Here is a 42,262-nt window from a genome sequence, read left to right on the forward strand (position 1 = left end):
TGCAGACCACGAACAGCGACAGGCCGGGTAACGTTGCGAGTGCTCCAGAGAGATTGTGCGGCGTGAGCAATAACCAGAGCGCGAGCGGCACGCAGGCGTTATGCAACGCGAACAGCCCCTGACGGAACGTGCATTGCAGAAGGAAGATCACCGGCGGCAGCGCACGGTCGCGGATCAGGCTTGCGGAGTTCTGAAGCGCGGTGGTTGCATCGAGCACGACGCTGTTGAGAAAGGTCCAGGCCGTCATCGAGAGAGCCAGCATGGGCAGGCGCGCCAGCATGTCGCCATTCGACATCTGCCCGATCACCGAGCCGAGCACCACAACCACGATCGCCATCTGCAGCGACATCCAGAATGGACCGAGCAGCGAGCGCACATAGCGGTGGCGCATGTCGGACCAGGCGAGTATGGCTGCGATCCCGATGCTGTCGAACCAGCCGGTTTCCTTCTGATGATCGTCCGCGGGCTGGTCGCGGGAGGCGGCGAGGGCCGCGCGGTAGACCGATTCCATGCCGTCCTTGAAAGTCGCGGTGGAATAGCGGCTCACGGCTCGCGTCCGCGCGGACAGTCCCATGCGGCGGCGTCGCCCGGGATCGCTGATCAGGGCGTCGATGGCCTCACCGAGCGCCTCGGCGTCGCCGGGCGGAACGGTGAGTGCTTCCATGCCGTGGCGCGCCACGCGCGGCACCGCGGTGTCGAGCGCGGTATTTACCACGGGACGGCCCGCTGCCATGGCCTCGAGTTGGACGAGGCCGAAGGTCTCGGCATTGGTGACTGACGGCATCACGAAGACGTCGGCAAGGCACATCAACTTGATGCGCTCGCAATCACTGACGGAGCCGAGCAGGCGGACGCGCTCGCCGAGGCCGAGCTCGCCGATCAACTGCTCGAGCCGGGTGCGTTCGACGCCTTCGCCGATGATCCAGACCTCGAACGCACGGTTGACGGCGGCGCGGATCAGCACGTCGAAGCCCTTGTACGGCACCAGCCGGCCGCAGGCGAGCACGAGGCGCCCGCGATCGTTGACATGGTGAGGCTCGATCTTCGGCCAGTCATAGACGTCAGTATCGATGCCGAACGGCACGACGTGACATTTGTCTTCGAATTCCCGCAGCAGCGGCGTCTTATCGACCAGCACGCGATCGGACACGATGATCGCCTTGGCCTGGCGCAGCGTCCGCCGCATCAAGGGCTCGATGAACCAGCGCAGGCCCGCGTGAGTAACGATGTCGGCGTGCCAGTGGACCACCATCGGCCTCCTGCGGCCGAGTCCAAAGGCGAACACGAGGTCGGCGAGCGGGAAGGGCGCATGCAGCGCCAAGAGGTCGTGGTCGGCGATCTTCTGCCACAGCCGCCAGGGGTAGGTTGGGGCGGCGGGCAGCGACAGCACATCGCCGAACGAGCGGACCCGCTCGACCGGCACATCGTCGACGACGATCTCCCGCTGCTCGGCCGATTGCGAGCAGACCAGCACGGCGGAGGCGAAGGCGTCCTTCAGGCTGGCGCAGATATCCCGGATTACGGTGAGCGTGCCGCCGAACAGGTCGGGGTAGTAGATCTTGAAGATGTGCAGCACCGACGGGCGGCGCGGAGAGTGGCTGGTGTGATGCATAATGGCTTCAGCCCGCGATCAGTGCTGCCACGAATGGTGCGGACAGCACCGCCATGAAGATCACGGCGCGCAGCAGGGCCGGCAGCATCGGCATCGTCGCTCCGTGTTCCCGATGGGGAATCGCCACCGCACGCGGTGAAGTGGAAATGCGGACCAAGCGGTCAGCCATGGGTCAAGTCCCTTTACGTCGCGCCCTCAGTAGCGCGTCGTATATGTGGGAAAATTTACCACGTCAATCGCGAGGTGCGAAATTGTGGGATTGTGTCCCACATGTTTCCCGCATACAATTCAGACATGAATGCCAAGTCCGGGCCCAAAGCGGCGGCTCCGCAGCCGAATGCCGCAGCAAAGCTGCATGCGCCGCTGGCGCGGCTGCTGCGCCCGCTCGTGCGGCTCTGCATTCGCAGCGGCATGACTTTTCCGGCCCTGGCGCAATTGCTCCGCGAGCTCTTCGTCAATGTCGCCGAGCATGATTTCGCGCTTGAGGGCAAAGAGCAGACCGACAGCCGCGTCAGCCTGCTCACCGGCATCCACCGCAAGGAGGTGGCACGGCTGCGCGGTGCCGGCGCGCCGGTGCACGAGACGCCGGCTGCGGTCTCGCTGACGAGCGCGGTGATCGCGCGCTGGCTCGCCGCGCCCGAGTTCACCGATGCGAAAGGCGAGCCGCTGGCTTTGCGGCGCACGGCCGAGAGCGATGCGCCGTCATTCGAACAACTCGTCGCCTCCGTCACCAAGGACGTGCGCCCGCGTGCGGTGCTCGACGAATGGATCGACCGCAAGCTCGTCACCATCAACGCGGCCGATGAGATCGAGCTGGTCGAGGCGGCGTTCGTTCCCAGTGGCGCGGACGACAGCAAATGGCATTATCTCGGCCGCAATCTGCACGACCATATCGCCGCGGCCGCGGCAAACGTATCAGGACCGGCACCGCGCTTCCTCGAGCGAGCGGTCCATTACAACAATATCTCCCCCAAGCTTGCGCGGCGTCTCGAGGCGCGCTCGCGCGAGCTCGCGATGGATGCGCTGAAGACCGCCAACCGCGAGGCCAACCGCGCGCTTGCCAAGGACAAAGGCGGCGACGCCCGCTGGAATTTCGGCATCTACATCTACAGCGAAGATGCCGATGAAGAGGGCGAGGCCAAGGAGGTCGGCAAGGAAAACAGCAAGGAAAACGGTAAGGAAGGCAGTTCCTGATGAGCCGACTGCCGCAAATCTCACGTCGCCTGCTATTGACCGGAATCTGGCTCGCGGGCACCGCGATCGCGCGCGCGCAGGTCAAGCGCGGCACGGATCAAGGCATCGGCGGCACCGGCATCACGCGGGGTGACGATCATGGCATCGGCGGCACCGGCATCGTCGGTGTGATCCAGCGATTTGGCAGTATCTACGTCAATGGCGAGCGCATCACCTATGCGAGCGACGTGCCGGTGCACATCGACGGTCGGGCGGCGACCTCGAAAGATCTGCGCATCGGCCAGCTCGCACGCGTGGTCGCAACGCGGCATGCCGACGGCACGCTGGTCACCCCCTACATTTCGATCGCGAGCGAGGTCTCCGGTCCGGTCGAACAGGTGAAGGGCAACGAGTTGACGGTGCTCGGCCAGAAGGTGGTGACGGGCGGCAAGGACAGCAAGCTCCACGCCGGCACCCAGGTGGCGGTCTATGGCCTCCGCCGGACCGACGGCGTGATCGTCGCGAGCCTGGTCGAACCGCGCAAGGAGGCAACTGAACGTGTCACGGGTCTGGTCGAGCGCAGCTCCGACGGTCTTCATATCGGGGCTTTGAAGCTGAACGGCGTCGATCCCTTGCTGGTCGGCCAGCGCGTCCAGATCGAGGGCCGCGCGAGCCAGGGCGCGATGCAGGCCACGCGCACGCGCATCGAGGATTTCTCGGATCTCGTCGGCGCGAGCCGCCTGTCGATCGAGGCCTACGTGCGGCGCGCGGGCTCTAGCCTCCAGCTCGGCTCGGGGCTCGTCGCCCACGATGGCTCGCGCTTCGGGCCCGCGGCGGGCGAAGCGCGCATGGTCGTCAACGGGGTGTTCGATGGCTCGCACGGGCTCCAGGTGGAGTCGACCCGGGCGATCGGTCCAGGACCGGGTGCGCCTCCATCCGGCGGGGGTGGTCCCGGCAAATCACCCGGCGGTTCGATCATGCATCCCGATCGCCCCACACCGAGCCCGAGCAACAATCAGCCCGGTAGGCCGGGTGCGCTTGGACCTGACCCCGGTGGTCATTCCGGTTTCCCGCCGCCTGAACCAGGCGGCGCGCCGGGCGGAGGTCCGATGGGTCCCGGCGGCGGAATGGGCGGCGGCTTTGGAGGTCCCGGAGGCAGAATGGGCGGTGGCCGGCGCTGACGGCTCAGCCTGCGCTGAGGCGCACGCCCGCGCGCAAGAATTTCTGCGGGTCGACGGCCTCGCCATCGATCCGGGTTTCGTAATGCAGATGAGGGCCGGTCGAACGGCCGGTCGAGCCGACAAGGCCGATGACCTGGCCGATCCTCACGATCTCGCCGACCTTCACGTTGATCTCCGAGAGATGGCCGTAGCGGGTCGACAGGCCATTGCCGTGATCGACCTCGACCATGCGGCCGTAACCGCCGGACCAGCCTGCCGAAACCACCTTGCCGTTGGCAGTGACGCGCGCGGGATCGCCGGTCGCGGCGCGGAAGTCGAGACCGGTGTGCATCGCCGGCCGGCCGAGGAACGGGTCGCTGCGCACGCCGAAGCCCGAAGTGAACTCGACCTCGCCGACGACGGGCTTGCGATAGGGGACCTGCGCCAGCGTGCGGTTGAGCCGGTCCATCTCGGCGCGCGTGACATTGATGCGATAGAGCTGCTTCTCGAACGGCCCCGCATTCGCGGTGAGCTTGACCGGCACGAACGGACCGCCCATCGCGGCGCGGGGCACGGCGGCCTCGAGGCTGGCGAGGTTCAGGCCGAGGTCGCTGACCACCCCGCGCATCCGCCGCATCCGCGAATCCATGCCTTCCTCGACGGCATTGAGCGCCGCAACCTGGCGGCGCTCAACCTGGTCGAGTGAATTTGTCAGCCGGACCAGAACATTGTCGAAACCCTGGTTCTTGGCGAATTGATTGGCCGGCGGCGCCATCACGGCCGGCGCGCGCGATTCGAGCCGCGCTTCGCGATCGGGCGGCGCCACGAAGATGACGGTGTCGCTGATCGGCGACGGCTTGGGCGTGCCTTGCGTTGTCGTCTGTGGCGCCTCGCCACGTTGCGGCGCTGCGCGGGGAATCGATCCCGTAATGTCGGGCATGGCGCCGAGCGCCGTCGCCCGGGACTCCAGCGCCGTCTGGCGCTTCATGATCTGGTCGAGCTTCTGGTCGAACTGCTCCTGGTCGAGCAGCTGCCGGCTCGTCGCGCGGTCGACCTTGGCGCGCAGCTCGGCGATGCGGTCCTCGTAGGCGTATTGCATCTCGGCCTGGCGCGCGATCAACCGGGTCAGGACGTCGTCGCGGAATGCGAAATAGGTGGCCGTCGCCGCCGACCATAGGCCGAGCAGAACGACGGTGCCAACCACGATCCAGAACACCACCGGCCCCAGGCGGACCTGCTTGCCGTGATGCTGGATGGTGTAGGCGTGGTCGCTATCGGGGAGCGGGATCGCCGCCGCTGCTGCAGTGGGACGACGATGGAAGGCACGTCCGCGGTCGTGGGGGTGATGCTGGGGGTACTGCGAATATTGGGCAGAACTTTTCGACATCGGCACTCCCGCGCCGGTCGGAACGGTTCCTTGCGGCCTAATTGCCGCGGCAATCTGGGCCGGTCATGGTTAATTTTCAGGAAACGGGAACGCTCGATTTTGACGGGCTGGTTAAAGACTTCTTGCAGCTTCCAGCACCTCGTCGGCATGACCATCCACCCGGACATTGCGCCAGATCTTGGCCACCTTGCCGTCGCTCCCGATCAGCACCGTCGTGCGAAGAATTCCAAGGAAGCTTCTGCCATACATGGATTTTTCGCCCCAGGCGCCATACGCCTCCAGCATCTCATGGGCTTCATCCGAGATCAGCGGAATACCGAGGCTGTGCTTGTCGCGGAACTTCTCCTGGGCCTTTAACGGGTCGGCCGAAATGCCGAGCACCGCGGTGCCCGCAGCGGCAAAGGCGTCCTTGAGCCGGGTGAAGTCGATCGCCTCGCGCGTGCAGCCCGGCGTATCGGCACGCGGATAGAAGAACAGGACCAGCTTCTGGCCGGTATAATCCGACAGGGTGACCACCTTGCCGCCATCGCGGGGCAGGCGGAACGCCGGGGCCTTCTGCCCCTCGCCCAGGGCGGATTTGGCGCCGGACGGCGAGGGGGCGGGCTTGGTGGTCTTTTCAGAAGATTTTAACCGTTTCGATGCGGCCTTATGCGATGCTGTCTGCGCCCCCGGCTGGCCTGATTTGGCAGCCGACGCCGGCTGTGTTTTCGCGCTGCGTGTTTGAGTCGATGCTCGTGGTTTCAGGGTCTTCTTTTTAGCGATCGGACTGCCGGAGGGCGTTTTGGACGATTTCTTTCGGGATTTCTTGGACATACGCCTTCCTTTCGTCGCTTTCGGCGGGTCAACCAAAGCGGTATTGCAGCTCTCGTCCGGTGTGCCGGATTCGCGCCCTCGGCTGGGCAAGTTTGGCGGCGACCGGGTATGGTTACAAGGAATTCCACGCACCACCCCACTGCTCGTTGAACGCGCTCCCGGGGCGAAATGACGAACAGCAGGAACATCAGAGGTATGGCGGCAATGCCGGGGCGGGGTGCGTCGATCCCTGTCGATGGCTGCGGTCCCGGTGGCGCTCAGTCGTACGACGGGCGCCTGTATCGAGAGGCAATGGCAAGGAATACGTCGCCCCAGGACCACATCAAGGATTTCGATCGGCACGGCGGCCACCACGAGCAGCCGGAATGGGACGAGGCCGACTGGGATCAAGATCAGGAGGAGGAGGCGGGCCATCGCGCACGCCGCCTGTTGTCGCGCTCCGGTTCGCGCTTCCGGCTCGGCGGCGGCTTCTCGGCGCTTCGGCGGGCGCTGCCGAGCGGACGCTGGGTTCGCCGGATGTCCATCGTCCTCGGCGCCTTGATCGTCATCTTCGTCGGCTGCTTTGGAGCGCTGTGGTGGCGACTCGGTGCCGGTCCCATCAATCTCGATATGGCAACGCCCTGGCTCGCGGCCGCGATCGAGGACAATATCGGCCACGGCAACACCGTGGAGGTCGGTGGCACCCAGATCGAGCGCGCCGGCCGGATCGGAATTGCCGTGCGCATCCGCGACATCATCGTTCGCGATCATGAGCACGCCATCGTCGCCAGTGCACCGAAGGCCGAAGTGAGGCTGTCCGGGGTCGCGCTCCTCACCGGGCATCTGCGCGCCGAAAGCCTCAACCTCGTCGATGCCGAACTCGCGATCCGGATCGCACCTGACGGGACCGTCACGGTGTCCGCCGGTGACACGGCGAAGCCGCTCGCAACCGGCGTCGCATCCAAGAAGGAAGCGGGCCTGCCACCGACGTTCCCGCGTAACGGCGTGCCGCCGCCGCCGTTCGGGATGGCCCCCGCGACCCCCGATGCACCTCAGGCCGCACCTCAGCTCGTCGCGCAGAGCGGAATCCTTCAGGGGCTCGACTGGCTCGACAGCCTGAGCATGACCGGCCTCGATGGCCAGAACCTCAACGAGATCGGTCTGAAGAACGGCAATCTGATCGTCGACGACCAGCAGCGCGGCAGCAAATGGACGTTTGAGAACATCACGCTCGGTCTGCGTCGGCCGAGCCATGGTGGCGTGACGCTCAGCCTCGGCGAGGAGGGCGCCCATCCGTGGTCGCTGCGCGCCACGATCGGACCTGCCGAGAATGGCGTGCGGTCGGTCGATATCCGCGCGGACAAGGTTTCGACCTCCAACATCCTGCTGGCGCTGCGCGTCAAGGATCTGACCTATACGGCTGACCTGCCTCTGACCGGCGAGCTGAAGGGCGAGCTCGGCCGCGACGGCGTGCCGACGTTCTTCCGCGGCAAGATCGCGGTCGGCGCGGGCAACATCATCGACACCGATACGCCCGATTATCCGATGGCGATCGACTCGGCCGAGATCAATGTCGAGTGGGATGCGGGACGCCGGGTGCTGGTGGCGCCGTTCAAGATTCTCTCGGGCGCCAATCGCATGACGCTGCTGGCCCATCTCGAGCCGCCAAACGGCACCATCAACGACTGGCAGCTCGGCTTCAGCGGCGGTTCGATCCTGCTCGGCGGCATCGACAACGAGCCGCCGCTGGTCTTCAACCGCATCGCGATCGGCTTCCGCTTCGACACCGACCACAAGCGCCTGCTGCTGACGCAGGCGGATATCAGCAATGGCGAGATCGGCGTCGCCGGGACGGGCGCGATCGACTATTCGGGCGAGCCGCGCCTGACGCTCGGCTTTGCGGGGACGCCGATGTCGGCCTCCGCCTTGAAGCGGATGTGGCCGACGCTGGTCGTGCCGGAACTGCGCCAATGGGTCATCGAGCGGATCGAGCGCGGCACGCTCCAGCGCATCGAGGTCGGCATCAATTCGCCGACCCGTAACCTGCCGCGCAAGGGGCCGCCGATTCCCGATGACGGCCTGTCGGTCAACATCGTGGCGAGCGGCGTCGCGGTCCGGCCCGTGGACGGCATGCCGGTCGTGCACGATGCCGACCTCAAGGCGCACGTGACCGGCCGCACCGCCACCGTGAATATCGGCCAGGGCATTGCCGACACGCCCGCGGGCCGCAAGATCACCATCTCGGACTTTACCTTCGAGGTGCCTGACATGGCGCCCAAGCCGTCGCCGTCGCGAACCCGATTCCGTGTCGACGGTCCGGTGCCCGCGGCGGCCGAAATGCTCTCCAACGATCGGTTGAGCGATCTGTCGTCCACCGTCGTCGATCCCAACACCAGCAAGGGAACGTTCACGGCCAGCATCCAGCTCGGCATGCCGGTCAAGGGCGAACTGACCAAGGCGGACACGACGTACGCCGTCACCGCCGATCTCAACGGCTTTGCCGCCGACAAGCTGGTGATGAACCAGAAGCTCGAGGCCAACAACCTCAAGATCGTCGCCAACAACGGGGGTTACCAGGTCAAGGGCGACGTCAAGATCAACGGGCAGGCGGCCTCGCTTGACTACCGTAAGGCCACCGATGGCGATGCCGACGTCAAATTGCAGACGACGCTGGACGATGCCAGCCGTGCGCGCCTCGGCTTCGATCTCAGTCCGGCCGTCAGCGGTTCAGTCCCGGTCAAGGTCTCGGGCAAGATTGCCGGCGGTCCTGACGCGACGACGAAGCTTGGCATCGAGGCAGACCTGACCTCGGTCAAACTCGACAACATCCTTCCCGGCTGGGTCAAGCTGCCGGGCAAGTCGAGCAAGGCGACGTTCAAGGTGGTGCCCACGGCACAATCGACGCGGCTCGAGGACATCGTCATCGAAGGCGGCGGCGCTTCGATCAAGGGCTCGCTCGAAGTCGATCCGAACGGCGACCTCATGAACGCGAACTTCCCGACCTATGCGCCGTCCGACGGTGACAAGACGTCGTTGAAGGTCGAGCGCGGTCAGGACGGGGTGGTCCGAGGCACGATGCGCGGTGACGTGTTCGACGGCCGCGGCTTCCTGAAGTCGGCCATCTCGGGCAATTCCAAGGACGACAGCAAGAGCAAGCTTAAGAACGTCGATTTCGACATCGATGTGAAGCTCGGCGCCGTCATGGGCTTCAACGGCGAGGCGATGCGCAGCGTCGATGCCAAGATGTCGAAGCGAAGCGGGGCGATCAAGGCGTTCTCGCTGAGCGGAAGGATCGGTCAGAATACGCCTGTTGCGGCGGACTTGCGCGGCGGGCGTGCGCAGGGCAGCCGAGAGGTGATCTATCTCCAGACCAACGATGCCGGCGCGCTGCTGCGTTTCACCGACACCTACACCAAGGCGGTCGGCGGCCAGATGGTGGTTGCCATGGAGCCGCCGACCTCAGAGCCGAATACGGCTCGCGAGGGCCTCATCAACGTGCGCGACTTCACGGTGAAGGGCGAGGCCCAGCTTGAGCGCGTTGCAGCCGGCGCTCCGAATGGCACCGGCAATGGCGTCTCCTTCAGCGCACTCCGCGCCGAGTTCATCCGTCAGAACGGCGCGCTGACGGTCCGTGACGGCGTGGTCAAGGGCCCCATGATCGGCGCCACCATCGAGGGCTCGATCGATTATCCCGGCAACCAGGTGTGCATGAGCGGCACGTTCGTGCCGATGTACGGGTTGAACAACATGTTCGGACAGATTCCGGTGCTGGGGTTGTTCCTGGGGGCCGGCGACAAGGAGGGACTGATCGGCGTGACCTACGAGGTGGTCGGCACACCGGCCGCCCCCGTGATGCGCGTCAATCCGATCTCGGCGATCTTTCCCGGCGTGACCCGGAAGATCATGGAGTTCAACACCGGCAAGCAGAACACGCCGATCGACGAGCTGCCGTCGTCGCAGTCCGGTGACAGCCCCACGGGTACGGCGAGACAATTGTCGAATGGTTGCAGCCTTCCGCGGCGTTAGCCGCGGCGTCCTTGCCCGGATGTACCCGGCATGAGCCTTTCCCGCTGAGACTCCCGTACCGCTTAAGCCGCGCGCACGCCTGCCAGGAATGTGCCGACTTCGCCCGAGAGCTGTTCGGCCTGCTTGGAGAGGTTCGAGGCGGCCGCGAGCACCATGCCGGCGGCGTTGCCGGTCTCGTTGGCGGCGGCGCTGACGCCGCCGATATTGGTGGTGACCTCCTTGGTGGCCTCGGCGGTCTGCGAGACGCTGCGGGCGATCTCGGCGGTAGCGGCGCCTTGCTCCTCGATTGCGGCGCCGATCGAGGTGGCGATCCGGCTGACTTCCTCGATCGTGGCGGTGATGCCGCCGATGGCGTCGACGGCTTCCTTGGTTGCGCCCTGGATCTGGGCGATCTTGTCGCCGATCTCGCGCGTCGCCTCCGCGGTCTGGCTCGCCAGCGACTTCACCTCGGAGGCGACGACGGCAAAGCCGCGGCCGGCTTCACCGGCGCGGGCAGCCTCGATGGTGGCGTTGAGCGCGAGCAGGTTGGTCTGCGCCGCGATACTGGAGATCAGCTCCGCGACATGCTCAATCTGCTGGGCCCCGTCCGAGAGTGCGCGCACGATGGTGTCGGTGCGGCGAGCGCTCTCCACGGCGCGCCCCGTCACTTCGGCCGATTGCGCGACCTGGCGGCTGATCTCGGTGATGGAGGAAGAGAGCTCCTCCGCGGCTGCCGCCACCGTCTGGACGCGCTGACTGGCTTCGATTGCGGCGGAGCCGACCACGGTGGCTCGCTGGTTTGTGCCCGTCGCGGTCGACGACATCGACTTGGCCGTGGCTTCCAGCTCGCCGGAGCCCGAAGCCATCATGCCCACGAGCTGACCGACCGACGCATCGAAGCGATCGGCGAGCGAGATCAGGGCGTCGCGCTTCTCCTGCTCGCTGCGCGCCTTGGCTGCGACTTGCTCTGCCTCCAGGCTACGGGCCGTCAGGGCGGTTTGCCTGAGCACTTCGAGTGTCTCGGCCATGCGGCCGATCTCGTCACCGCGATCGGTCTCCTCGACCTTGATGTCGATGGCCCCGTCGGCGATGTCCTGCATGCGGGTCTTCTGCCGGTCGAGTGCGCCGAGCACGTCGCGGGCGATCAGCCAGGACAGCGTCGCCATCAGCAGCATCAGGCCGGCGCCGATCGCGGCGAGCTCGAGCGTGAGTGCACGAACGTCCGCGTCGATGTCGTCGACATAGAGGCCGTAGCTGATCGTGGCGTTCCAGGGCGTGAACTGGCGGACGAACACGGTCTTGCGGACCGGCTCGGTCTGGCCGGGGCGCGGGTAGAGATAGGATGTGACGCCGCCTTGGGGGGCCTGCCGGGCGGCGCTCAGCTGTGCATCGGCGATCAAGACGCCATTCGAATCCGTGGCGCCTGTGATCTTGCCTTCGAGCTGCGGATTGGCGCCATTGACCAGGATGGAGGTATCGGGGTTGTAGACGACGGGATAGCCTTGGCCGCCGCCGAACTTCATGGTGCGGGCACGCTGGCGAAACTGGAGCTTGGCGTCATCCAGGCTCATCTTGCCGGCAGCGACGTCATCCTGGAAAGTCTGTGCGAGGCTGTGGAGCAGATCGACCGCGGCCTTCATCTGCTGGACCCGGTCGTTCATCATGCGGCTCTTGCTGAGCACCGCCGATACCGCGATGATGGCAGTGACTGTGAGGGCCGCAAGGCAGACCATGCTTGTGAGCTTGGTGCGGATCTTCAGATGGCTCAGCAGCTTCATCACAGCCCCTACGACATGTTTGTTATTGCTCCCATCGCTAGCATGAAGTTCTTACCAATCATGAAGATAGCCGTGCGGGCACCTGCCGTGCGCGGGCAGTTTCGCAGCTCCATGCGCACAAGAGCAGGCAAGCGACGATGTGCAGACGCGGGCCGGTACTCTTGTGCCGGGAGGTGGAAATTGAAATTTGGCGGCTATCGCGCCTGGCCGGACCTGCAATGAACCGATTCGTTCACCGCCTCATCATGTCCGTGCTGCTTGCAGCGGCCCTCGTCCTGATCTGGAACGTGCTGGGCTCTCGCTGAGGCGGCGCCGGCAAATTGCCGACGCCGTCCCGTGACTCAATGTCGATTGCGTGTGCGTCAGCGCCGCGCGAAAGCACCGCCCGTCGCCTCGCTCTCCTTGCCCATCAGCGCATCGACGCTGACCGCGCCGCCGCCCGCTGCCGCGAGATAGAGGCAGGCGAAGCAGAACAGGATGGCGGCGGTGCCGCCATTGAGCAGCGGCAGGAACACCGGCGGGCCTTCCTTGGAAATGTGGAAGACGTGGCCAAGGAAGTAGGCGAAGGCCATTTCGCCGGAGAGGACGAAGGCCGAGAGGCGGGTGAACAATCCGAGCATGAGTGTCGCGCCAAGCACGAGCTCGATCAGGCCGGCCGTCCAGATCAGCGGCGGGGGATTGGCGAACATGGCCACCTGCGGAATGTGGAAGAGCTTGGTCATGCCGTACTGGAACAGCAGCAGCCCGGTGATGAAGCGAAACAGGCTCAAGAGAACCGGTTGATAACGAGAGAGATAAGGAAAGTTCATTGGTTTGTGCCCTCCATCCAATGCTGCGACTAGGACCGCATTCGGTTCCGTCTCGCAAGCTGCGCCAGGTCAATTCACGCTGACATTTTTGTCATGTCCGACAAAACACCGCAGGCTGTCATTTCAGCCAGGTGTCTCCGGTAATTTTTTGAGCGTTTACGCGCCGTATCCGACCGTAGTTCCCCGGTGATGCGAATGAATTCAGGTTACCTCTATGAAACCTATCGTCGCAAGGCGGGCACGATCAGGAACGGGATCATTCCAAGCACCACGCTCGCAAGTGCGAACACGAGCAGCGCATTATAGCCGTGAGTCGCGTCGTGGATCAGGCCACCGCTCCAGGAGCCGAACGCCGAACCCAGGCCGCTGCCGATCGAGATGGTGCCGTAGATGGTTCCGACCCGCTTGCCCCGGAAGATCTTCATCGCAGTCGCCGTGATCAGCGGTCCTCGCGACCCCATCATGCTGCCGAAGCAAACGACGAAGCCGGTGAGCAGGATGAGGTTGGGGGAGTACTGCAATAGCCAGAGCAGGGCGATGCCGAGGATCGAGATCGCGTAGCTCAGCAGCACCGATGGCCGTCGTCCGATCAGCCCGTCGAGAGCGGAGACGCCCAGCATCCCGAACACCAGTACCACGCCGGAAAAGCCCCAGGCGGTCGCGGCCTGGAGCGGCGGGAAGCCCGCATCGATCAGGTAAGCGACGATCTGGGCTGCGATCGCATACATGCCGACCGCGGTGAAGAAGAACGTGGAGAACAGCGCCCAGAAGGCGTGATGGCGCATCGCGCTGAGAAGCGTCCACCCGTCGTCGATGAAATCAGGATCGGTCTTCTTCACCACGTGCGGCGAGCCCGCCGCGAACAGGCGCCATGGCAGCAGCATCAGCGGCACCAGCAGGCCCAATGCGGCGAAGCCGTAGACCTGATAGGTCGCGCGCCAGCCGAGATGATCGATCAGGAGCTGCGAAGCCGGCAGCAGCGCCAGCACGCCGCCCCCCATGGCGGAATAGACCACCGCCATCGCGGTCGGCAGCTTTGGACCGAACCAGCGGCCGAGCAGGATCGAGTTCGGCACGTTGCCGATGAAGGCGACGCCGATGCCGACGCAGAGTCCGATCGAGAGCTGGAATTGCCAGAGCGCCTGCGCGTGGCCTGCGATCAGGAACGCCGAGCCCAGCAGCAACAGGCCGAGCGCATAGACGATGCGTGGTCCGGAATGATCGAACAGCCGGCCGACCAGCGGCGCCGTCAGTCCGCTGATGAGCCAGGTCAGCGAATAGATCGAGACGACTTGCGCGCGGTCCCAGTGAAAAGTTTCGGAGATCGGCTTGAGAAAGACGGTGAAGCTTTCACTTAAGCCCCGGCCGAGGACGGCCAGCGTGAAGCACAGCGCGAGCACGACAAGCGCGGTGCGCACCGCGCCTTGCTGTGTGCCGTCACGTTCCCTGGCCGTCTTCTGATCCATTGCTCATCAGGGAGCGCGCTTCGATGCGACCTGACAAGCATAAAAAGGTCATACGCCTATGCAGGCCGGATGAGGACGTGCTTCTTCTTGCCGAAGGACAACTTGATCACGCCCTCGGGCGTCAGATTGGCCGGCGTGAGCGCCATCTTTTCGTCAGTCACTGGCTCGTCGTTGACGCGCAGCCCGCCGCCCTTGATCTGGCGCCGCGCCTCGCCGTTGGAGGCGACGAGACCGGCCTTGACGAAGGCGTTGAGCACGCCGAGGCCGGTCTCCAGTTCGCCGCGCGGAATTTCCACGGTCGGCAGGCTCTCGGCGAGTGCGCCTTCCTCAAAGGTGCGGCGTGCAGTCTCGGCGGCTTCGTTCGCAGCCTCGCGGCCGTGCAGGAGCGCGGTCGCTGCTGTTGCCAGCACCTTCTTGGCTTCGTTGATCTCCGAGCCACCGAGCGCCTCGAGCTTCTTGATCTCGGCCATCGGCAGCGTCGTGAACAGTTTCAGGAACTTGCCGACATCGGCGTCCTCGGTGTTGCGCCAGTACTGCCAGAAGTCGTAAGGGCTGAACTGGTCGGCGTTGAGCCACACTGCGCCTTGTGCGGTCTTGCCCATCTTGGCGCCCGATGCGGTCGTCAGCAGCGGCGTCGTCAGCGCGAACAGCTGATGCGTGCCCATGCGGCGGCCGAGATCGACCCCCATGATGATGTTGCCCCACTGGTCCGAGCCGCCCATCTGCAATTTGCATCCGGTGCGCTTGGCCAGTTCGACGAAGTCGTAGGCCTGGCAAATCATGTAGTTGAACTCGATGAAGCTCATCTCCTGCTCGCGCTCGAGGCGCAGGCGCACGGAGTCCATCGTCAGCATGCGGTTGACCGAGAAATGCTTGCCGACATCGCGCAGCATCTCGATCCAATTCAGCCTGGTCAGCCATTCTGCGTTATCGAGCATGATGGCGTCGCTCTTGCCTTCGCCATAGCGCAGCACCTTCGCGAACACGCCGCGGATCGAAGCCTTGTTGGCCTCGATCTCGGCGACGGTGCGGATCGCGCGCGTCTCGTCCTTGCCGGAGGGATCGCCGACCATGGTAGTGCCGCCACCCATCAGCGTGATCGGCTTGTTGCCGGACTGCTGCAGCCAGTGCAGCATCATCATGGTCAAATAGTTGCCGATGTGGAGCGAGGGAGCGGTACAGTCGTAGCCGACATAGGCGGTTGCCTCGCCCTTGGCGGCGAGCGCGTCCAGCCCCTCGAAATCGGAGCATTGGTGGATGAATCCACGTTCCTGCAGGGTGTTGAGGAAATCCGATTTAAATGCAGTCATCTGTCGGCGTGCCTGACAATTCTTGGTTTACTGTTTCGGGAGCAATTTAAGAGTCTTGGGTGGGAACCCGATTGCTGCCCGCCACTTGGCGCTGTGGCATTATAAGATGTGTCCCTCTGGCACAAGATCGGCATGCCGGAGCGGGTCTTTGAGGATGCTGATCCCATGATGTTGACGGCACTCGGGTTGATGAGCGGCACCTCGCTGGACGGGGTGGACGTCGCGCTGATCGAAACCGACGGCAAGCAGGTGAAGGCGTTCGGGCCCTCCGGCTACCGGCCCTACAGCCCGGCCGAGCGTAGCCTGTTGCGCCAGGCGTTGTCGGAGGCCGTGAACCTGTCGCAACGCGACGCCCGGCCGGGGATCCTGGCCGAGGCCGAGCGCGCGGTGACGCAGGCGCATGCCGAGGCGGTGGCCGCCTTCGTCGCCCAGAACCGGATGAAGCCGGAGGAGATCGACATCGTCGGCTTCCACGGCCAGACCGTGCTGCACCGGCCCGAGCGGCGGCTGACGGTCCAGATCGGCGATGCGCCGGCCCTGGCCAGGGCGATCCATATCCCCGTCATGCACGACTTCCGCGCCGCCGACGTCGAGGCCGGCGGGCAGGGGGCGCCCTTCGTGCCGGTCTACCACCGGGCGCTCGCCAATTCGCTCGCGCGCGAGGGGCCGATCGTCGTGGTCAATATCGGCGGCGTCTCCAACATCACCTATATCGACGGCAACGACACGCTGATCGCCTGCGACACCGGCCCCGGCAACGCGCTGCTCGACGATTTCATGTACCGCACCATGAACCAGGCATTCGATGCGGAGGGCAAGTTCGCAGCCCTCGGCAAGGCCGACGAGGCCTGGATCGCGCGGGCGCTGGAATTGCCGTTCTTTGCAGCCCCGCCGCCGAAATCGCTCGACCGCAACGACTTTGCGGCCTTGAAGCTTGGCGACGTCGCACCGGCCGACGGCGCGGCCACACTCACGGCCTTCACCGCAAGCGCGATCGCTCGCGTCATTCCGCTGCTGCCGCGGCGGCCGCGCAGCTGGATCGTCTGTGGCGGCGGCGCCCGCAACCTCACCATGCTGCGGATGCTGCGCGAGCGGGTGGGATCGGCCACCGTCGAAGCCGCCGAGACGCTCGGCTGGGCGTCCGACGCCATCGAGGCCCAGGCCTTCGGCTTCCTCGCCGCGCGGGGCCTGAAGGGCTTGCCGCTGTCCTATCCGACCACCACGGGCGTGCCGATGCCGATGACCGGGGGCGTGATCGCGCGACCCTGAATGTCCCGCTCGGTCAATGCGGACGCATCGACTTGACTGATGCATGCAAAATGCATCTATCTTGGATGCAGTTGCATCAAACAGCCGGATCGCGCCATGACGTCTTCGCTTGAAACGCCCGCCTCACTCAAACTGATCAGCCACAAGCTTTGTCCCTACGTGCAGCGGGCCGTGATCGCGCTGAAGGAAAAGGGCGTGCCGTTCGAGCGTATCGATATCGATCTCGCCAACAAGCCGGACTGGTTTCTCAAACTGTCGCCGCTCGGCAAGGTGCCGGTGCTGGTGGTGACGACCGACAAGGGCGAGGTCGCGCTGTTCGAGAGCAACGTGATCTGCGAGTACATCGAGGAGACCCAAAGCGGGACGAAGCTGCATCCGAGCGATCCGCTGAAGCGTGCCGAACATCGCGCCTGGATGGAGTTCGGCTCGGCGATCCTCGGCGATCTCTGGGGCTTGGAGACCACGACCGACGCGGCGATATTCGAAAGCAAGCGTCAGGCGCTCACCGCGAAGTTCACGCGCCTGGAGGCGGCCCTCCGTACCGGCCCGTTCTTCGCAGGCAACGCGTTCAGCCTCGTCGATTCCGTATTTGCGCCGGTCTTCCGCTATTTCGACCTGTTCGACGATCTGACCGATCACGGCATCTTCCGCGACGTGCCGAAGGTCCGCGCCTGGCGCGCGGAGCTTGCGAAGCGTCCGAGCGTGCGCACCGCCGTCGGCGCCGACTATCCGCAATTGCTGCATGCCTTCCTCATGCGCCACGACGCGCATCTGCTCAAGCTCGCGGTCTGACTCTGATGTCGCAACCCTTGGCCTGGCTGATGCTGATGATCGCCGGCGCACTCGATGTCGGCTGGGCGATCTCGATGAAATACGCCGAAGGCTACACGCGCGTCGGCTGGAGCATCGTCTCGCTCGTGCTCCTCGCGGCCTTCGTGTTCCTGCTCGGCCGCGCATTGAAGGTGCTGGAGGTCGGCGTTGCCTATTCGGTCTGGACCGGCATCGGTGCCGCCGGCACCTTCGTCATGGGCGTCGTGCTGTTCGGCGAGACCTTGAGCGCGATGAAGCTTGCCGGCATCGCGCTCGTGCTGATGGGAATTATCGCGTTGAAACTGGCCTAGAGCTCGGCGGCCATCTCCGCCAACGTCGCGATCGTATTGATATTGCGCGCGGTGCCGGTCTTTGCGGCGGGGATCACGAGTTTTGACGTTCCCATGCCGTCGCCATAATGCACGTAGATCTCGCGGCGCCCGAGGCGCACTTCTTCGTTCTTCTGGCCGCGGATGCCGGCGAGCGCGTCGGTCGGCGGCGGCTTGTCGAGGAAAATCGCGACGGTACGATTGGGCGCGGCCTTCGGGAACGGATTGTCAGCCAAAACTTCCGCCATCTCGGCAGCGCTGCGCACGAGGACACCGACCGGCGCGCCGGCATAGGCGTGCAAACGCTTTTCCAGCGCCGCCCTGATTGCTGATTCTGATTTGCGGCTGGTGAAGACTACATTGCCGCTGGCGATGTAGGTGCGCACGGCGGCAAAGCCGAGCTCCTCGCACATCGCCTTGAGCTCGGTCATCGGCAGCTTGCCGGTGCCTCCGACATTGACGGCTCGCAGCAAGGCTACGAACGCGGCCATGTCATCCTTACCGCACGTTGGCCAGACGCATGTCCAGATACGCCGTGATGGTCTCCATCAGCGGCTCGAGCTTGGCGTCGAAGAAATGGTTGGCGCCGGGGATGATCTGCTGGTCGATCACGATACCCTTCTGGGTCTTCAGCTTCTCGACCAGCGTGTTGACGTCCTTGGGCGGCACCACGGCGTCTTTCTCGCCGTGCACGATCAGGCCCGAGGAGGGGCAGGGCGCCAGGAACGAGAAGTCGTAGAGATTGGCCGGCGGCGCGATCGAGATGAAACCCTCGACTTCGGGGCGGCGCATCAAGAGCTGCATGCCGATCCAGGCACCGAAGGAGAAGCCGGCGACCCAGCAGGCGCGCGCTTCGGGATTGATGGTCTGTGCCCAGTCGAGCGCGGCCGCCGCATCCGACAATTCGCCGGTGCCGTGGTCGAACGAGCCCTGGCTGCGGCCGACGCCGCGGAAATTGAAGCGCAGCACCGAGAAGCCGCGATGCGCAAAGGCGTAGTAGCACTGATACACGATCTGATGGTTCATCGTGCCGTGAAACTGCGGATGCGGATGCAGGATCATCGCGATCGGCGCGTTCTTCTGCTTGGCCGGGTGATAGCGGCCTTCGAGACGGCCGGCGGGGCCGGTGAAAATAACTTCAGGCATCGATGATCTCTTGATTGATGTGCTGGAGAGCTGGTCCTGGGCAATCAACCGATTGTGGCCTCGCCGGCGGATGCCGACGAAAGCGCGAATGGAAGGGTGAGAAGGCGTGCGCCTCGCGGTGATGCGCTGATGGCGCGCGGTGACTTGACGGTGCGCGTTCTAACATAGGCGGCGGGGCAAAAAGCAAGCATCTTCGACATCTATCAATGCGCTCAAGAGCTTAGCCGGCCATCCCGGCGTCCGGCCGATCGTGGGTGGGATCAAGGCGGGGATGATCCGGGGGCGGTGCCGGGTCCGCAAGCGATTGGAATCACGATCGTTTATCCGCCGCCGGGTCATCCGGAGAGCGATTCACACGGGCGCGGCGCTGCCTCCGAGGGAGGCGACCGCGGGCCGGTAGCGGCGGCTGCCTCCCAGCGTCTTGCCGTTGTCGAAGGTAAGCTCGAAATCCCCCGACGGCTTGAAATCCACGCCGCTCACCCGGTCGAGATTGGCAAGCCGGGTGCGGTGAACGCGCACGATGGCGAAACGGGCGAGCTCGCTTTCGGTCGCAGCCAGCGTGCCCCGAATGAGGTGCTGGGTGCCGTTGGCGAGGCTGTATTCGATGTAGTTGCCGGCGGAGGCCACCCACAGGATATCACGCGGTGCGACGCGGATGCGGCTGGTGCCGTCCCGGAGCCAGATCAGATCGGGCGATTGCTCCGGCGGGGCGGCCGGCAAGGACTGGGCGGCGCGCGCCGCATTGCGCAGCTCGCGACGGCTTTCGATCAGCCAGAGCGTTGCGCCGATCAGCGAGGCCGTCACCACGTCTTTGCGGAACTCGTAGAGAATTGTCGTCAGGGAAAAATGGAAGTCGTAGGCGCCGCCTGCGAGCCAGAGCATCGACTTCCGCAGCCCCACCATTCCGGCGATGTGGAGGGCCGAGAAACCGAGGAGGGCGGCTGCGCCTATACCGGTCCGTGCCACGAGGCCAGTCGTCCGGCGCATGCGCCGGACCGCGAGCATCAGCAGCGGCACCAGCAGCAGGATGACGATGATGCTTGTCGTCTCCCAGAACAGCCGCAGGCCGACCTCGGCATGCTCGCCACGCCAGGTGGCATCCTGTGCGCCGGAGAGGGCGTTGACGACGCCGATGCCGAGCGCGACGGCCGCGATGATGGCCAATGTCGTCCGGTCGCCGCTGATCCCACCACGCCAACCGCTTGTCCCTGCCGCCGACGCTTCGTCCCCTCGCGGTCGATCCTGATCCCAAACCGTCTCGACGCGCTCCGTCTCCGGCGCATTTTGGCCGTCAGCCATGGCCCGAAAACCACTGATGTCGTCCCGTTACGGAGCAGAAACTCATGTCAACACCACAGCAAGCATCAAACCAGGAACGACGTATCGATCTGGACTGGGTGCGGATTTTAGCCTTTGGGCTGCTGATCTTCTACCACGTCGGCATGCTCTACGTGTCCTGGGGATTTCACATCAAGAGCGCGCACCGGCTGACCTGGCTCGAGCCGGTGATGCTGGTGCTCAATCCCTGGCGGCTGTCGTTGCTGTTCCTGGTCTCCGGCGTCGCGAGCCGCTTCATGCTGAGCAAGATCCGGCTCGGCGCCTTCGCGCGGGCGCGGTCGGTGCGCCTGTTGATACCCCTGATCTTTGGCATGCTCGTGATCGTGCCGCCGCAATCTTATCTCCAGATTGTCGAGGCGCTCGGCTATCCCGCCGGTTTCGCCGATTATTACCTCCACCATTATCTGCTGTTCAGCGCGCAATTCTGTCCGAACCCCTGCATCGTGCAGCCAACCTGGAACCATCTCTGGTTCGTGGTCTATCTCTGGGTCTACACGATGGCCCTGGCTGGCGTGCTGTTGCTGTGGCCGGCGGCCGCCGACTGGATCGGTGAGCGGTTGGCGGCCGTCCTTACCGGGCTGTGGCTGCTGGTGCTGCCATGCCTGTTGTTCGCGGCCTGGCGGCTCTTCCTTGCGCCGATCTTCCCCTCGACACACGCGCTGTTCGGCGACTGGTACAACCACGCGGACTATGCGAGCGCGTTCCTGATCGGCTTCCTGCTCGCGCGCCAGGAGGGCTTTTGGCGCAACGTCGAGCGGCAGCGATGGCTGGCGCTGACAATCGCGGCCGCTTGTTTCGGCATCTTCGTCCTCGTCTATGCCGGCTTGCTCGCGCCGTCGTCGGTGCCGAAATGGTTCGCCGGCTCGGCCTATGGCTCTTACCAATGGCTGGCCATGGTCGCGGTTCTCGGCTTTGCGCGGCGCCATCTGGCGGCCGATGATGGCCCCGTGCGCCGCTATCTGACCGATGCGATCTTTCCCTATTACATCGTGCACCAGACCGCGATCATCATGATCGCGCATGCTCTGCAGGGCAGCGGGCTCTCCGCCGCAAGCGAGGCCGCGATCGTGATCTCAGGCACCGCGCTGACTTGTGCGGCGACTTACGAGATCGTGCGGCGGATCGGCTGGCTGCGTCCGCTGTTCGGGCTGCGGATGGTGTTGCGTTCCCCGGCAGGGATTGCGCAGCAACAGCCGGCCTGACGTGCAGCGGCGCGCGATTGGCGCGGGGGCAAAAGGTGCTAAGAGGGCGCCATGTCAAGCCGCGTCTATCTCGACTGGAATGCGACCACACCGCTGCGCGCCGAAGCACGCGCGGCGATGCTGGCCGCCTACGAGCTGATCGGAAATCCGTCCTCGGTCCATGCCGAGGGACGGGAGGCGCGGCGGTGGGTCGAGGAGGCCCGCGCTACGCTGGCAGCGGCGGTCGGCGCGCGGCCGCGGAACGTCGTCTTCACGTCCTCCGGAACCGAGGCCAATGCGCTGGCGCTGTCGCCCGTCCTGCGCGGCCGGTCGGGCGAGCCGGTGCAGCGGCTCCTGGTTTCTGCAATCGAGCATGCCTCCGTGCTGGCAGGCGGCCGGTTTCCCGCAGAGAGCATTAAGCAGATCCGGGTCACACGCGCCGGCGTGGTCGATCTGGATCACCTGCGGGAACTGCTCGGGGGCGGCTCTCCGGCACTCGTCTCGATCATGGCCGCCAACAACGAAACCGGAGCGCTCCAGCCGGTGGCGGAGGCTGCGCTGGTTGTCCACGAGGCCGGAGGCCTCCTGCACGTCGATTCGATCCAGGCACTCGGCAAAATTGCGTTCAATATTAACCAGGTGGGCGCGGACCTTGCGAGCTTCTCTGCGCACAAGATCGGCGGCCCCAAGGGCGTGGGCGCGTTGGTGGTCAGCGAAGGGCTCGCCGGGTTGGAGCCGATCCTGCGCGGCGGCGGGCAGGAGCTCAATCGGCGCGCCGGAACCGAGAATGTTGCCGGGATTGCAGCCTTCGGAGCGGCGGTGAAAGCTGCCCTTCAGGCTCTGCCGGAGGATGCGAAACGGATATCAAGCCTCAGAGATCACTTGGAAAAAGGCCTTCGCGCGATCGCTGGCACAACGATTTTCTCCGAGACCGCAGATCGGTTGCCGAATACCGTCCTGTTCACGGCTCCCGGCCTGAAGGCCGAAACCGCCGTGATCGGCTTCGACCTCGAAGGCGTGGCGGTGTCGTCCGGGTCGGCCTGTTCCTCCGGAAAGGTCCAGCCCTCCCACGTGCTCTCGGCGATGGGATTTGACCCCGCCGTGGCCCAGGGAGCGGTGCGTCTCAGTCTGGGCTGGTCCACGGAACCTGAGGACATCAATAGGACGTTAGAGGCTTGGCGAAAGCTCGGTAATAGCCTACTTAAGCCCTAAGCGACGAAACACGGCTTGAACGGTTCTAAGCCGTGCTTTCCGCACAGAAACATCGTAATATTAGTCCGAGTTTGATCCACCGCGGTCCTTGAAACCGCGAGCGGAGGATGGAATGCCAGCCGTACAAGAGACGGTCGAGCGCGTGAAGCGCATCGACGTCGACCAGTATCGTTATGGGTTTGAGACCCTGATCGACTCCGAGAAGGCCCCCAAGGGGCTGTCGGAAGAGATCGTCAAGTTCATCTCGCAGAAGAAGAACGAACCCGACTGGATGCTCCAGTGGCGGCTGGAGGCTTACAGGCGCTGGCTGACCATGCAGGAGCCGACCTGGGCCCGCGTCGACTATCCCAAGATCGACTTCCAGGACCTCTACTATTACGCGGCGCCGAAGCCGAAGAAGACGGTCTCGTCACTGGATGAGATCGACCCGGAGATCCTGAAAACCTACGAGAAGCTCGGCATTCCCTTGCGGGAAGTCGCCATGCTCGAAGGCATCGAGCCCAAGGTGGGCGAGGAAGACCCGGCCCGTCGCAAGATCGCGGTCGATGCCGTGTTCGATTCGGTCTCGGTTGCGACCACCTTCAAGGCCGAGCTGAAGAAGGCCGGCGTGATCTTCATGCCGATCTCGGAAGCGATCCGCGAGCATCCTGAACTCGTGCAGAAATATCTGGGTTCGGTGGTGCCGACCTCGGACAATTTCTACGCGACGCTGAACTCGGCGGTGTTCTCCGACGGCTCGTTCGTCTACGTGCCGCCGGGCGTGCGCTGCCCGATGGAGCTGTCGACCTATTTCCGTATCAACGAGCGCAACACCGGCCAGTTCGAGCGCACGCTGATCATCGCCGACAAGGGCGCCTACGTCTCCTATCTCGAAGGCTGCACCGCGCCGCAGCGCGACGAGAACCAGCTGCACGCCGCCGTGGTCGAGCTCGTCGCCCATGACGATGCCGAGATCAAATATTCGACGGTGCAGAACTGGTATCCCGGCAATTCGGAAGGCAAGGGCGGCATCTACAATTTCGTCACCAAGCGGGGCGACTGCCGCGGTGCCAATTCCAAGATCTCCTGGACCCAGGTCGAGACGGGATCGGCGATCACCTGGAAATATCCAAGCTGCATCCTGCGCGGCGATAACTCACGTGGCGAGTTCTACTCGATCGCGATCTCGAACGGCTTCCAGCAGGTCGATTCGGGCACCAAGATGATCCATCTCGGCAAGAACACGTCGAGCCGCATCATCTCCAAGGGCATCGCCGCCGGGAAGTCGCAGAACACCTATCGCGGTCTCGTCACCGCGCATCGCAAGGCGCTAGGGGCGCGCAACTTCACCGCCTGCGACTCGCTGCTGATCGGCGACAAATGCGGCGCACACACCGTGCCCTACATCGAGGCCAAGAACTCCTCGGCGACGTTCGAGCACGAGGCGACGACATCGAAGATCTCCGAGGATGTGCTGTTCTACTGCATCCAGCGCGGGCTCAGCCAGGAAGAGGCCGTCGGCCTTGTCGTCAACGGCTTCGTCAAGGACGTGCTGCAGCAACTGCCGATGGAATTCGCGGTGGAAGCGCAGAAGCTGATCTCGATTTCGCTCGAAGGGTCGGTCGGCTGATTGCCGACCACCCGGCGGCGCGCGCCTCGCGCTCCAATATCATCTGAATAAACTGGATACCAAGATGGCTTTGCTTGAAGTGAAAGACCTCAAGGTTCGTGTCGAGGAGCGTGAGATCCTCCACGGACTGACGCTGACCGTGAACGAAGGCGAGGTGCATGCGATCATGGGGCCGAACGGCTCCGGCAAGTCGACGCTCTCGCACGTCGTCGCCGGCAAGCCTGGCTATGAAGTCACCGACGGCCAGATCCTGTTCAAGGGCGAAGACCTCCTGGAGATGTCGCCGGACGAGCGCGCCGCCAAGGGCGTGTTCCTGGCGTTCCAGTATCCGGTCGAGATTCCCGGCGTCGCCACCATGAATTTCCTGCGCACGGCGCTGAACGCCCAGCGCAAGGCGCGCGGCGAGGATGAATACTCCACCCCGGACTTCCTCAAGAAGGTCCGCGAGGTCTCGAAGTCGCTGAACATCCCGCAGGACATGCTCAAGCGCGGCGTCAATGTCGGCTTCTCCGGCGGCGAAAAGAAGCGCAACGAGGTGTTGCAGATGGCGCTGTTCGAGCCGAGCCTGTGCATCCTCGACGAGATGGATTCGGGCCTCGACATCGACGCGCTGCGCATCGCGGCCGACGGCGTCAACGCGCTGCGCTCGCCAAAGCGCGCGATGGTCGTCATCACCCACTATCAGCGGCTGCTCAACTACATCGTGCCCGACGTGGTGCACGTGATGTCCAAGGGGCGGGTCGTGAAGAGCGGCGCCAAGGATCTGGCGCTGGAGCTGGAAGCGTCCGGCTACGCCCAGTTCGAGGACGCGTAAGGATTGGTTGCAATGAACGTTGCTGTGGCAAAGACCGGAAAGGGCCGCGCCGTGAGCGATCTCTTCGCCAGCGCCGAAGGCCGCCTGCCGGGTTCGCCGGGAGTGGCAGCAGTGCGCCGCGAGGCGTTCGAGACCTATGAGCGTCTCGGTCTGCCGCATCGCCGAATCGAGGAATGGAAATACACCGACCTGCGCGCGCTGGTCGGCGAGGTGCTGCCGCTGGCAGCGGTGCCGGATACAGCCGCGCTGAAGCTCGCCACTGAGGCCGTGAAGGCGCATGCGATTGCCGGCGCCCGCAAGCTGGTGCTGGTCGACGGCGTGTTCGCAGCCGAGCTGTCTGACGTCAGGGCGCTCGCATCCGAGGTCAGCCTCAAGACGCTGCGCGAGATGCTCGCGAATGAGGCCAATCCCCCCGCCGGCGATCTCCTTCGGACCACGTCGACCGATGCGATGATTTCGCTCAATGCGGCCATGGCGACCGACGGCGTCGTGGTCTCGGTGGCCGACGGCACCCGTCTGTCGGCGCCGATCCAGCTCATGCATATCGCGACGGCGGCGGGCGCGTCCGCCTTCACCCGCTCGCATCTGCAGATTGGCAAGAACGCCCGCGCCACTGTTGTCGAGAGCTTCGTCGCTGCCGGAAAAGCTAGCGGGTATCAAGTCAACGATGCGGTGGTGCTCTGGATCGGTGATGACGCTGACGTCGCCCACATACGACTGATGGACGATGCGCCTGACGCGGTGAATGTCACCTCTCACTTCGTGACCGTCGGCGCCAATACCAAGCTGAACTTCTTCAACATGACGACGGGCGCCGCCGTCAGCCGCCTGCAGGGCTTCATCACGCTGGCGGGCGAGGGCAGCGAGCTCTCGGCCAACGGCGTCAATCTTCTGCAGAAGACCGAGCATGGCGACACCACGCTGGTGGTCGATCACGCCGTGCCGAACTGCGTCAGCCGCGAGACTTTCCGCGCTGTCATCGACGACCGCGCCCATTCGGTGTTCCAGGGCCGCATCATCGTCCGTCCCGATGCGCAGAAGACCGACGGCAAAATGATGACCCGGGCGCTTCTGCTCTCGGACGAAGCCGAGGCCGACAACAAGCCCGAACTCGAGATCTTCGCTGACGACGTCTCCTGCGGCCACGGCGCCACCGCCGGCGCGCTGGACGACAGCCTGCTGTTCTACCTCAAGGCTCGCGGCCTGCCGGAGAAGCAGGCCCAGGCGCTGCTGATCCAGGCCTTCGTCGGTGAGGCGATCGAGCAGATCGCGGACGATGGGCTCCGTGAGCACGTGATCGGCATCGCCGAGCGCTGGCTGGAGCGGCGGTCATGAGCACGCATCCTGCGGTCGAGAACGGGGCCTATGACGTCGCGCGCGTGCGCCAGGATTTTCCGGCGCTCGCCATGCAGGTCTACGGCAAGAAGCTGGTCTATCTCGACAACGCCGCCTCCGCGCAAAAGCCGAGCGCCGTGCTCGAGCGCATGACGCAGGCCTATACGAGCGAATACGCCAACGTGCATCGCGGCCTGCATTACCTCGCCAATGCCGCGACGGAAGCCTATGAGGGCGGTCGCACCAAGGTGGCGCAGTTCATCAACGCGCCCCGTACGGAAGAAGTGATCTTCACCCGCAATGCCACCGAGGCGATCAACCTGGTCGCCTCGTCCTGGGGCGGGCCGAACATCGGGGAGGGCGACGAGATCGTCCTCTCGATCATGGAGCATCACTCCAATATCGTGCCATGGCATTTCCTCAGGGAGCGTCAGGGGGCCGTCATCAAGTGGGCGCCCGTCGACGACGAGGGCAATTTCCTCATCGACGAGTTCGAGAAGCTGCTCACCTCGAAGACCAAGCTGGTCGCGATCACGCAGATGTCGAACGCGCTCGGCACCATCGTGCCGGTCAAGGATGTCGTGAAGATCGCCCACGCGCGCGGCATTCCCGTGCTGGTCGACGGCAGCCAGGGTGCGGTGCATCTGCCGGTCGATGTCCAGGACATCGGCTGCGACTTCTACGTCTTCACCGGGCACAAGGTGTACGGTCCGACCGGCATCGGCGTGCTCTGGGCCAAGTACGATCACCTCGTCGCAATGCGCCCCTATAATGGCGGCGGCGAGATGATCCGCGAGGTCTCGCGCGAGATCGTCACCTATGGCGATCCTCCGCACAAATTCGAGGCGGGCACGCCCGCGATCGTCGAAGCGGTAGGTCTTGGTGCCGCCATCGACTACGTCAATTCGATCGGCAAGGAGCGCATCGCCGCGCACGAGCACGATCTCACGGCCTATGCCCAGGATCGCCTGCGCGAGATCAATTCGCTGCGGCTGATCGGCACGGCCCGCGGCAAGGGACCGGTGATCTCCTTCGAGCTCAAGGGCGCGCACGCCCATGACGTCGCGACCGTGATCGATCGTCAGGGTATCGCTGTTCGCGCCGGCACCCATTGCGTGATGCCGCTTTTAGAACGGTTCAACGTGACCGCGACCTGCCGGGCCTCGTTCGGCATGTATAATACGCGGGAAGAAGTCGATCATCTGGCACAGGCGCTGCTCAAGGCGCGGGATTTGTTCGCATGAGTGACACGGCCGAAATCAAAGCCAATCCGATGGAGACCCATTCGGCGTTGCCGCCGGAGGAAACCGAGCGGCTGACCCGTGAAATCATCGCCGGGCTCAAGACCGTGTTCGACCCGGAAATCCCGGCGGACATCTACGAACTCGGCCTGATCTACAAGGTCGAGATCAAGGACGATCGTTCCGTCGACGTGCAGATGACGCTGACGACGCCGAACTGTCCGGCTGCCGGCGAGCTGCCGACCATGGTCGAGAATGCGGTCGCCAGCGTCCCCGGCGTCGGCGTGGTCGACGTCAAGGTCGTCTGGGAGCCGGCCTGGACGCCGGAGCGCATGAGCGACGAGGCCCGCCTCGTACTCAACATGTGGTGACGGTCTCTGCTCGCATTGAATTCGCTTCGGAACGGACCAAATAAATAACATGACCCAGGCGACACCAGCTTCGACACCAAAGCCCCGGCGTCCGCGCCCTCAGGTGATGCGGCTAACGGACGCCGCAGCCCAGCGCATCAGCGAGCTGACGCAGCGTGCGGACTCCGAGATCGTCGGCCTGCGCGTCGGCGTGAAGAACGGCGGCTGTGCCGGCCAGTCCTACACGGTCGAATATGCCCACGAGATCCGCCCGACCGACGAGGTCGTCGAGGACAAGGGCGTCAAGATCCTGGTCGATCCCAAGGCCGTGCTGTTTCTGCTCGGCACCGAGATGGACTACAAGGCCGATAAGATGCAGGCCCAGTTCGTCTTCAACAACCCCAACCAGATCTCCGCCTGCGGCTGCGGCGAGTCTGTCGAACTGCGTCCCGCCAAGATCGACGGGTAGGCCCCGTCTCACGCTTCTTCGCTCCGCCGTCGTCCCTGCGAACGCAGGGACCCATACCGCGTTGTCTCTCCGTGACATGCGGTGTGAATACTATGCTGGCGCGACTACCAGTCTTCGCTAAACTGCTCCCTGTGGTTATGGCTCCCTGCGTTCGCAGGGACGACGATGGGGAGAGAGTTGGGCCATGGACCGCGAATTCCTGATCGACCTGTTCGCCGATTTCGGCCCGGTCACAATCCGCAAGATGTTTTCCGGCTACGGCATCTCCGCCGACGGCATCAATTTCGCGCTGTCCCTGCGTGCCGGCCTGTTCTTCCGCGCCGACGAGCAGACGATCCCCGACTTTGAAGCGGAAGGCTCAAAGCCGTTCCAGTATTCGACCCGCGCCAAGACCGTGCTGGTGAATTCCTATTGGGAGCTGCCGGCGCGCCTGTTCGACGATTCCCAGGAGCTGGCGCAATGGGCGAGGGCGGCGCTTGCCGCCGCCCAGCGCGCCAAGGTGAAGAAGCGGCCGAAGAAGAAAACTGCGGCGAAGAAGTCCTTAGCGAAGAAGGCTGCCAAGAAGACGGTGCGTAGGGTGGGTAAAGCGAAATGTGCCCACGGTTCGAAATAATCAGGTCGAGATCGCGGGCACGGCGCGTGCGCGCCTTTGCCAGCCCTACGAGATCTCAATCCGCGGCCTTGGTCAGGCCGACACGCATGTCCTTTGCGACGAAGACGCAGACACCGTCCGCAACCACGCGGCCGTCGGCAATGCCGAGCACGAGCTTGCCGCGCCGGACCATGCGCATGGCGACCTCGTAGCGCACCGATCGTGTTTCCGGCGTGACCGCTCCCGTCACCTCGACCTCGCCGACGCCGATGGCGCGGCCCTTGCCCGGCGAGCCCGACCAGCCGAGCCAATAGCCGATCATCTGCCACATCGCGTCCAGGCCCAGACTTCCCGGCATCATCGCGTCACCGCGATAGTGGCAGTCGAAGAACCAATGATCCGGCACGATGTCGAGCTCGCCGACGATGTGGCCCTTGCCGAATTCGCCGCCATCCAGGCTGATCTCGGTGATCCGGTCCATCATGAGCATCGGCGGCGCCGGCAATTGCGCGTTGCCCGGGCCGAAATAGCCGCCTTCGCTCGATCTCAGCAGCTCGTCCTTGCTGTAGGACGGCTGCGGCGTGTGAAAATCATGGGGATTGGGCACGACGATTGGTCCTCGCTGAGCAGGCAGCGAGGAAGATGTTGCTCGTCAGGTTGCAATGTCAAGCGCCGGCGGTGCGCCGCGCGCGTCATGCCACCCGGTTATGCGTCTCGACCGCGTATTCCGGATCGGCTTCGCAGATCACGCGGTTGCGGCCATTGCGCTTGGCCGCGTAGAGGCAGGCATCGGCGCGCTCGATCAGCGCGTCGGTGTCGTCGCCCTGCTTCAGCATCGATACGCCAACGGAAATGGTGACGCGGCCGAGGATCTCGCCGGTCGACTTCTTCTTCAACTCCTTCGCCATCACGGCGCGGCGGATGTGGTCGGCGACGGTGAGAGCCTGGCGCAGCGCGGTGTTGGGTAGCACCACCGCGAACTCCTCGCCGCCGTAGCGCGCCGTGATGTCCTGGCCCTTGATGGTCTGCTTCAGCGATAGGCCGACCAGCCGCAGCACCTGATCGCCGGTGAGGTGGCCATAGGAATCGTTGAACGACTTGAAATGGTCGATGTCGAGCAGCAGCAGCGAGAGCGGCTCGTCGCCGGCAAGCGCGCTCTGCACGGCCATGCCGATCATGCGGTCGAAATATTTGCGATTGCCGAGGCCGGTCAAGGGATCGGTCAGGCTCTCGGCGCGGATCGCTTCCAGGCTCTGCTGGAGATTGCTGATCTCGTTCTTCGACAGGGTCAGCCGGTCTTCCAGCGCCTTGTTGGTCTCGCGCATTTCGCCGGTCGAGCGCAACAGCGCCTCGACGATCGCCTTGATCTGCTCGCGGCTGCTCGCCGAGGCGAGTTGCTCGCTGGCGCCCGACAGGCTGGCGTCGTAGGTGCCGGTCATGCCGAGTGCGTCGCTTAACACCGTCATGACGTCGTCGATCTCGCCGATGACGCGCGCACCGACCTTGTCGATACGGTCGGTCGTCTTGATATGGGAGAGATAGGTGTCGTAGATCTGCTCGAGATCGGCTTCGGTCAGCTTGCCGTGACGCGCGAGCGTCTCGTTGATGATCTTGTTGAGCGGCGCGTTGTAGCCGGTCGCGTAGACGTACCAGATCTCGTAATTGCGGGGAATTGCGGTCTGCTTCAGCGACCGGATCTGACCGAGCGCCACCTCGGCGAACGCCATCGTGCGTTCGTGTTCATCGAGCACTTTGACCACAGAACATACCCCACGGCGGTCGATGCGCCCATCGACCGCAGCAATGCTTTTAAATTATGTTCGTAGGCTAACGGACGATGATGAACGGTCGGTAAACGTTCGGCCGTTCAACTCAGGCGTGTATCGCGGTGTCAGGCGCCGGCCGGGGAGCGGACCGGGCGCAGCAGAAACGCGGGGAGATGCGAGTGATCGCCGGGCTCGGTGTCGGCCTCGCGCTGGCGGCGCGGCTCGGGGCGACCGATCGACGGCACGTGCGAATGATTGCCCTGGGGGCGGGAGCCGTGACGTGGCTCCGACGACGGCCTCGCTTCGCGCGGAGGCCTTGCCTCGCGTGCCGGCCGCGCTTCGGTTGAAGGCCGGGCCTCGCCGCGCGGCTCGTGGCTGCGCTCACGATCGTGGCCGCGCTGACCGCGCTCGCGCGGCGACTTGCCGCGTCCGCCGCGGGAACGCTCACGGCCGCGCTGCTCGCGCGGGCGCTCGGCCGAATCGCCGGCTTCCGCGTGGATTTCGTAGTCGCCTTCGGCCCGCGGGATGCTCTGGCCGATCAGCTTCTCGATCGCGGCCATGGACTTCTGCTCGAGCGGCGTCACGATCGAGATCGCGGTGCCGGTACGGCCGGCGCGGCCGGTGCGGCCGATCCGGTGGACATAGTCGTCCGCATGGTGAGGGACGTCGAAATTGAAGACGTGGCTGACCTCGGGAATGTCGAGGCCGCGGGCGGCGACGTCGGAGGCGACGAGGAGGGGCAGCTCGCCCTTGCGGAACTGGTCGAGCGCGGCCATGCGGGCGGGCTGGTCCATGTCGCCGTGCAGCGCGCCGACGCTGAAGCCGTGCTTCTGAAGCGATTTGTGAACGATCGCGACCTCGCGCTTGCGATTGCAGAAGATAATCGCGTTCTTGAGATCCTTGGCCTCGCGCAAGAGGCGGCGCAGCAGCTCCCGCTTCTCATGCGCCTCGCGGCCGGCGGGCACCTGCGACTGCGTCACGGTGACGGCGGTGGTGGCGGGCTTGGAGACCTCGACCTTCTGCGGATTGTGCAGGAAGGCCTCGGTGATGCGCCGGATTTCCGGCGGCATGGTCGCGGTGAAGAACAGGGTCTGCCGCGTGAACGGGACGAGCTTGCAGATGCGCTCGATGTCGGGGATGAAGCCCATGTCCAGCATCCGGTCCGCTTCGTCGATGACGAGCAGCTCGACGCCGGTGAGCAGCAGGCCGCCGCGCTCGGTATGGTCGAGCAGACGGCCCGGGGTGGCGATCAGCACGTCGACGCCGCGCGTCAGCTTGGCATCCTGGTCGCCGAAGGAGACGCCGCCGATCAGCAGGGCGACGTTGAGTTTCTGGCCTGCGCCGTAGCGGTCGAAGTTTTCCTTCACCTGCGCCGCAAGCTCGCGGGTCGGCTCCAGGATCAGCGTGCGCGGCATACGCGCGCGGGCGCGACCCTTTTCGAGGATGGTGAGCATCGGCAGCACGAAGGCTGCGGTCTTGCCGGTGCCGGTCTGGGCGATGCCGAGCACGTCCTTGCGTGCGAGGACGTGAGGGATCGCCTGTTCCTGAATGGGGGTGGGGTTGGTGTAACCGGTGGCCGCTACTGCGGCGAGGACTTTTTCGGAGAGTCCGAGATTGGAAAAGGACATTGAGCCTCTGGTCGAAACCGCCGTTCGGAATCGAGGGTAAAAAGGCTGTCGCGTTCCACCCCGAAACGGCGCGCTCTCAAAGAAGCTGGGGGTGCTGACTCACGCGAACAAAGCGCAAGGCTCAGGAATCGCTCTTCGATCTGAGCCGCGTCGACCCGGAACATAGGGAGGAATCCGCCAAAGTCAATGGAGCGGGCGCGGGAAGACCCTAAAAACCCTAAGGTTTTTGCTCAAATCACGGGCGCGGCTTGGCTTTTCGGCAGCAAGCGGCCGGGCGGGTGGTTAACGCAACCGTGCGGCCTTGGTCCGGAAATCGCCGGGCGCCATGCCATAGGCGGCGTTGAAAACCCGGTAATACGTCGCCAGGCTCTCGAAGCCGCAGGCGGCGGCGATGTCGGCGATCAGCCGCTCCGGCGCTTCGCGCATCAGGAGGCGGCTTCGCTTTAGCCGCTCCTCGGTCACGGTCTGGGAGAAGCTGCGCTCCGCCGCCTCGAACAGCATGTGCAAATGGCGCACGGAGATGCCGAGCAGATCGGCCACTCGCGTCGGCGCCAGATCGGGGTCCTGCAAATGGCGGGCGATTAGGCGCCGCGCCAGCGACAGGCGGGCGGTCCGGAGCGCGGCCTGTCCGCGCCGGCTGCCCGGCCTGACGATGCCGCGCTCGATCAGCGCCAAATGTCCCAGCGCCTGCACCAGCGGCGCGGAGTCGGAGGAGGCTTCGTTCGCGGCCGCCTCGCCGAGATCGGCAAAGCAGGCATCGAGCAGGGCGTGTAGAGCGGGATCGCTAAAAGGTTTTGGCGCAAGCTCGCGCATGCGCTTGTCCTGGGTTGCAAGGCCGCGGACGGGGATCTTCAGGATGCGCAGGTGGAAGCCTGAAGCGCCCAACGGCCTGGTGCGGTAGGGCAGGTCGGTGTGGCTGGTTGCGAAGCTGCCATTGGCGATCGCGAAATCGCTGGAGCGCATGCCGCCGAACCAGCCGCCGCCACCGAGCTGCTGGTAGACGCAGATGCTGTCACCCGGCGCGCGGTCGATGTCGGCATGGCTCCGTTCGACCGCGTATGACGAGGCTTTCAGCTCGACCAGTCCGCCGCCGCCGACCTGGCTCAGCGAGAACTCACCATGGAAGTCGCCGCGCCGTTCGCGATCGAGTTCCGCCGTAACCCCGAACAGCCCCTTGGCGCGAACCTCGCGCCAATAATCGAAGCGTTCGAGCGGCTCGACCTCGTCGGTGCACCAGCGATACACGGTAGCCCCTCGTCCCCAATGGAATGCCCGCAAGAATGAGCAGATTCCGCGGGAATCTGCCATAGGCGAGATGGCGAATGGACAAGCTCCGCGCGGTTGAACCCTCGATGCAATTGGACCGACTATCACATCGACGGCGCAGGGTTCCGCCGGGAAGCGGGCGAGCCGTTCTGAAGGGGAATGTCACGATGACGCGGCGGTTTTTGAGGACTCTGGCAGCGCTCGGCCTGGCGGCGAGCCTCAGCGGTGTCACAGGCGCCGCACATGCCGAAAAGCGCGTCGCGCTCGTCGTCGGCAACAACGACTACAAGAACGTTCCAAAACTCCTGAAGGCCGTGAACGACGCCCGCACCATGGGCGACACGCTGAAGCAGCTCGGCTTCCAGGTGATGGTCGCCGAAAACCAGAACCGTCAGCAATTTACCGAGACGCTGCTTGCCTTCGACCGGGCCATCGAGCCCGGCGACACCGCGTTCTTCTTCTATGCCGGCCACGGCTTCGAGATCGCGGGCCAGAACTATCTGCTGCCGACCGACGTGCCGGCGGCGACCGAAGGCCAGGAAGAGCTGGTGCGCGATGCCTCCATTCTGGCGGATCGCGTGGTGGAGCGTCTCCAGAACAAGAAGGCACGCACCTCGATCCTGGTGTTCGATGCCTGCCGCAACAATCCGTTCGAACGATCGGGTACGCGCGCGGTCGCCGGCGGCGGCGGGCTTGCGCCGATGACGCAATTGCCCGAGGGCGTGTTCTCGGTGTTCTCCGCCGGCCCGCGCCAGACCGCGCTCGATCGGCTTTCCAACGACGATTCAAATCCCAATTCGGTGTTCACGCGCACCTTCGCCAAGGAGCTGCTGCAGCCCGGCGAAAACCTCGTGCAGGTCGCGCAGCACACGCGCCGCCTGGTCAGCGAGATGGCCGACACCGTCAAGCACAAGCAGGTGCCGGTTTATTTCGACCAGATGGTCGACGACGTTTTCCTCAGCGGTGCAGCCAAGGACGCAGCAACCGCTGCGCGACCGGCCGATCCGCCGCCGCAGAAGGTCGCCGCGCTGCCGCCCGTCTCGGTGCCGCGCGTGCCGCGGGAGGAGACCACCAACGCGCCGATCGCGAGCTTCTCGCGCCACAACGGCGGCTGGAGCGTGACGTTCTCCTTCGCCGATCCCACGGTCGGCATTTCCTGGCGCATGGCAGGCAATAGCGATTTCCGCGAGACCGGTTTCATGGACACCCTCGATCCGCGCACACGCAAGCGGATGCCGAACCCCTCGATCGAGCTGCCTGCGGATGCGCAGGCCGGCACCATCGAGGTTCGCTACGTCGACGCCGCCGGCGACATGCAGGGCCCGTTCCCGATCAAGTTCGACCCTGAAGCCGCGCTGATCCGCGATCAGCGCAAGATCCTCGACATGACCGCCACCAGCTGGCTCTCGTTCCGCCAGTTCAACGGCCTGCTGGTCTATTATTCCCATCTGCTGTCGTATCGCTGCGCGATCCGCGAAGCGCGGATCGGCATCGACACGGCGGTGCCTGACAAGGTGCTGAAGCTGCCGCCCTGCGATCTTCGCGATCCGTCTGCCATCACTGCCGGCATGCAGCTCTATGAGAAGCTGCCGGCAGCGACGCAGTTCATGTCCGTCGAACTGACTTATCGGGACGGCAGTGTATCCGAGGTCAAGACGTTCCGGACCGCGAACCGCAGCAACAATTGAGCCGTGCCTGGAACCCGGGGAGGCGGATGCCGCCCCGTTATGCGCGAGGCTTGCGCAAGAAGCGCTTGAGCGAGTCGAAGGCCTCGATCAAAGGCGGCGCGAGCGAGAAAAACGCTCCCATGGCGATCGAGATGATGACGTGGCTGAGCAGGAACTTTTCCTGCTCCTCAAAGGGAGAGCCACGCTGATCGATCGGCACCGGCGCAAGCGCGCCGGTTTTGCGCGGATACGGACCGCGCGACCTGCGCGGCGGCAGCATGATCACGACAAAAAGCACGTTGATCAGCAACCAGATGCCAAACACTATGAGCAGGGTGCGCACTGCAAGATCATCCTCAAGTCAGCCGAAACGGTCGACGACGGGACGGTCACTCGGAAACCCAGTCAACCAGCTCGGACTTGTTCTGTCGCAGGCGGACAAGGGTCGTAGGCGAGGATCGGATGGAAGCAGATACGCCACAGCGGACCCCGCGTCACTCCGTGAGAACCCGGTGTTGCATCGTTGGCGGGGGCCCCGCCGGCATGATGCTCGGCTATCTCCTCGGACGGGCCGGCGTCGATGTCGTGGTGCTGGAGAAGCACGCCGATTTCTTCCGCGACTTTCGCGGCGACACCGTGCATCCTTCGACGCTTCAGGTGATGGACGAGCTCGGCCTGATCGACGGCTTCCTCAGACTGCCGCATCAGCGCCTGCAGACCTTGGACGGCCTGATCGGCGGCAGCAAGGTACGGATCGCCGATTTGCGCCGGCTACATACGAAGTACCCCTTCATCGCCTTCATGCCGCAATGGGATTTCCTGAATTTCCTGCGCGAGGCCGGTAAGCGCTTCGCCTCGCTCAAGGTGCTGATGAACACGGAAGCAGTCGACCTGATCCGCCACGGCGAGGTCATCGCCGGCGTGCGCGCCCGGACGCCCGATGGCATCGTCGACATCGAGGCCGATCTCACCATCGCCTGTGACGGCCGGCACTCGACGGTGCGCGAGCGTGCGGGGCTCAGCGTGGAGGAGATCGGCGCGCCGATGGACGTGCTGTGGTTCCGGGTGGGACGAACGCCCGACCAGAGCGAGAATTTGTTCGCGCGTGTCGAAACCGGCAAGATGATGGTCACCTTCGATCGCGGCGACTATTGGCAATGCGCCTATGTCATCGCCAAGGGGCAATATGATGCGGTGAAGGCGAGGGGGTTGCCGGCACTGCTCGACGACGTCGTGCGCATGGCGCCGATCCTCAAGCAGGGCATCGCCGAGGTAAAGAGTTTTGACGACGTCAAATTGCTGACGGTCGCCATCAATCGCTTGAAACGCTGGACGCGACCCGGATTGCTTCTGATCGGCGATGCCGCGCATGCGATGTCGCCGGTCGGCGGCGTCGGCGTCAATCTGGCCGTGCAGGACGCGGTCGCGACCGCGAACCTGCTTGCGGACAAATTGAGCCGCGGTTGCCCCACCGAGGATGAGCTCGATGCCGTCAGCCGACGCCGCGCGTTCCCGGTGAAGATGACGCAGGCCATGCAGGTGGTCGTGCAGAACAACATCATCAGCGGCGCGCTGAAGGGTGGCGATCGGCCGCTCAAGGTGCCGCTGATCGTGCGGCTGATCACCGCCCTGCCGTGGCTTCAGCGTATCCCGGCGCGCTTCATTGCGATCGGTGTCCGGCCCGAGCACGTGCATTCGCCGGCCGCGCCGCAATCCCAGCGCAGGGATCCGGTAGGGATAATGTCGCGTTAAATTGCGCTTTCCGCGTTGCGCGCGTGCAACAGCGCAGACGGATTCAAGGAACGTCCCCGACCAATCCGGCGCCTTAACTTTCTTGATTCAAATTTGAGTAAGAACTGCGTGTGAGCGTGCGCCCATCAAAGGACACGGGGTGTACCATGCGTAACAAATTGATTGCCGCCTTCGCCTGCACGACCGCTCTGGTTACGACCGGTGCTGCTTCCGCCGCCGATCTCGCCGCGCGTCCCTACACCAAGGCTCCCGCCTATATCGAGCCGCTGTTCAACTGGACCGGCTTCTATGTCGGCGGCCATATCGGCGGCGCCTGGACCAACGAGCAGTTCATCAACAACGGCACGGGTGCGGCGTTCGGCGATCTGACGCCGGGCCAGGGCTATCGCCAGCGCAACTCGGGTGTCATGGGCGGCGCCCAGATCGGCTACAATTGGCAGGCCAACAACTACGTGTTCGGCATGGAAGGGACGATCTCCGGCCTCGACAACAAGGGCACGATCGTGAACACCGCGTTCGCTCCGGCCGGCAACGTCTTCAGCTGGCGCGCCAACGTGCTCGCCACCGTCGTCGGCCGCGCCGGCTTCGCCGTGCAGAACAACCTGTTCTACATCAAGGGCGGGTATGCCGGCGTGAACAACCGCCTGTCGGTGACCGACACCGTCGGAGTGACCGGCTCGGGTGGTCAGACCCATTGGGCCAATGGCTGGACCGTGGGCGCCGGCTGGGAATACGGCATCACCCGCAACTGGATCGTCGGCCTCGAGTACAATTACGCGGCGTTCGGCAGCCAGACCTATCAGCTCGGCGGCACCGCGGGTAACTACACCTTCGATGCCAAGCCGCGCGATATCCAATGGGCGGTCGTCCGCGCCAGCTACAAGTTCGACGCGCCAGTGATCGCGCGCTACTGAGCAACAAACGACCAATCGAAGAAAAGTCACGACCACATTAAAAGCCCCGGCTTCCACCGGGGCTTCTTTTTGTGTGTGCCGCGGTTGCGCCTCAGGCCATGATCGAGAAGCCGCCATCGACGGGGATCGCGGTCCCCGTGACGAAGTTCGAGGCGGGGGAGGCGAGGAACACGGCGATGCCGGCGAAATCGTCGATGTCGCCCCAGCGCCCCGCGGGCGTGCGCGCCAGCACGCGCTCGTGCAAGCCCGACACCTGCTTGCGTGCGCCCCGGGTGAGATCGGTGTCGATCCAGCCCGGCAGAATGGCATTGACCTGGATGTTATCGGGCGCCCAGGCATTGGCGCAGGCGCGCGTGTACTGCACGATGCCGCCCTTGCTCGCGGCATAGGCGGTCGCAAAGCTCGCACCGAAGATCGACATCATCGAGCCGATATTGATCACCTTGCCGTTGCCGGATGCCTTGAGCGCCGGATAGGCCAGCTTCGAGCAGACGAAAGCGCTGGTGAGGTTGGTGTCGATCACCTTGTTCCACTCGTCGAGCTCGAGCTCGTGCGGCGGCTTGCGGATACTCATGCCGGCGTTGTTGATCAGGACGTCGATGCGGCCGAGCTCCCTGACGACGCGGTCGATCATGGCGGCGACCGCCGCCTTGTCGGTGACGTCGGTGGTGACCGATATCGCCTTCACACCGCGTGCCCTGAGATCGGCGACGGCTGCCGCCGATTTGGCTTCATTGCGTCCTATCACGGCGATATCGGCGCCGGCGTCGGCCAGCCCATGCGCGAGGCCGAGCCCAATGCCGCCATTGCCGCCTGTGACGATCGCGACCTTGCCGCGGAGATCGAACCGGTTGGATGTCATGCTTTCACGTCCTGGTTTCTTCTATTGGTTGCTTTGCCAGATCAGCACCAGCCCGAAGCCTGCCATGGCGGCGCCGTAGCCGGCCCATTGCAGCTGGTTGATCATGAAGCTCGATCGCGGCCAGGCGATGGTGCCGGTGCCCTGTCCGATCCAGAGCAGCCCGACGGCGAGGGCAAACAGGCCTGCGACAAGCAGAAATCTGCGCATGCATTCCTCCCCATTGGACGGCTTCTGTCGCGGCCTGCGGCAAGCGATCGCCGCAGGTCACGAAAACTTCCCGCAAGACTAGCCGTAGCTTCGGTGCAGATACAATGCCGGACCTAGGGCCGCGAAAGGCAGTGTGGCCGATCGAGTCAAGAAAAAGCCCCGGACCGGGCCGGGGCTTCCGCTGTTCAGGCTGACCGGCTCAATACTTCGCGACCACTGGCCCGGCGTTGAAGCGATACACAAGCGAGGTGCTGATGGTCTGCACCCAGGGTTTAAAGGTGACGGACATGCCACTCGGAGCGCCGCCGAAGTTGGGCGTGAACGTCAGCGGCAGCGAAGTGCGATCATAGTAGGCGCTCCGGTACTCCGTCTTCATGAACCAGCCCGGCGCGGCTATGCCGAAGATGTTCAGGCTGTTCTCCACGCCGCCGCCGACGAACCAGCCGTCGCGATGGAACGAAGGAGCCGTGTACAAGGGCGTGGTGGGCAGGAACAGCGAGTTCAGCGTGGTGCCCGACCACTCCGAGCCCGTATAGCCCGCATTGACGTAGGACAGGACGTTCGGAGCGGCGAGATAGCCGAGCCGCAGGCCGGCCGCGTAGCTGGTGCGAAGCTTCTCGGTCCCCTCTGCATTGGCCATGAAGGTTTGGGTGAGGGAGCCTCTGATGTCGCCGAACTGGCCGTCCGCAAACGCGCCCGCGACCCAATTGCCGGCGAATTGCCAATCGTAACCGGCGCCGACCGTTCCGAACCAGCCGCTGCCGCCGAGGCGTTGATCGCGCATGATCTGCATCACGGGCGGCGCGGTGGTCTCGATGCTGCTGTCCGCCGCCCAGAGTCCGCCGCCGGCGCCGCCGAAGATGTAGAACCCGGTCCAGTTCGGGCCGGCAAGGGTCGCGGGAGCCTTGGCGTAGAGACGCGGAGCGAGGTCTTCTGCAGTCGCAGGCATGCCCTTGTCGTTGAAGCGGTAGACCAGCGACGTGCTGATCGTTTGCACCCACGGTTTGAAGGTGAGGGCGGCCCCCGCGGGCGCCCCGGCAACCCCGCCTCCGCAGCCGAGCGCAGCGCCGGCGGCCGTGCAGGTCTCCGCCAAAGTGGTGCGGTCGTAGAAGGCTGATCGATATTCAGTTTTCATGAACCAGCCCGGCGCATTGATGCCCAGGATGTTGAGATTGTTCTCGACGCCGCCGCCGACGAAAAAGCCATTGCGATGGAACGAGGGGGTCGAGGTGAGCGGGTCGGTCGTGGTTCCCGGGAGGACGGACAGAGACGACAAGCCCACGCCGGACCATTCAGAGCCGGAATAGCCGGCGTTCACATAGGACAAGACGTTCGGGGCGACGAGGTAGCCGAGTCGCGCGCCTGCGGCGTAGCTCGTGCGGAGCTTCTCGCGGCCTTCGAAGACCCCGTTGGTATCAGACAGCGAGCCGCGGATCTCTCCGAACTGGCCGTCAGCGAACACGCCGGCGATCCAGCGGCTGCCAAATTGCCAATCGTAACCGAGGCCGACGGTGCCGAACCAGCCGCTGCCACCGAGCCGCTCATCACGGGTCAGCGGCGTGCCGATACCAAACCCGGCTCCGTTGTCGACCACATTGCTGTCGGCATTCCAGAGACCGCCGCCACCGCCGCCGAAGACGTAGAAGCCGGTCCACGCGGTCGGAGACGCGATGGGAGCCTTCACATAGGGCCTGGCTGCGAGATCGGCCGCCTCGGCGGATCCTGAACAAGCCGCAATTGCCGCGAGTGCGACGACGAACTTCTGTCTCATTTCCAATTCCCTGCCTTCCACAGCCGATGTGCGGGAACCATAGGAAGATTCCGTCGAAATGGCTGTTACCGGCCGGCAACAAGACGAGAAGCGGGGTAGGGGCTGTTGCGACGTCTTTCGACTTTGCCCGCCGGTGTCACCATGGGGGCGCGAGGGCGCGTTTCGGTGTCGATGCCCGCAACAACGCAAAAGCCCCGGCCGATGCCCGGGGCTTTGACGTCTGAAGTGGAATTCAGTTCAGCTCAGTACTTGGCGACGACCGGACCGGTCCAGTTGAAGCGATAGACCAGCGAGGTCGAGATCGTCTGGTTCCAGCTGTTGGCGCGGATGTCGCGACCGACCAGAGCGTTGGTGCCGTCGACCAGTTCGTTCGAGGTCTTGGCGTTGTAGAAGGCCGAACGATACTCGGTCTTCATGAACCAGCCGGGCGAGGTGATGCCGAAGATGTTCAGGCTGTTCTCGACGCCGCCGCCGATGAACCAGCCGTTGCGGTTGTAGCCGTTCAGGTGGATGCCGGCCGGAACGCCAGCCAGGGTCATGAAGCTGGTGCTGCCGAAGTGAGCGCCAGAGTAACCGCCGTTGACGTAGGAGAGGACGTTCGGGGCGACCAGCCAGCCGAGGCGCACACCGGCGGCCCACGAGTCTTCCAGCTTCTGGTTGCCGGTGATGCCGACGGTCGGATCCTGGATGGTGGCGCGGATGCTGCCGAACTGACCGTCAGCGAACACGCCGGCGACCCAGGTGCTGTTGAACTGCCAGTCGTAACCGAGACCGACGGTGCCGAACCAGCCCGAACCACCCTGGCGCTGGTCGATGGTCAGCGCGGTGTTGGTGCCGGTGGTCTGGACATGCTGGTCGGCGTTCGAGAGACCGCCGCCGCCGCCGCCGAAGATGTAGAAGCCGGTCCAGTTGGCGACGGGAGCCGCCATCGGGGCCTTCACGTACGGACGGGCCGCAAGGTCAGCCGCCGAGGCCGAACCGGTCATCGCAGCAACCGCGGCCAGTGCGAGCACAATCTTCTTCATGATGAAATCCCCAACCTTGGTTCGTAGCAGGCGCGAGCGCACTGAAGTCCGTGTGATCTGATGCCTGAACTATAGACGGTTCTCGCCGAAATGCTGTTGCAGGGCAGGCACAGTCGCCGGAAAACGCCCGCCGGCCGGGTTTGGCGACGCTGTTGGCGCCCCCCCCCCCCGCCCCCCCCCCCCCCCCCCCCCTCCCACTCCCTCAGACACGACCGCC

Annotated in this window: 38 protein-coding genes (1 of these 38 only partly in view); 18 read left to right on the forward strand and 20 right to left on the reverse strand. The window is 64.7% G+C overall.

Features of this window, described 5'->3' with window-relative positions:
* Together IF809_RS03815 and IF809_RS03820 are read right to left on the reverse strand one after the other, a co-directional pair.
* On the reverse strand, positions 1-1,612 hold the 5' portion of the coding sequence (locus IF809_RS03815; protein ID WP_462836860.1) for a glycosyltransferase. It extends 311 nt beyond the left edge of the window; the window shows 1,612 of its 1,923 coding nt (coding positions 1-1,612); its start codon is at positions 1,610-1,612; its stop codon lies off the left edge, out of view.
* 7 nt (positions 1,613-1,619) lie between these two features.
* Complete coding sequence (locus tag IF809_RS03820) at positions 1,620-1,781, reverse strand: hypothetical protein (RefSeq protein ID WP_462836861.1); 162 nt, start codon at positions 1,779-1,781, stop codon at positions 1,620-1,622.
* Between the two features lie 125 nt (positions 1,782-1,906).
* Between IF809_RS03820 and IF809_RS03825 the strand changes: the two genes are divergently transcribed.
* Both IF809_RS03825 and IF809_RS03830 read left to right on the forward strand, forming a co-directional pair.
* Entirely contained in the window at positions 1,907-2,806 is a 900-nt protein-coding gene (locus tag IF809_RS03825) for a DUF6502 family protein (RefSeq protein WP_462836862.1), read from the forward strand.
* The gene (locus IF809_RS03830; RefSeq protein WP_462836863.1) at positions 2,806-3,966 is read left to right on the forward strand and encodes a DUF5666 domain-containing protein; all 1,161 of its coding nucleotides are present in this window, start codon (positions 2,806-2,808) and stop codon (positions 3,964-3,966) included. Before IF809_RS03825 ends, IF809_RS03830 begins: the two co-directional genes overlap by 1 nt.
* A 4-nt stretch (positions 3,967-3,970) precedes the next feature.
* On the opposite strand, the gene IF809_RS03835 is transcribed toward IF809_RS03830, so the two are convergent.
* Positions 3,971-5,332 carry a M23 family metallopeptidase gene (locus IF809_RS03835; RefSeq protein ID WP_188637441.1) on the reverse strand — a complete coding sequence of 454 codons (1,362 nt, stop codon included), beginning with the start codon at positions 5,330-5,332 and terminating at the stop codon, positions 3,971-3,973.
* Positions 5,333-5,443: 111 nt separating this feature from the next.
* Positions 5,444-6,145, reverse strand: coding sequence for a peroxiredoxin (locus IF809_RS03840; protein WP_462836864.1), 702 nt, complete (start codon positions 6,143-6,145; stop codon positions 5,444-5,446).
* A 204-nt stretch (positions 6,146-6,349) separates the two neighbouring features.
* On the opposite strand from IF809_RS03840, the gene IF809_RS03845 reads away from it, so the two are divergent.
* Positions 6,350-10,150, forward strand: coding sequence for a YhdP family protein (locus IF809_RS03845; RefSeq protein ID WP_462836889.1), 3,801 nt, complete (start codon positions 6,350-6,352; stop codon positions 10,148-10,150).
* Positions 10,151-10,212: 62 nt separating this feature from the next.
* Here the strand turns inward: IF809_RS03845 and IF809_RS03850 are convergent, their stop codons facing one another.
* The 4 genes from IF809_RS03850 to tyrS all read right to left on the reverse strand — a co-directional run bounded on the left by IF809_RS03850 (position 10,213) and on the right by tyrS (position 15,492).
* On the reverse strand, positions 10,213-11,907 hold the full coding sequence (locus tag IF809_RS03850) for a methyl-accepting chemotaxis protein (protein ID WP_462836865.1): 1,695 nt from the start codon (positions 11,905-11,907) through the stop codon (positions 10,213-10,215).
* A 362-nt stretch (positions 11,908-12,269) separates the two neighbouring features.
* Positions 12,270-12,716 (reverse strand): DoxX family protein, encoded by a 447-nt coding sequence (locus tag IF809_RS03855; protein WP_453979095.1) that lies wholly within the window; start codon positions 12,714-12,716, stop codon positions 12,270-12,272.
* 221 nt (positions 12,717-12,937) lie between these two features.
* Positions 12,938-14,182, reverse strand: a complete 1,245-nt coding sequence (locus IF809_RS03860) for an MFS transporter (RefSeq protein ID WP_462836866.1) — start codon at positions 14,180-14,182, stop codon at positions 12,938-12,940.
* A gap of 56 nt (positions 14,183-14,238) precedes the next feature.
* A complete protein-coding gene (gene tyrS, locus IF809_RS03865) occupies positions 14,239-15,492 on the reverse strand; it encodes a tyrosine--tRNA ligase (protein ID WP_462836867.1) in 1,254 nt (417 codons plus the stop codon).
* Positions 15,493-15,657: 165 nt separating this feature from the next.
* Between tyrS and IF809_RS03870 the strand changes: the two genes are divergently transcribed.
* The 3 genes from IF809_RS03870 to IF809_RS03880 all read left to right on the forward strand — a co-directional run bounded on the left by IF809_RS03870 (position 15,658) and on the right by IF809_RS03880 (position 17,882).
* On the forward strand, positions 15,658-16,761 hold the full coding sequence (locus IF809_RS03870; protein ID WP_453979092.1) for an anhydro-N-acetylmuramic acid kinase: 1,104 nt from the start codon (positions 15,658-15,660) through the stop codon (positions 16,759-16,761).
* Positions 16,762-16,857: 96 nt separating this feature from the next.
* Complete coding sequence (locus IF809_RS03875) at positions 16,858-17,553, forward strand: glutathione S-transferase family protein (protein WP_462836868.1); 696 nt, start codon at positions 16,858-16,860, stop codon at positions 17,551-17,553.
* Positions 17,554-17,558: 5 nt separating this feature from the next.
* On the forward strand, positions 17,559-17,882 hold the full coding sequence (locus tag IF809_RS03880) for a DMT family transporter (protein ID WP_462836869.1): 324 nt from the start codon (positions 17,559-17,561) through the stop codon (positions 17,880-17,882).
* Here the strand turns inward: IF809_RS03880 and IF809_RS03885 are convergent.
* The 3 genes from IF809_RS03885 to IF809_RS03895 form a co-directional block, all read right to left on the reverse strand.
* Complete coding sequence (locus IF809_RS03885; RefSeq protein ID WP_453979089.1) at positions 17,879-18,391, reverse strand: DUF1697 domain-containing protein; 513 nt, start codon at positions 18,389-18,391, stop codon at positions 17,879-17,881. The genes IF809_RS03880 and IF809_RS03885 overlap by 4 nt on opposite strands.
* 7 nt (positions 18,392-18,398) lie before the next feature.
* A complete protein-coding gene (locus tag IF809_RS03890; protein WP_024337874.1) occupies positions 18,399-19,046 on the reverse strand; it encodes an alpha/beta hydrolase in 648 nt (215 codons plus the stop codon).
* 351 nt (positions 19,047-19,397) lie between these two features.
* Positions 19,398-20,345: a LytTR family DNA-binding domain-containing protein gene (locus tag IF809_RS03895; protein WP_462836870.1), complete on the reverse strand. Its 948-nt coding sequence runs from the start codon at positions 20,343-20,345 to the stop codon at positions 19,398-19,400.
* 44 nt (positions 20,346-20,389) lie between these two features.
* On the opposite strand from IF809_RS03895, the gene IF809_RS03900 reads away from it, so the two are divergent.
* The 9 genes from IF809_RS03900 to IF809_RS03940 all read left to right on the forward strand — a co-directional run bounded on the left by IF809_RS03900 (position 20,390) and on the right by IF809_RS03940 (position 29,208).
* On the forward strand, positions 20,390-21,586 hold the full coding sequence (locus IF809_RS03900; RefSeq protein ID WP_462836871.1) for an acyltransferase family protein: 1,197 nt from the start codon (positions 20,390-20,392) through the stop codon (positions 21,584-21,586).
* Positions 21,587-21,637: 51 nt separating this feature from the next.
* Entirely contained in the window at positions 21,638-22,777 is a 1,140-nt protein-coding gene (locus tag IF809_RS03905; protein ID WP_462836872.1) for a cysteine desulfurase family protein, read from the forward strand.
* Positions 22,778-22,889: 112 nt separating this feature from the next.
* The gene (gene sufB, locus IF809_RS03910) at positions 22,890-24,386 is read left to right on the forward strand and encodes a Fe-S cluster assembly protein SufB (RefSeq protein ID WP_128966035.1); all 1,497 of its coding nucleotides are present in this window, start codon (positions 22,890-22,892) and stop codon (positions 24,384-24,386) included.
* Between the two features lie 64 nt (positions 24,387-24,450).
* Positions 24,451-25,200 (forward strand): Fe-S cluster assembly ATPase SufC, encoded by a 750-nt coding sequence (sufC, locus tag IF809_RS03915; protein ID WP_462836873.1) that lies wholly within the window; start codon positions 24,451-24,453, stop codon positions 25,198-25,200.
* Positions 25,201-25,212: 12 nt separating this feature from the next.
* A complete protein-coding gene (gene sufD, locus IF809_RS03920) occupies positions 25,213-26,535 on the forward strand; it encodes a Fe-S cluster assembly protein SufD (protein ID WP_462836874.1) in 1,323 nt (440 codons plus the stop codon).
* Positions 26,532-27,779 carry a cysteine desulfurase gene (locus tag IF809_RS03925; RefSeq protein ID WP_462836875.1) on the forward strand — a complete coding sequence of 416 codons (1,248 nt, stop codon included), beginning with the start codon at positions 26,532-26,534 and terminating at the stop codon, positions 27,777-27,779. The genes sufD and IF809_RS03925 overlap by 4 nt, the downstream gene beginning before the upstream one ends.
* Positions 27,776-28,147, forward strand: a complete 372-nt coding sequence (locus IF809_RS03930) for an SUF system Fe-S cluster assembly protein (protein WP_092229105.1) — start codon at positions 27,776-27,778, stop codon at positions 28,145-28,147. Before IF809_RS03925 ends, IF809_RS03930 begins: the two co-directional genes overlap by 4 nt.
* 49 nt (positions 28,148-28,196) lie before the next feature.
* Positions 28,197-28,595 carry a HesB/IscA family protein gene (locus IF809_RS03935; protein ID WP_083514086.1) on the forward strand — a complete coding sequence of 133 codons (399 nt, stop codon included), beginning with the start codon at positions 28,197-28,199 and terminating at the stop codon, positions 28,593-28,595.
* Between the two features lie 184 nt (positions 28,596-28,779).
* Positions 28,780-29,208: a TfoX/Sxy family protein gene (locus IF809_RS03940; RefSeq protein WP_462836876.1), complete on the forward strand. Its 429-nt coding sequence runs from the start codon at positions 28,780-28,782 to the stop codon at positions 29,206-29,208.
* 55 nt (positions 29,209-29,263) lie between these two features.
* Here the strand turns inward: IF809_RS03940 and fabA are convergent, their stop codons facing one another.
* The 4 genes from fabA to IF809_RS03960 form a co-directional block, all read right to left on the reverse strand.
* Entirely contained in the window at positions 29,264-29,794 is a 531-nt protein-coding gene (gene fabA, locus IF809_RS03945) for a bifunctional 3-hydroxydecanoyl-ACP dehydratase/trans-2-decenoyl-ACP isomerase (RefSeq protein WP_453979082.1), read from the reverse strand.
* An 85-nt stretch (positions 29,795-29,879) separates the two neighbouring features.
* A complete protein-coding gene (locus tag IF809_RS03950; protein ID WP_453979081.1) occupies positions 29,880-30,947 on the reverse strand; it encodes a GGDEF domain-containing protein in 1,068 nt (355 codons plus the stop codon).
* A 131-nt stretch (positions 30,948-31,078) separates the two neighbouring features.
* Positions 31,079-32,581 carry a DEAD/DEAH box helicase gene (locus IF809_RS03955; RefSeq protein ID WP_462836877.1) on the reverse strand — a complete coding sequence of 501 codons (1,503 nt, stop codon included), beginning with the start codon at positions 32,579-32,581 and terminating at the stop codon, positions 31,079-31,081.
* Between the two features lie 282 nt (positions 32,582-32,863).
* Positions 32,864-33,826, reverse strand: a complete 963-nt coding sequence (locus IF809_RS03960) for a helix-turn-helix transcriptional regulator (RefSeq protein WP_462836878.1) — start codon at positions 33,824-33,826, stop codon at positions 32,864-32,866.
* A 188-nt stretch (positions 33,827-34,014) separates the two neighbouring features.
* On the opposite strand from IF809_RS03960, the gene IF809_RS03965 reads away from it, so the two are divergent.
* A complete protein-coding gene (locus IF809_RS03965; protein WP_462836879.1) occupies positions 34,015-35,535 on the forward strand; it encodes a caspase family protein in 1,521 nt (506 codons plus the stop codon).
* Positions 35,536-35,572: 37 nt separating this feature from the next.
* Here the strand turns inward: IF809_RS03965 and IF809_RS03970 are convergent, their stop codons facing one another.
* A complete protein-coding gene (locus tag IF809_RS03970) occupies positions 35,573-35,857 on the reverse strand; it encodes a hypothetical protein (RefSeq protein ID WP_462836880.1) in 285 nt (94 codons plus the stop codon).
* Between the two features lie 119 nt (positions 35,858-35,976).
* Between IF809_RS03970 and IF809_RS03975 the strand changes: the two genes are divergently transcribed.
* Together IF809_RS03975 and IF809_RS03980 are read left to right on the forward strand one after the other, a co-directional pair.
* Positions 35,977-37,266 carry an FAD-dependent oxidoreductase gene (locus tag IF809_RS03975; RefSeq protein ID WP_462836881.1) on the forward strand — a complete coding sequence of 430 codons (1,290 nt, stop codon included), beginning with the start codon at positions 35,977-35,979 and terminating at the stop codon, positions 37,264-37,266.
* A gap of 146 nt (positions 37,267-37,412) precedes the next feature.
* The gene (locus IF809_RS03980) at positions 37,413-38,180 is read left to right on the forward strand and encodes an outer membrane protein (protein ID WP_462836882.1); all 768 of its coding nucleotides are present in this window, start codon (positions 37,413-37,415) and stop codon (positions 38,178-38,180) included.
* Positions 38,181-38,271: 91 nt separating this feature from the next.
* Here the strand turns inward: IF809_RS03980 and IF809_RS03985 are convergent, their stop codons facing one another.
* The 4 genes from IF809_RS03985 to IF809_RS04000 all read right to left on the reverse strand — a co-directional run bounded on the left by IF809_RS03985 (position 38,272) and on the right by IF809_RS04000 (position 42,045).
* A complete protein-coding gene (locus IF809_RS03985; RefSeq protein ID WP_128966048.1) occupies positions 38,272-39,042 on the reverse strand; it encodes an SDR family NAD(P)-dependent oxidoreductase in 771 nt (256 codons plus the stop codon).
* 21 nt (positions 39,043-39,063) lie between these two features.
* Complete coding sequence (locus IF809_RS03990; RefSeq protein WP_128966049.1) at positions 39,064-39,249, reverse strand: hypothetical protein; 186 nt, start codon at positions 39,247-39,249, stop codon at positions 39,064-39,066.
* A 199-nt stretch (positions 39,250-39,448) separates the two neighbouring features.
* Positions 39,449-41,020, reverse strand: a complete 1,572-nt coding sequence (locus tag IF809_RS03995; RefSeq protein ID WP_462836883.1) for an outer membrane protein — start codon at positions 41,018-41,020, stop codon at positions 39,449-39,451.
* A gap of 242 nt (positions 41,021-41,262) precedes the next feature.
* Entirely contained in the window at positions 41,263-42,045 is a 783-nt protein-coding gene (locus IF809_RS04000) for an outer membrane protein (protein WP_462836884.1), read from the reverse strand.
* Positions 42,046-42,262: the final 217 nt, after the last annotated feature.

This window comes from Bradyrhizobium sp. UFLA06-24 (assembly GCF_054967145.1).

Excerpts from the sequence above, each read along its gene's own strand:
- IF809_RS03985 (WP_128966048.1), bottom strand. The coding sequence starts at position 39,042 with ATGACATCCAACCGGTTCGATCTCCGCGGCAAGGTCGCGATCGTCACA.
- IF809_RS03855 (WP_453979095.1), bottom strand. The coding sequence starts at position 12,716 with ATGAACTTTCCTTATCTCTCTCGTTATCAACCGGTTCTCTTGAGCCTG.
- IF809_RS03965 (WP_462836879.1), top strand. The coding sequence starts at position 34,015 with ATGACGCGGCGGTTTTTGAGGACTCTGGCAGCGCTCGGCCTGGCGGCG.
- IF809_RS03830 (WP_462836863.1), top strand. The coding sequence starts at position 2,806 with ATGAGCCGACTGCCGCAAATCTCACGTCGCCTGCTATTGACCGGAATC.
- sufC (WP_462836873.1), top strand. The coding sequence starts at position 24,451 with ATGGCTTTGCTTGAAGTGAAAGACCTCAAGGTTCGTGTCGAGGAGCGT.
- IF809_RS03825 (WP_462836862.1), top strand. The coding sequence starts at position 1,907 with ATGAATGCCAAGTCCGGGCCCAAAGCGGCGGCTCCGCAGCCGAATGCC.
- IF809_RS03835 (WP_188637441.1), bottom strand. The coding sequence starts at position 5,332 with ATGTCGAAAAGTTCTGCCCAATATTCGCAGTACCCCCAGCATCACCCC.
- IF809_RS03905 (WP_462836872.1), top strand. The coding sequence starts at position 21,638 with ATGTCAAGCCGCGTCTATCTCGACTGGAATGCGACCACACCGCTGCGC.
- IF809_RS03875 (WP_462836868.1), top strand. The coding sequence starts at position 16,858 with ATGACGTCTTCGCTTGAAACGCCCGCCTCACTCAAACTGATCAGCCAC.
- IF809_RS03980 (WP_462836882.1), top strand. The coding sequence starts at position 37,413 with ATGCGTAACAAATTGATTGCCGCCTTCGCCTGCACGACCGCTCTGGTT.
- IF809_RS03990 (WP_128966049.1), bottom strand. The coding sequence starts at position 39,249 with ATGCGCAGATTTCTGCTTGTCGCAGGCCTGTTTGCCCTCGCCGTCGGG.
- IF809_RS03995 (WP_462836883.1), bottom strand. The coding sequence starts at position 41,020 with ATGAGACAGAAGTTCGTCGTCGCACTCGCGGCAATTGCGGCTTGTTCA.
- sufB (WP_128966035.1), top strand. The coding sequence starts at position 22,890 with ATGCCAGCCGTACAAGAGACGGTCGAGCGCGTGAAGCGCATCGACGTC.
- IF809_RS03900 (WP_462836871.1), top strand. The coding sequence starts at position 20,390 with ATGTCAACACCACAGCAAGCATCAAACCAGGAACGACGTATCGATCTG.
- IF809_RS03975 (WP_462836881.1), top strand. The coding sequence starts at position 35,977 with ATGGAAGCAGATACGCCACAGCGGACCCCGCGTCACTCCGTGAGAACC.
- IF809_RS03860 (WP_462836866.1), bottom strand. The coding sequence starts at position 14,182 with ATGGATCAGAAGACGGCCAGGGAACGTGACGGCACACAGCAAGGCGCG.
- tyrS (WP_462836867.1), bottom strand. The coding sequence starts at position 15,492 with ATGACTGCATTTAAATCGGATTTCCTCAACACCCTGCAGGAACGTGGA.
- IF809_RS03930 (WP_092229105.1), top strand. The coding sequence starts at position 27,776 with ATGAGTGACACGGCCGAAATCAAAGCCAATCCGATGGAGACCCATTCG.
- IF809_RS03870 (WP_453979092.1), top strand. The coding sequence starts at position 15,658 with ATGATGTTGACGGCACTCGGGTTGATGAGCGGCACCTCGCTGGACGGG.
- IF809_RS03845 (WP_462836889.1), top strand. The coding sequence starts at position 6,350 with ATGCCGGGGCGGGGTGCGTCGATCCCTGTCGATGGCTGCGGTCCCGGT.
- IF809_RS03840 (WP_462836864.1), bottom strand. The coding sequence starts at position 6,145 with ATGTCCAAGAAATCCCGAAAGAAATCGTCCAAAACGCCCTCCGGCAGT.
- IF809_RS03890 (WP_024337874.1), bottom strand. The coding sequence starts at position 19,046 with ATGCCTGAAGTTATTTTCACCGGCCCCGCCGGCCGTCTCGAAGGCCGC.
- IF809_RS03955 (WP_462836877.1), bottom strand. The coding sequence starts at position 32,581 with ATGTCCTTTTCCAATCTCGGACTCTCCGAAAAAGTCCTCGCCGCAGTA.
- IF809_RS03940 (WP_462836876.1), top strand. The coding sequence starts at position 28,780 with ATGGACCGCGAATTCCTGATCGACCTGTTCGCCGATTTCGGCCCGGTC.
- IF809_RS03885 (WP_453979089.1), bottom strand. The coding sequence starts at position 18,391 with ATGGCCGCGTTCGTAGCCTTGCTGCGAGCCGTCAATGTCGGAGGCACC.
- IF809_RS04000 (WP_462836884.1), bottom strand. The coding sequence starts at position 42,045 with ATGAAGAAGATTGTGCTCGCACTGGCCGCGGTTGCTGCGATGACCGGT.
- IF809_RS03895 (WP_462836870.1), bottom strand. The coding sequence starts at position 20,345 with ATGGCTGACGGCCAAAATGCGCCGGAGACGGAGCGCGTCGAGACGGTT.
- IF809_RS03820 (WP_462836861.1), bottom strand. The coding sequence starts at position 1,781 with ATGGCTGACCGCTTGGTCCGCATTTCCACTTCACCGCGTGCGGTGGCG.
- IF809_RS03850 (WP_462836865.1), bottom strand. The coding sequence starts at position 11,907 with ATGAAGCTGCTGAGCCATCTGAAGATCCGCACCAAGCTCACAAGCATG.
- sufD (WP_462836874.1), top strand. The coding sequence starts at position 25,213 with ATGAACGTTGCTGTGGCAAAGACCGGAAAGGGCCGCGCCGTGAGCGAT.
- IF809_RS03880 (WP_462836869.1), top strand. The coding sequence starts at position 17,559 with ATGTCGCAACCCTTGGCCTGGCTGATGCTGATGATCGCCGGCGCACTC.
- IF809_RS03935 (WP_083514086.1), top strand. The coding sequence starts at position 28,197 with ATGACCCAGGCGACACCAGCTTCGACACCAAAGCCCCGGCGTCCGCGC.
- IF809_RS03925 (WP_462836875.1), top strand. The coding sequence starts at position 26,532 with ATGAGCACGCATCCTGCGGTCGAGAACGGGGCCTATGACGTCGCGCGC.